Below are 56,616 nucleotides of genomic sequence, written 5' to 3'. Positions count from 1 at the left end.
CGAAATCGCCTGGGATGCTTTCAGTACCGCTGCCAAGTCGAAAGCGCTGTCTAAGCGAGTAGAGATGATTTCAGAAGCTGTGTGGATTGGCGTGTAAGCGACGCCTGACGATTGAGGAAAGAACTGCGGGTAGCGAGTTTCTAAATCTTTGACTTTTGCAGTTGCTCCCCATCGTTCATAGCAGTAGTGGGCTTCTTTCATATAAGTTTGGGCAAATTTCTCCATACCCCTTGCCAGATAGAATTTAGCGGCTAATTCATATCCCAATGCTTCTTCTTGGATGTATTCATTATCCTTAGCCCCTTTAATTGCAAGCTCATAAAAATCCATTGCTTCAACGACTTGACCCAAAACTCGCGCTTTCTCTGCCTCGACTAGATGATACTTATGCAAATAATTCATGGGTGCATGATGTGCCCAGTGCTTCATTTTCTCCTGATTAATGGCAACTTTATCCAAGATTTGTTTTTGTATTTGAGCACTGCTTCTAGAGCAGGTTGCCAATCTTGCTAAAGAGTCATAGAGATAGTAAAAAGGCTCAGAAGAACCCCCTATTGCTTGAATCAGATGACTTTCCGCTACAATTAAATTTTCAACTGCTTGAGCATACTCAGAAAATAGGTAGCATAGAAAAAGTTTGTTCAAATGTATGAGGAAGATTACTACTTCATCTATTTCGCAGAGTGGCGGTCTATTCTCTTCAGTGTAGGATTTGCCAGTTAGACAGGTTGGATTGATAGAATATCCCATCAAATTTAAAACACTCTGGTGATATATTTGAGTCCAAATGAGTGATGTTTTCTGTTTGATTTGACGAACTGCTTCATTATACGAGGCCATCTCACGTTCAATCTCCACAAGTGTTTTTCCAATGAAAAAGGAGTGGCAGCAGTAAGCATGAGTACACATGGCAGCAAATTCTAGATCCCCAGTTTCTAGTCCACTTTGGTAGCCTTCTCGTAGTGGCTCCAGTGATTCTCTGATATGTTCTTTCCAATGGGTGCAGCCAAAATTCACTATTACTAAAGTCCGAGCTTTGAGTGAATGGATACTCGCTTGTGACAATAACCTTAAAGCAAGCTGTCCAAACTGATAACCAGACTCTATATTTCCGCCCATTCCGCAAAGAATTAACCCAAAGCTGGCGTAGGCAAAGGAAGATACAGATGCATTGCCATACTCAATTGAGAAGTCGATCTGCTTGGACACAAGTAGAGGCATCAAATTGGGAGCAGCAACACGGGCAGCGACCGTGATACTAGCTAGGATTCGCATCGCTGCTAACTTCTCCGGTTCGGTCATTTCTGGCAAATGGATCAACTCTGAAATTGGCTTCTTACGAAGGCGGGCTGCGATCGTGTTTAGTTCAAGATAGATATCTGACTGACTTGGCTGTTCGGGAAAACTGATACCAAACTGCTGTAAAACTTGCAATCCAGTTTTGATTGCTTTCAAGAATTGGTTCTGTGCAATAATAGTTTGAATTTCGACCTCGTGGACTTTGATGCTGTCGAGAAACGTCCTGGCTTCTTGTAGAACAATTGCAACCCAGTATTCTACCTGCTCAAACTCACCGCACAAATACGTAACTTCTGTAGTTTCTATATATAATTCTAGAGTCAGCTCATAGTTGGTTTGCCAGCTAGAAGCCGCTAGCCATGCTCTGGCTGTAGCTAGATATTTATTAGCTACACTATAAGCGATTGCCCTTTTTGCTTTCTGACCTGCCAATAAATTCAATCGGGCAATTTCATCTCGTTGTGGTAAAGCAGTGACAATCTCAATCCCCTGATTGAGATGATCCACGATTTCAAACAGTCGAGCTGATAGTTGCTCTGGTGAAGTTTTTTCGAGTAAATTGCGACCGATCTCCAAATGAACCACCTGTTTCTGCGACCGATCGATTAAGGCATTGAGCCGAGATACAGCCATGCAGATAGCCACGGAACGACAAGAGCAACGCCTGCTTCTTCTCTCCGCTGTAGGAACGCTGTTCCTATCGATCGTCGGCGTGCTCATCGGGCTTTGGACTGGCGCAAAGTCGATCGTGTTCGACGGCATGTACGACGTCGTAGACGCCAGCATGACGCTCAACGCCTGGCTCGTAGCTCGCCTTATCGCACGGGGTGACGACCGCCGCTTCCAGTACGGCTACTGGCACATCGAGCCCATGCTCGCCTTCCTGAACGGGACGGTGCTGCTGTTCGCCTGCGTCTATGCCTTCGTGGACGGTGTCGGCGCTACGCTGGCGGGCGTCCGGTCAGCTTCGACATTGGCGTGGTATACGCTGCCGTGGGCACAGTCTTGAGCTTTGCTATCTACCCCTATGTCCGGCGCAAGGGTCGCGGGCTCAAGTCCACGCTCCTCGACCTCGATGGCCGCTCTTGGCTGCTGGGCGGGCTGCTAAGCGCTAGCCTGTGCCTCTCCTTCGGTGTGGCCGGCCTGCTCGAAGGCGTGGGTGCCGGTCAGTTCGCCGCCTATGTCGATCCCGCGATCCCGATCGTCCTGTCGGTGTGCATGGCGCCGTTCCCCGCTGCTACGATCGCGCATGCCGGACGTGAGATCCTCCAGATCGCGCCACCGGATCTTGACGCGCGCGTTGACGGTATCGCACGCGACGTGGCGGCGCGGCACGGCTTTGTCAACCACCGATCCTACGTCACGAAGGTCGGTCGCGCGCAGTTCATCGAGATCTGCTTCGTCGCGCCGTCTGCGGCGACCGTGAAGACCTTGGGCGAGTTCGACGCTATCCGACAGGAGATCGCGGACGCAATGGGGGGTCGCAGGCCGGGCTACTGGCTGACGGTCGAATTCACCGCAGACCCGCGATGGATCTAGCAGTCCTCCAGTCTGGATTAAAGTGTCAGCTCTCAGATCTCTGTATATGGCTCAAAGAAATAATCTGCTATCTTGGGTTATTGTCCAGATTTCTCACACCCTATTAGGTTGCTGACTCCACCTTAATCTCATGGATTGTCCTGAACTGCTCACCGTGCGTGGCCCTCTTCCCAATAGTCGTTCGATCGTGACTGTCCGGCGCGACATCCTTGGCGGCATACATGAGGATATTGACATTAGGAACCATTTCTTTGAACGGGTTGAGTTTCAGTTAATGCTCGCTACCCGCTCGGACTTTGCGGACATCTTTAAACCCTTGCTCTACGAGTTTCTTAGCGGTGAGATGAACACCAATCAGGTCTGGTCGCGATACAAGGAACTCCTAGACTGCAGCGGTATCACCTTTGGACATGAACCACTAAGTTTCATGCCATACCGTCGAGGGGCAACTCTCGAATGTGCTAAATAACCTAACGATCGTCCTAGATGCAGCTTTTGATGGGGTTTTTGATACTATGCATCGTTTGAACAAGTTCAATATCGTTCTGGAACTTAATAATATCAGGCATCTCTTTACTGCTCCAGAAATGAATCCCTTTTCTAATCAGGAGTGGTCACCCAACTGACTGGCAACCTCCTCAACCGAAGGACGTGTACGAGTTAGTAGTGATTGGGGCTGGTCCCGCTGGTCTGACGGCTGCGGTAACGGCTGCTGAATCGGGTCACACGGTCGCAGTGATTGAGCGGAACTTGACGGGTGGCACCTGCGTCAACTTTGGCTGCACTCCTAGTAAGTCTCTTTTGCGTGCTGCCCGGGCGGTATATCAGGCTCGTGACGGAGAGAAGTTTGGCTACTCACTTGGTGCCTCACCTCAAGTTAACTTCGCCGCCGTCATGACGCGAGTGCGGGAAATGCGAGCTTTCAGCAGCAGCTTTGATGCGGTGTCAGTTGTGGCTGAAGCCGGGATTGATATGTTCTTCGGTGATGCCCGCTTCGTTAGTTCTAACGCGATCGAGGTTGAGGGTCAGCAGCTACAGTTCAAGAAGGCGCTGATTGCTTCGGGTAGCCGATCGGCAGTTCCCAATATACCGGGGCTGAACGATGCACACTACCTGACGAATGAAACGGTCTTCGAGTTAATAGAGCTTCCCCGACGGTTGGTTTGTATCGGTGGTGGCACCGTGAACTGCGAACTAGCACAGGCATTCCGACGGTTGGGGAGCGAGGTCGATTTGGTGGGGAGTGCGGAGCGCTTGCTAACAGCCGATGCATCGACTGCATCCAGGGTAGTGGCTCAGCGATTGGCGGCTGAGGGGGTACGGTTGCACCTGGGGATGAGGGCGACGAAGGTAGACGGTCAGCAGAAGCGATTGATTCTGAGCGATGGGTCTGAGTTAGCCTACGATGCACTCCCGATCGCCACTGGTAGAAAAGTCAACGTGAATGGAATGGGGCTGGAGGCAGTTGGGGTGAAGTTCAGTGCCTCTAGGATTGAAATCGATGATTATCTGCGGACAACGAATCCTACCGTGTATGCCGCTGGGGATGTAGCTCTACCGGAGAAATACACCCATGCAGCGATCGCAACGGCTAAACTAGCGGTCGCTAACGCGCTTGACGGAGGTGGGAAGCGGGTGTCGGATTTAGTCATCCCTCACTGCACTTACACTGACCCAGAAGTTGCTCAGGTTGGAATTACTCCTCAGGAAGCAGCAGAGCGTGGTATCACTATCAACACTCATTGATTGCAGTTAGAGAAGGTCGAGCGGGCTGCGATCGACGGGGAGGCAGACGGGTTTGTTGCCTTGTATACCCACCAGGGAGTTATCGTTGGAGCGACATTCGTAGCGGCTCATGCAGGGGAGTCCCTTCCTCTGCTCACTCTAGCAGTGATGCAAAAGATGACACCTGCGAACTTAGCAGAGGTAATTCATTGTTATCCAACTCAGGTTGAAGCGATCCAGCGAGTTGCGACTCAAGCTAGCTAGGAGATACGGCTTCTACTGATGAAGAACAGTAACAAGGACTGCCATTATCCTCCCCCTTTTCGCTCATCGAACTCCATAACTTTCATGGAGCCGCGAGTCGTGTGGGTGTGTCTGAGACCGCTTTTGCGCTGCGTCAGGATCATCTGACGGTTCAGGCGAATGACCTGAGAGGTAGGAGCGCAAGGCATTGCGCCCCTACATCTTTTACAGAGATGTCTATTTGTAAGTAATTGGACATAATTAATTTCAATCATGTTTTTGCTGAATCCGATGCCCTATGACCCATGCCCAACCTGAATGAGTGTATTTATTTTAGTCCAGTTACTTAAGATTCTGATAAATCATCATAAGAATTTGAAAGCAGTTAAGTGTTAGAACTTATTAAACTTTGAGTTAGATATTCGAGTATGAAATTTAAATTCACAGAGATCGAATCCTCGATCTCTAAGACGGTATTAATAGCGATTGATAATTCATTTGTTCATTCACCGTAACTTGACTCGATCTGTTCAGATTGAGACTTTTTGAAAGCGTAAATAGTTATTTAAGTAAATAGGATCGTATTGAGATGGAAGCATTAGAAGTAACTTCACATGAAAAGATGCTAAATCCGATCGCTGGATTTTGGATTGCCCGATCGATCTATCTTGCTGCAATGTTAGGGGTTACCGATTGGTTTGACGATCGACCCAAAACGATCGCTCAACTTGCAGCCGCAACGAATACTGAACCGCGATCGCTGTATCGACTTCTGCGTGCTTTAGCCAGTGTGGGCATTTTTACCGAAGTCTCGGAGCGATGTTTTGCGCTGACTCCTTTAGCTGTAACACTCAAGAGCGATTGTCCCGGTTCAATGCGGTATGTTGCGATGGCACAGATGGGAGAAGACCATTCTTTAGGGTGGAGCAATGGATTACATAGCTTAAGAACAGGTGAAACTGCGTTTGATGCTGTAGCCGGAATGTCGGCTTGGGATTATTATGCTCAACATCCTGAAGCGGGGCAAATCTTCTCCGAGTCAATGACTGGTATGTTAGCTCCGGTTTCGCAAGCCGTTGCAGAGATCTATGACTTTTCTGAATTCAAGACAATCGTTGATGTCGGTGGAGCGCAAGGCAGCTTAGTTACTGCAATTGTGCGATCGCATCCTCATCTCAAAGGGATTCTGTTCGATCTGCCCGAAGTTATTGCCAATGTCAGTGTGGACGACAATATCCAGCCCATTGCTGGAAATTTCTTTGAGTCTGTGCCATCAGGTGGTGACGTTTATCTAATGCGTGCCATCATTCATGATTGGGATGATGAAAAGTCCTCAATCATTCTGAAAAACTGTCATCAAGCCATGCCGGCTCGCGGTAAATTACTTCTGGTCGAAAGCATCATTCCAACAGGTAATGAACCCTCTCTCACAAAGTTGATTGACGTGCTCATGTTGATGATGACAGGTGGACGAGAACGAACTGAAGAAGAATATCGATTGTTGTTGCGATCGAGTGGGTTTGAACTGACGCGAGTGATTCCGACTTCCTCAATGCTCAGCATCATTGAAGCAGTGAAAGCTTAGTAGGTGACGCGAAAGCATCAAGCTACTCTTCTCAACAGGTTGAAGCGTAAACAGTCATTAAAGTAAACAGGATCTGGTTCAGATGGAAAAATTAAATGATACAGGCAAAACACTATATCATTAATTTGTATCTACAAAATTCGCCACTTAATAATGGTCACGATCGTCTCATCTACAATTCATTGCCACTAGCCTACTGACACTTATGATTCCAAACCTTCCTGCTGGTTCGCAAGCTCCTCTCTGGCTGCAAAAAATCCAGTACACGCGGGACGCGATCGCCTACATGGAGGCTGCTGCCCAACGTTGTGGAGAAATTTTTAATGCTCCTGTCATTGGCAATCACCCGGTTGTGTTGTTCGTTAGCAATCCCCAAGCACTCCAGTTCATTTTCTCGAATGACACAAAGCAATTTATGACTCCGCCTAATCAACTGCTACAACCACTGACTGGGGATTGCTCCATTTTTGCCCTAGAAGGTTCTCGCCATCGTCGAGAACGTCGATTGTTAATGCCTCCATTTCATGGAGAACAGATGCGAACATCTGGAGAATTGATTTGTGAATTGGTTGACAAAGCAGCGAGTTCGCTGTCAATCGATACTCAGTTTTCTGCTCGTCAGTTGGCGCAGGAAATTTCTCTAGCAGTGATTCTTAAGGTCGTTTTTGGAATTTATCAAGAGGAGCGGTTCCATCGCCTCAAGTCGCTAATTATTCAGTTCGCAGATTCACTGCAATCTCCTTTTATTGGCGGTTTGCTTTTCTTTCCATCCTTACAAAAGGATTGGGGAACCCAAAGCCCTTGGGGATATTTCCGGCATCTGCAACGACAGATTAAAGAACTCATCTATGCTGAAATTTCCGTGAAGCGGAGCGATGCAGCAGGAAATCGTCGCAGCCAGCATCATATGAGTTCCGACATTCTGAGTTTACTGATGTCAGCCCGTGATGAGACGGGTCAACCGATGAGTGATGCTGAATTGCATGATGAGTTATTTACACTTCTGTTAGCAGGTTATGAAACAACTGCAAGTGCGATCGCTTGGGCACTGTATTGGATTCATCGCCATCCCCAAGTTGGCGAAAAGCTACTTGTAGAACTGAATCAGCAAGGATTGGCTCCAGATCCAACTACCCTTGTACAGTTACCTTATCTCACTGCGGTTTGTAATGAGTCTCTGCGCCTTTTCCCCGTTGCGACTCTTACCTTTCCCAGAGAGGTCAAAGAACCTGTAGAACTGATGGGTTATCAACTAGAACCTGGAACGAGAGTGTATGGTTGTATTTATCTGACTCATCAGCGCCCAGATCTTTATCCAAACCCTAAATTGTTTAAACCAGAGCGCTTTTTAGAACGGCAGTTCTCTCCCTACGAATTCTTGCCCTTTGGCGGTGGTGCACGCCGTTGCATTGGGGAAGCATTAGCCCAATTTGAGATGAAATTAGTCATCGCAACTTTGGTTTCTCATTATCGACTAGCACTGGTAGATCGATCTCCTGAATATCCTCAGCGTCGAGGGGTGACATTTACTCCTGGTAAGGGGGTACAGATGGTTCTGAAGGAGAAAATTTGAACATCCCTCGTCAAGTAGGTTTGATATCGCGAACGAAGCAGCAGATTTCATAACGATCGAAGATAGTTGTCTGGTGGTAATATCGGACAGCATGAAGATTGTAATTGCTGCTGCTTCCGGCAATAGTGGACGACATATCGCAGAGCAAGATGCGATCGCTCAATTAGCTCCGCTCCACCAAGCACTTTATCTGTCGATCCGCATGGTGCTTTCTGAACTTCCTGACAATGCACGGATTCTCTGCGTTGGCGTGGGAACTGGCTCGGAATTGATTGACCTCGCTCAAGCATTTGCAAACTTAAGATCCTCACTCCCCGCCATTGGACACATCCAAGCAAGAATTTTCTGAGGCAGTGGTACTCTAGGATTGGGTATGCATCGCAAACTACCGAACCGTTTGAATTAATGTATCCGGAGTTAGTGCCCGAACTGGCAACGGAGTGCGACTTCACCGTGTGGCACAAGTTTTTAAAACTATTGTGAAGAGGTAACTATCATGATGCTTGAAAATAAGGTGGCTTTAGTAACAGGAGGAGCATCGGGCATTGGTCGAGCCACGGCAATCGCCTTCGGTGCTGCTGGAGCAAAAGTGGTCTTCTCCGATATACGCGATGTAGAAGCTGAAGAGACTGCGGCTTTGATTCGCGATACTGGAGCGGAGTACTTGTTTGTGAAATCAGATGTCTCTAGTGAAGCGGACGTGCAAGCCTTCTTTAATATCGCTAAAAGAAGCACCATAAAAATCTGATAAAGCGTTGTAAGAATTTGAAAGAAGTTAGGCAATGGAACTCATTACAATTCAGATAGAAAGAACCAAGAGAATCTTACTCAGACAGCATCGCATATAGAGCAGTATACAACTGTGAAAGGCTTGTAGCACACAGATTAGATCTGCGACAAGACCAATTGCGATCGCGACAGTCACATTAATATTAGAGGTTAAATCATGAACCAATCAGCAGATTTCTTTGTTCGCAGTGCGGTCACAGAAACGACCCGATCTTATATGGGCGGTCTGTTGTCTTTTCTCGTCACGTCCGCCGAGACCGAAAACCGCCTCATGCTTCTGGAAGTTCGGACGGTACCAGGTGCTGAACCACTACCCCATCTTCACTATGACCAGGATGAAGTGTTTTACATTCTAGAAGGCGAGCTAGAGGTGTACTGCATGGGTCAGGTGAGAATTGCGCGGGCAGGCGAAACAGTCTTCCTCCCTCGGAAGCACGCGCACGCATTCTACTTCCTATCGCCCCTCCGTTTCCTCGCCCTGGTGCAACCAGGAGGTTTGGACAGGTACTTTGAAACCATGTCGAGTCCTGCGAATAGCATGGAAATACCCGCGACCGCAACCACTTACGCGGAATCCGCTCCAGCTAGCGCGATCGCGCTGGGTGCCAAGTACGGAGTCAAGATACTGACACCGGAAGAAACGGCGGAACTGTTGCCTCAATACCCCGGCTTCGGCGTACCGCGACGAGGATAGTTTTATGTCAGTGACAATGCCTTTACTGGCAATCGGGGGAGGTGCAATTGTAAATAATTCATCATTAAGTGGTTTAATTGACTTTCCAGGAAATGCTCCCTACATAGCCAGCAAATATGCAGTGATGGGATTAACGAAATCGGCAGCGCTCGACTATGCCAAACTAGGGATTCGGATTAATGTCATCAATCCTGGATCGATTGCCACTAAAATGATCGATCGCGCATTCAATCGGATGGGTATCACGGCTGATGATTATGTGTCTACAGTTCCAATGGGGCGCATCGGTCAGGTAGAAGAAGTTGCTCAAGCGGTCGTTTTTCTCTGCTCTGATGCTGCCAGCTACATCATTGGACAACCTTTGGTTATTGATGGTGGATACACAGCAAGCTAATCCGCGATCTGCTGTGGCAGATATTGCTTTGCGATCGCCTTCGTGCAAGAGTGTTTTATATTCTCAAGAGCGTTTGCTTTTAAGGACGTTAAGATGATTTTGGTTACTGGTGCAACTGGAAACAACGGTGTAGAGATTGTTAAGCGCCTCGCTGCACGGAACATTCCAGTTCGTGCAATGGTTCGCAATCGGGATTATCCCAAAGATACCGCAATTCCTCATGTTGAAGTTGTGGAAGGAGACTTCGATCGCCCTGAGACATTGCTGGGTGTACTGGCAGGTATAGAACAGGCGTTCCTTCTGACAAATTCATCCGAACGTGCGGAAGCACAACAAATTGCTTTCATTGATGTAGCGAAACAAAGCGGGGTTAAGCAGATTGTGAAACTGTCGCAGTTTGCAGCCGATGCCAATTCGCCTGTGCGTTTTTTGCGTTATCATGCAGCAGTTGAAGCAGCGCTGCGATCGTCAGGCATTACCTATACAATTCTCCGCCCCAACCTCTTCATGCAGGGCTTGTTAAATTTTCGCTCGACCATTGCGACCCAAAATGCTTTCTATGCTGCTGCTGGTGAGGCAAAAGTGAGTGTCGTTGACGTGCGTGACATTGCAGATGTTGCTGTTGCTGCTTTGACTGAATCTGGGCACGAGGGGAAGATCTACGATCTCACAGGTCCGCAGGCACTTACTCATGCTGAAATGGCAGAATCCCTCTCGGTAGCAATTGGTCGCCGAATTACCTTCGTCAATATCCCGCCTGAAACCATGCGTGAAACGTTATTAGGTATTGGGTTTCCAGTCTGGCAGACAGAAGGACTCCTTGAGGACTACGCGCATTATCGACGCGGTGAAGCGATGACGATCGCATCTGGTGTGCAGGATGCGATCGGTAAAAAATCGCGCAGTTTTGAGGACTTTTCACGCGATTATGCAACGATGTTTCAATAACGAGTGTTGCTGATATCTGATGAGAGAGAACGTAGAAAGTAGTGAAACGATCCCATTACAAGTGGGTTTCTCCAGTAACAACCATTCAGCATAACAGTTCAAGCATTTCACCGAAATGACACCAAAATAGGTTCACAACATCTGACAAATCATCGTAAGAATCACCAAAGAAGTTGAGCATTGGAACCTACTACACTTCAAAACGTAGTTGTTACTCTTCTTTCTCGGTGATAGCTATTAGGCTGGGGATGCCTATTGCTCCGGTCTCAATCATTCTCGATTTCTTGATTGAGTTTTTCAATCTCATCAAGGATGTTCGTAAATTTCTGACCAAATGCGGTCAGTTCGTACTCAACATGCGGTGGAATCTCTGGATACGCATGTCGCTGCAAAATGCCGTATCTTACTAACTTTTTCAGGCGCTCATTCAATACCTTTGTCGTTAAACCGTTAACATTTCGCTCCATTGCACCAGGACGATTCACTCCTTGACGCACGAGTTGCAGAACGCTTAACGACCACTTGCAGCCCACAATATCTTCCACCATTCTGGCAACCGGCGGACGCTTCACAAAACTTTGCATTTTTTTTAGCTCCTCTGTTTCCATAATTCACACCAAAAAGTAAGCATCTGACCGAATTGTACCTACTTATGTAATCTGCAAGGCTTTCGCTATCTTCAGTTTAGTGACATTGACTTAGAAGTTGTTAGTCAGATTGAATCCTTGCGGAAACTGCAAATCGACTACGACTCATTCATTTTACAAGAAAAGGAGATCGGACATGAATACTGTTGCTGCTGGTTACACCTACGGCACTGCTGCCGTTGCCTACTCACCGCTTTCAATGGAAGACCTTGAACTGCTCAAGCAGACTGTTCTTTTTACAGAGGAAGATGAAAAATATCTGCGCTTAGCTGGAGAAGTTCTGCAAGACCAAATTGAGGCAGTTTTGGATTTGTGGTACTCCTTTGTGGGTTCCCATTCATATCTAGCTTACTATTTCAGCAGCACCGACCATCAACTGAACTCAGAGTACCTTAGTGCGGTTCGCAGACGCTTTCATCAATGGATTCTCGACACCTGTAACCGTCCTTACGATCGAGACTGGTTGAACTATCAGCAGGAAATTGGGCTACGGCATACACGAGCGAAAAAAAACCAGATTGATTGCATTCAGTCCGCTTCTTCCCACATCGGGCTACGGTACTTGATTACCTTCATCTATCCCATCACTGCAACTATCAAGCCCTTCCTGGCTAACAAAGGACATAGTGCTGAGGACGTTGAGAAGATGTATCAGGCTTGGTTCAAGTCGATCGTCGTTCAAGTCACACTCTGGAGCTATCCTTACGCCAAAGAGGGAGATTTTTAAGCATTTCAAGAAGGTAATGGCGATCGCACTCAAATTAGAAACCCCTGGGGCAATCGGCTCATTTGAGCTAGAAGCGTGACGATCGCCTGCACCATAAGAATTTGACAAACTACCATAAGAATCTGAAAGAAGTTGAGCATTGAAACCTATTACACTTTAGAACGTAGTTGTTACTTTTTTCTACAAGGACTTAGACACAATGCGAAAACAACTTATTAATCTGCCACAACGCTATGATGGAAAACCGCACGGACTGTCCCATGCTGTTGTCGATACCGCATCGGGTGTTGTTTACATTTCTGGTCAAGTTGACTGGGACGCAAACCATCAAGTCTCATCCCATACCGTTGAGGGGCAACTCAAGAATGTGCTGACTAACCTAACCGTCGTCCTGGATGCAGCAGGAAGCTCAGTAGAGAATTTGCTCAACCTTCGCATCTATGTTCGGGGTGAACTTGGAGAATTTATGGGAACTATCGCACCAATTCTCGGGCAATTTCTAGCAGAATCGCGCCCCGCTCTTACTGGCATCGGTGTTGCCTCACTTGCTTCTCCAGAAATATTGGTTGAGATTGAGGCAACAGCAGCACTTAAGTGACTTACCGCTCGCTATCCATGTTAGAGCAATAGCATTCTTAACAAAAGAGAAATTATGAAATCTAGACAAAGCATTGTGATAGAGCGACTGCAAAAAGCACAGAACACCCATGACCTGGAAGCATTTTTAGCCTGCGCGTGCACCTAACTTTCAGGGCAATCATCCAGTTCATCCTGAATGGGGTATCCAGGGGGTTGAAGATGTCCGTAAGAATTGGTCTACCCGGTTCCACGACATCCCAGACTTTCACTCAAAGTTGCTCCATTCGGCAGTTGAAGGGGACACAGCTTGGGGTTCTTTCGCGAATACTTTTTAGTGACAGTGGTAGTTGATTAGAATTAGAACAAGCGTCGCTGGAGTTTATGCGGTGGGTGATACGTCCAGTCCCTATTCACAGATAACTTGGGCGGCTGCGAGTGGAGCGTCTTAAGCGATGGACGGTAAAAGCACAACCGCACGAATCTCTAGGATCGTCCCTTCAATACCCAACTCGGTTATACCGATGGCTGTCCAAGCAGGATTCCAATCGCCGAAAAACTTCTTTTTCTCTGTACTCACTAGCGACAAATATTCCCGCAAGCCGACATGATAGGTTGTGATATCGACAACATCTCGCGGGCTTGCGGGAATCGCCTTAACTATCTCTCCCAGATTAGCAAAGGCACGTGCGATCTGCGTTGCCACATCGTCACTCACGCTACCATCTTCTTCCACCCCAAGCTGACCGGAGATAAAGGCAAATCTACCAGATGCTGTTACGCCGGGAACGTAATCAAAAGCTTCATAAGTCGCTTTGTAATGAGCGGTTTTGATCCATTGCGGTTGCATGATTTCATATCCTTTTTTCATTAAACAATTTAAAGTGTATTGAGTTCCAATGCTTAACTGCTTTCAAATTCTTACGATAATTTGTCAGATTCTTATGGTATCTGCGAACTTGTTTCGGTGTTATTCCAGTGAGCGCTTAAACTGTTGTGTCAAATGACTTTGACTGGAGAAACCCACTTGTAAGGCAATGTCCGCGATTGTCAAATCTGTTTTCGACAGCAGCGTTTTTGGATTTATCACTCGTTCAAATTGCCGGAGTCATTCATATCAGCCCTACTTATTTTGCTAATTTGTTCAAACGTGCTACGGGTATTTCCCCTCATCAGTATGTGATTCGACAACGGGTAGAGCGGGCAAAATTGCTGCTCTTAAAGATAGATTTAATGATTGCAGACATTGCCTTATAAGTAGGGATCTCCAGCCAAAGCCATTTAAATCAGCACTTTAAACGCCTAACTAGTATGACACCAAAACAGGTTCGCCAAAACTACAAGAATCTGACAAATCCTTGTAAGAATCTGACAGAAGTCAAGCAATGGAACTCAATACACTTAAAATACACAGGAGCAATAGAGAAAGAAATGAGTGTTAACCCACAAGAAGAACAAAACAAAGCCATTATTCTCCAATTCTACAAAGTTTATAACCAAGGAAATTTGGAGCAAGCCAGGGAGATGATGTCTCCAAACATTGTTATTCATACAATGATGGGAACTGTTATTCTTGGTAGTGATGACTCTCTTGAGCAGATACAGGCAAGGTGCTCTATCTTCCCGGATATGGCTTGTTGGGTGGCATGCTAGTTCGATGTAGCTTTGGGAGGAAACTCCAAGAACTGAGGGGCGTGTCCGCCAATACGATCCCAAGTTGCCTTGGAGCCAACGAAAATGTGCATCTCGATCTGAACACCTGGATCTCCATCGACGCTTCCGAGGGTCACTCCGTGCATCTTGCCGTCGGCTGTACCACACAGCGTGGTTCCACAGGTTCGACAGAAGCACAAACCCCATCCCGGCATCGTCTCGTAGAAGGTGAGATTCTCATCACCGCTCTCGCCAGGAGAATGAACCGGGCGCAACTTCAGCGTAAGCAGAACTCGCCCCGCTAAATGCCTTTCTACAGCGAGAGCAGTGGCAGCTGCGCCCTGGCCTAAGGGGTGAATCAATCTGGTATCGAACTCGTCCACAGAAGCAACCGCCAGTCAAAGCCACGATCTCTCCCATTGCTGTTTTATACCGCCCAACTATCTATTATACGGAAAGTCTCCATATCATCTTTTTCTAAATCCTAGTATATCAAGTATTGTCGAGGGGTTACGTTTACTCCGGCTAGAGGGGTACAGATGGTTCTGAAGGAAAGGTAATGACGGGCGTTCAACTTAATCGTCATAGTTTAGTATTAAAGTGAAATTTATTAGGAGATCTAAATGCCTTACATCACTGTCGGTCAAGAAAACTCCGCAAACATTGATATCTATTACGAAGATCTTGGGGCGGGTCAACCTGTCGTACTCATTCACGGGTTTCCTCTGAATGGTCATTCTTGGGAAAAGCAGGTATTAGCTCTGCTGAACGAGGGATATCGAGTCATTACTTACGACCGCCGAGGATTTGGTGCTTCCAGCCAACCATCGTTTGGCTATGACTACGACACTTTTGCGGCAGATCTAAACGCGCTCATGACCAAACTCGATCTGCGGGATGCGGTGCTAGTCGGCTTCTCGATGGGAACGGGTGAGGTAACGCGCTACCTTGGCAAATACGGCTCAGAGCGTGTGAGTAAAGCAGTGCTGATGGCTCCAGTACCTCCTTTCCTACTGAAGACAGATGACAATCCCGAAGGCGTTGACCAAAGTGTCTTCGATGGCATTATGAAAGCAATCGTTGAAGACCGCCCAGCTTATTTTTCTGCATTTTTTAGAGACTTCTTTAACGTCGATGTGCTGCTTGGCGATCGTATCAGTAATGATGCTATCCAGATGAGTTGGAATGTTGCAGCAGGAGCTTCTGCGAAGGGGACTCTTGACTGCGTACCATCGTGGCTTACTGACTTCCGTAATGATTTGCCACATATTGACGTGCCAACCCTAATCATTCATGGCGATGCCGATCGCATTTTACCATTACAATCAACTGCAGCAAGACTACCAAAGCTCATTAAAAACAGCCAGCTTGCGATAATCCCTGGTGGACCGCACGCCATTAACTGGACTCACGCCGATCTGGTCAATCCAGTGCTGCTGGACTTCCTTCAACAGAAAAATTAATCGGTATAAGGAAACTTCGATAAAAATATAGTCTAATATAATCAGATAACGTCATTTATTTGAGGCTGATAAATTATCTGATTATACAAAATATCTAGGGGTATCGTACCAAACGGCATGGAGACAATTTAAAAAAGGTGCATTACCTCACAAAGCTTACCAACTTAAATCAGGAACGGTAATTGTAGACTTCGATCCAACTCAAGGAAATTCAGTACTGAGAATGACAAAAAGAGCAGTAATTTATGCGCGTGTTTCCAGTGCTGAAAATAAAACTAACCTAGATTCACAAGCAGAGAGATTGACTCAATACGCATTTATTAGTAGCTCACCAGATTACTAAACTGGTAATAGGTCACAATCGAGATTGGAAGCGTAATTGCAATATTGGTAGAGCCAACAACCAGCAATTTATTCAAATCCCTCACGGTCAATTAATTGATCTGCTCACCTACAAGCTAGCAAGAGTCGGGATAGAAGTAATTGTTCGAGAGGAGAGCTACACTAGCCGCGCCAGCTTCTTAGATGGTGATTTTATTCCCACTTATGGGAGCAAACCAGTAGATTGGCAACCATCGGGTAAGCGCATCCATCGTGGCTTATATAGATCCAAATCTGGTAGATTAATCAATGCCGATGTTCAGGCTAGTTTAAATATCCTAATTAAAGAATTCCCCAATGCCTTCGGGACAGGGGATAGGGAGGTCTTAGTTGACCCAATTCGGGTAAATTTAGGTGGTTTTAAAGCCCCAAGCTTGACCCCATTCTAAATGCCTTAAAGGTTCCGCGAACGCAGTAGCAGTTATCTGTTATAGAAAGCAACGTCTGCCTATATTTGACTATACGGAACTGAACTATTCCAATTAAACGAGAAGGAGAAACATGATACTTCAGGGTAAAGTGGCTTTAGTCACAGGAGGCACAGTGGGAATTGGTAGAGCAACTGCCATCGCCTTTGGGGCAGCCGGAGCAAAAGTGGTGTTCTCAGGCAGGCGCGATGCAGAAGGAGAAGTAACCGCCAAATTGATTCGCGAAACTGGTGCTGAATGCTTATATGTCCATTCAGATGTAAGCAGTGAAGCAGAGGTCAAAGCGCTCGTTCACAAGACGATCGAGACCTTTGGACGACTCGACTGTGCCTTCAATAATGCAGGTATCGATTCACCTGAAAAACCCCTGCACTCTCAATCGATAGAGGACTTTGATAAACTCATGGCGATTAACGTGCGGGGACTGTTTTTGTGCATGAAATATGAAATTGAGCAAATGCTGTCTCAAGGATCTGGAGCGATCGTCAATAACTCCTCAATAGCAGGTTTAGTTGCGTTTCCAGGAAACTCTCCTTACAACGCGAGTAAATATGCCGTCATGGGGCTAACGCGATCGGCAGCGCTGGACTATGCGAAGCAGGGCATTCGGATTAATGCGGTGAATCCTGGATTTACTAGGACTGAGATGATCGATCGCACTCTTAACAAACTGGGTAGCACGGTCGATGATTTAGCATCTATGGTACCAATGGGGCGCATCGGTCAGGCAGAAGAAATCGCTCAAGCGGTTGTTTTTCTCTGCTCTGATGCTGCTAGCTACATCACTGGACAACCCTTAGTTATAGATGGCGGATATACAGTGAGTTGATTGGGCAATCATCAGCAACGCCTGCACATCTGCTGCAACAGGCTGGTTATGCCGCTTGCGCCAAAAACTCAATGAGCAATTGATTGACCTCTGTGGGGCGTTCCTGCTGAATCCAATGTCCGGTATTTGGCAGCAATACCTTTTTTCTCAAGTTCGGCACTGTTTTTTCTAGCTGGTCAATGAGATCTCGATTTAACATCACGGCTGTATCGAACTCTCCCCCAATAAATAAAGCAGGTTGTTGGAGCTTCGCACCACTCAAAAAGTACGTGAGTTCCCAATCCCTGTCAAAGTTTCGATATCGAGCCAACCCGCCTCTAAATCCGGTGCGCTCAAACTCCTGGGTAAGAAAATCAAGGTCTTGCTCGCTCAACCAACTTGGAAGTTGCTCCGGTTCGGTTACACTATCTAGAAGTTTTTCTGATTTGTCAAATAGAAACCGCCACCTTTTTTCGGGAGGTGCGTCCCCAGATGCGGAATAGAGTATCATCCGAAGAGATTTACGAACGTTGGCTTCTAGTTCTGCCTCTGCTAAACCTTGTTCCTGAAAATACAACATATACAACTGTTTCTCGCCCGCCATCCGTTTTAATATTTCCGTTGGAGGTTCACTGTCCCAAGTTCTAGCGCGATAAGGGACACTCAGCAAGCCGATCGCTTTAAACAAATCTGGACGTAACAACGCACAATGCCAAGCCAAAGGTGCGCCTTGGTCGTGTCCAATGATGACAGCTTGTTCTCGACCGAGAACATGAACCAGCCCAACGATATCGCTAGTTAGCTGAAGAATGTTGTATGCTTCAACTGACTTTGGCTGGTCGGTTTGTCCGTAACCCCGTAGATCTGGCGCAACAACGTGAAATCCAGCTTCCGCGATCGCTACAATCTGATGTCGCCAAGAGTACCAGCATTCTGGAAACCCATGACACAGAATTACAAGATTTCCTCCACCTTGCTCAGCAATATGCATTTTGATGCCATTCGTCTCAATCCAGCGATGATTTATTGCTTCCATCATTCCTCCTGTTCGATTACGAGTCTATTGGCTGGAGGTTCGGTACAACCAGTCGAACGAATGTTGCGATCGCTTCGGCGCAAGCTGTACCCAGCTTATCGCTCCACCTTATCTCACAGACAATGTTAACGATTTTTTGAGGATTATTAAACTTGAATGAATATTGAATGTCCTTTTCTTACTTGGGGAGCATTTTAGCTCATAATTGTAAAAGTAAATATTCACACAAATTTTATGATAAAGGCAGAAGTTCTTGAAGCACTTAAACAGATGACAACCGAAGAGGTCTAGAAATTATCGATGGGGTATCACAATTGATTCGAGCAGAATTAGCAGCCAAGTTTACACCTCCAGCCGAGCGGCATTTGAGCCTAGCGGTAGCATCTGAAGTTATGCGTTCGTATTATGAGCAAGGAAGCGAACTAACAGTGTTTACAGACTCCAATACTGAAGACTTCTATGAGTACGAAGATTATGCATAGAGGTCAAATTTGGCTTTATAACTCCGACCCAACTATTGGAGATGAAATTGGTAAAACTCGCCCAGCAATCATTGTAAATAATGATGAAATTGGTACTCTACGACTCAAGATTGTTGTGCCAATTACTAGTTGGAATGATGCTTTTTCAGGAGTTGTGTGGATGGTGAAAATAGAACTTAGTGCTGAGAATAGTTTAGATATTGAATAATTTACTTCTTACTCTTGTGGGATGGGCGTCCTCGCCTGTCCTCTATCTAGTGCAGGCTAGAAGCCCGCATTACAACAGATATTGAATAATTTATTAGTGCAGGCTAGAAGCCCGCACCACAAGAGATATTGATACCTTTAATTTATGTGAAGAGAATCCTCCTACTCCCACAAGCGCCGACCAGAAGACCCATTTAATTTACTATGAGTATCTTTTAACAAAGCAGGAATATCTAAATTTTCCGGACACCTGGGTAAACAATCACCACATTCCGTACAGCGATTAGCTTTCATTCCAGGAAACCAATGACCTGCATTTTCAAACATTCGATAGCGGTATTGTCCGAAATCCGTCATATTATACGCTGTGGCGAGATTGCGTAACCGAAGCACTTCTGGTATATTGATTTTCTCAGGGCAAGGCAAGCATTCATAACATTGGCTGCATCTATCTGTTCCCAAAGCAGATTTTTGGTACTCTTCTAAGCGTTGAAAAGTATCTATTTCTTCTTGTGTTAGCAGTCCATCGCGATCGCTAAAGAGCAATGGTTCCTCTAATTCTTTAGAGTTTGCGGGACCGACGCTGAGGGTGGTAATTCGGGTGTCGCTTAGCAAAAATCTGTAGTTCAACTCCAACGGCGAAAAGGGATAACACAAATCTTTTAAGGTTTGGGATGGCGTATACAAGCGCCCGCCCTTATCAGCAGGAGAGATAATAAATATCCCCATGTCCTTTTCATATGCTTTCTCAATAGCTAGAGCATTGCGTTGGAAAAAGTAGTAATAATGCAGATTGACAAAATCAAAAAATTCTGTCGCTATCGCATCTAAAATAATCTCCAAGGGTGCGTGAGTGGAAAAACCAACGTGTCGCACTCTACCGTCTGCCTTAGCTTCCTCCACTGCCTTCATGCATCCACCTTTGGTTTTTACCCAATCGAGATGTTCCCTGGCGTTCAAGCCATGAATCCCCAGGCAATCGAGATAGTCAATATTTAATTTGTCTAAAGATTCATCGATACACCGACGCATTGTATCGGCATCTTTCGTAGGTGGGATTTTTGTAGTGATGTAAACCTGAGAACGAGGAACTGGCAAACCAAGAGCGATTGCACTCCCAAGGTAGTCTTCACTCTTACCATAACCTCTAGCAGTCTCTAAATGATTTATCCCCAAGGCTATAGCTTTTTGGATAGTTTGCCATGCGTTTTCAGCCGTAGATAAGTAGCGCATTGTCCCTAGAGAAAAGACAGACAAGCACAGATTGGTTTTGCCAAAGCGTCGGTATTTCATTGTCATAATTTTAGATTTTAGATTTCAGACAGGATACTGAGGACTAGCAAGTAATTGTGCTCAATAGACAACCCAATCCAAAATCCAAAATCAAGAATTTAAAATCGTTAGCTACCGCCATCACCAAACCGTTTAATCAGATCCTCCGGTCGAAGATTGGAGACGAATTCTCGAAACGCTTGTTGTTCGGCTTCATCAGCATCTCTATCTACAGGAATGGAAGCATCAGCGATGACTTCTTCCATAACCCAAATCGGAGTATTTGTACGTAAAGCGATCGCGATCGCATCACTTGGTCGTGCGTCAATTTCCTTTTTCACCTCACCTTGTTTGAGAATGAGTGCTGCATAGAATGTATCTTTTTGCAACGAATGGATAATAACGCGCTCCAAAGTCATGTTCCATGTCTCTAAAATATTCACAATTAGGTCATGGGTTAAGGGTCTTGGAGGCTTTTGATTCTCCAGTGCGCCCATAATTGCTCTTGCTTGCTCCTGACCGATATAAATTGGTAGAGCGCGGCGATCTGAAGAATCCTTCAGAAGTACAATTGGGCTACGAGTTATGGCATCTAATGCTATGCCAGCGACTTTCATTTCAATCATTGGCTAAGCCTCTAAAATCCTTGCGTGTGAGAGAGCTATGTAACAAATCGTACTTTTGTTTGGACAATAATGGGACAAATTTAAACATAACAGTTTATTCTCTATAATTGCTTCTATTAAACTCCTTTTAGGAGTGCGATCGACAGCGTAAGACGATTAGGTCTAGATCGACTATAATCTACTTTCCCAAGTATGCCTTGTGATGAATATTAATGTCTTGATAACCTGACACCATTTTTTGTTTGAAATGATACACATGAGTTCTCAATTTTTGTGAGAATTACCAGATGATTTCAGCCAAAAACTTACCTTAAATAGAATTAATTTAGCAAAACAGCCGTGTTTACAGGATTAATCCAGTCGTTAGGAACAATAAAACCCCTAGGGGAGCATTTTTGGCAGATTACTTGTGCCACACACTCATCTAATGCCATTATGCAAGATTTAGAGCTTGGTGACAGTATTGCAGTAGACGGCATCTGTCTAACAGTAGAAAAAATTCTCAAAGATGGATTTATTGTCACTGCTTCACCAGAAACTCTACGCCGCACCACTTTAGGACAAGAGGAAACACAACAGAGGTACGTCAACTTAGAAGCCTCATTACGAGTGGGAAGCAAGGTAGGCGGTCATTTTGTGATGGGACACGTAGACGGAATGGGTCAACTGTTATCCGTCGAACAAACAGCAACTTCTTGGGAAATGACATTAACTGCACCAAAAGCGATCGCTCGATATATCGTTCCTAAAGGCAGCATAGCAGTAAATGGCATTAGCCTCACCGTTGCCGATTATCAACCAGAAACAATGCGATTCACAGTCGCCGTCATTCCCGTAACTTATGCCGAAACCAATCTCCAATACTTAAACCCAGGCAGTTGGGTCAATTTAGAAGGGGATATCTTGGGCAAATACGTCGAAAAATTCATTTCCGTAGGCGATCGAGACGCAAAACCAACCACATCTCTTGAATTTGACGGCATTACGCCCTCATTTCTAGCAGAACATGGGTATTTGTAATTATGAATTATGAATGCTGAATTATGAATGTTAAAATTTCCAATTCATAATTCATAATTCATAATTCATAATTTTTAGCTCCCAGGTTGTCCAGTAACTTGAGCAGTCTGTAAAGATTGAACTAACAGACCCAGGGCGTACTCTAATTGAGTACCTGGGTCAGTTGCAACCCATCCTTGGGGTGTCAGTTGACGCACCTCAAAATGTAAGTGAGGACCTGTAGAGTTACCAGTACTGCCAACTCGTCCGATTACAGTTCCCTGTTCCACTTGTTGACCGGGTTGAACGAGAATTTGTGACATATGACCGTATAAAGTTTGTTGGGCGTTGTTGTGGTTGAGTACAACTGTTAAACCATAACCACCCATGTAGTCAGCAATCTCTACCAAACCCGATTGTGCTGCTATTACAGGCGTTCCCATCGCCGCACCTAGGTCTGTCCCAGCATGAAAACGACGATCGCCTGTAATGGGGTGAGTTCGCCAACCAAACAAAGAAGTAATTGGGGCGGGGATAGAAAGAGGGAACATCAATCCCGAACCGTTATAGGGAACTCGACCAGCATACATACCACCGTAAGCAATTTGTGGCAATGTTGTTGCTAGTGGAATGTCATAAGCTACCGTGCTTTCGCGAGGAGCAACATTTTCTGCAGTTACGGGTGGCAGCAAAGTACCACCGTTTGGAGCAATAGGGGTAGAACTGACCGTCGTGCTAGGAGTGAAATCGTTAGGGATAAAACGATTGCGTCGAATAGTGCTTTGCGGCACGCTCTCCGAAGCCATTCTAGAAGAATTACGTAAAAAATTGTTGGTTACTACACCAGAAGTCACTCTGGGTAGGTTGCGTACAAAAGAGCGGTTTGCCCTAGTTGTACTGCGCTGAAGGGGAGGGACTGTGGCTAAAGTTGCTCTTTGACTTCTTCTCAGCCAACTTGGTGTCGAGGTACGCTTTTGTAAAGCGTTGGCAACAGAGTCTCGACTTGTAGAACGTTCCGTTATCACCACAGAATTTGGTGCTTCATATTTTTCTGTAGCTTCAGCGCTGTAATTAGTGGGGTCAATATAAGTATTGTTGTAATCCTTACTAGTAGATTGAACTTCAGGCGCAGAGGAATAACTTTGCCGTGAAACCTCTTGTTGGGTTTTTTCGTCTCCTGCAACAGATACCCTCGACCGAGAAGTTTCTACTTGAGGTTTTTCTTCTCTGGTAATAGCAGGAGCAATCCGTGGAGTCCTTAACCTTGTCCTGAGTCTTCTAGCAGTTGCTGTAGGTACAGAAATCTCTACCTCAGGTCTTGACCTTCTCACAGAGACTACAGGTTCGGAAACTTTTTCACGTCTGGATTGTCTGATAACAACTACAGGGTTAGAAGATTTGGATCGAGATAATCTTTGTCTTAATCTAGCTCTACGTCGAGAAAATTCCGGTTGGTCTCTAGATGTTTCTGGTGCAGGCGCACTTGAATTTTGTCCGGATGTACTTCTTTGAACTGGATTTGGTGCTGTTTGTGGTGTTTCAATAGTGGGAACAAGATTATCCACGGTGGAATCAGTTTGGGCAAAAACCAAACCGCCACTGCTCAGCAATCCAAGGCTACCCAGTAAGCTAAGGCTTTGTGCGGGAAGTGTGGACGCAAAACGTTTTTTCGATAAGCGTCGTTGTTCCGGTTTATTCCGAGGATCTAGGGCAGATTTATTGCGCTGCGTCATTGTGTTCTTTGGAATTGTGTGGTTGAGGTTAAGGGGTAGGGAGTAGGGGATAGGGAGTAGGGGGTAGGGGGTAGAACAACTAACCACTAACCACTAACTACTAACTACTAACCATTAGCGGTGTAACCCAAACTGATTGTACCGGGCTGGAAGTAAATTTCTCGTGGTTGTACTGTTACAAATTCACATGTTTCCATGCATACCCGAAGAGCACCCTCATGTGTTACGCCTACTATAGTGCCTGCAATATCATTATGGTGTATGCGATCGCCCACATTGATCAGTAACTCTAGATAGCGCGATATTAATATATTGGCTCCTTCTGCCAACAAACACTGTATCCCAGATTCTATTCCAAAAAGAACAGTAGCAGCGAGAATTTCTAGAGAAGGAATTGATTTAGAATCATTCAACGCCTGCCAAGTTTTTAAATTGATGCCAGTTTCGGGGACTGGGTTTGCCCAATTTATGCCAACTCCAATGATGGCTTGCTCGATTTGTCCTTGTTTTACTTTCGTTTCCGTTAAAATACCACCTAGCTTGCGACGGTTTAAAACTAAATCGTTAGGCCATTTGATACTCGTTGGAATACCACTTTCTTGCAATTGTTTAGCAATTCCCCAAGCCGTTGCCAAAGTCAGTTGGTAACCATTTGTTACATCTAGCTTGGGTGCAATCGCAACTGAAAGATACAATCCTCCATCATTAGAGATCCACTGGCGACCCCATTGACCCTTACCTGCTGTTTGCTGAGTAGCAATAACCGTGCATCCCGGTTCAGCCCCTTGATTGAGCAAATTCCACAAGATTTGATTAGTAGAAGATACTTTATCAAAAAGATGTATTGAAAACGGTAAGTTTGCGCCTTCGCGCCCTACTTGAAGAGCAATTTCTAATTTTTGTTTATCCATATGGTCAGGTGGTCACTGGTCAGGTGGTCACTGGTCACTGGTCACTGTTACCATAGACTGAGTGATTTCTTTCTAGGTATAGTTAACAATGCACGCTTGGCACTGGCACACATGGGAAGATCTACCATACCTGACTTGTAGTTTATTAGAACCTTGGTATCACGGCTTTTTTACCAAGCAGTTTTCACCTAGTTCCCCTTTTGAAATCACAAAGGCATTGCACCCAGAAGCATCGGTTTACCGCTTAAAACAGGTACACGGTAACGCGGTTTTCTCACCAGCAGAAATCGAAGATTGGTTGACAAAGTTCGTCAATGAAGGTGAGGACGATTCTGCTTTTGCATCAGGAGACGGTTTAATTAGTACTGAGCCTTTACAAGCTGTATGGGTAGCTACGGCGGACTGTACGCCTGTACTAATTGCTGATGAGAAGACACGACAGGTTGCAGCAGTTCACGCGGGTTGGCGCGGGACTGCGCTCAAGATAGTACCGCAAGCCATTAGTCGATTACAAGCACAAGGTAGTAAATTAGAAAATTTACGAATTGCCATGGGACCTGCAATCTCAGGAGAAGTATACCAAGTTTCCCAACAAGTGGCAGCAGAAGTAGGAGCTAGTATTGTACCATATAATGACGAAAAAGCAATTTTAGATGCACTGGAAAATATACCGCTATCTCCCTTACTTCCCGATCCCGAACCAGCGCGAGTGCGATTGGATGTACGGCGAGTTAATACTTTACAGATGGAAGCATTAGGCATTAGTTTGGAACAGATTGCGATCGCACCTTATTGCACTTACCAAACTCCAGAGTATTTCTTTTCTTACCGCCGAGAACACCAGAAAAAAGTTCAGTGGTCGGGAATAGTCAGTAAGTAATTGGACTAAAATCAATATACGATCTTGATAGACCGTAACTTATCTTGAATGGTGGGCAATGCCCACCCTACTAACAACTAACAACTAACAACTAACAACTAACAAATCCTACTGTTTCTGATAATCTTTAGGTGTCATCCCTGTTATTTTACGAAAATGCTTAGTCAAATGACTTTGATTAGCAAAACCGCACGTTAGAGCGATATCACAAATTGCCATTTTCCCGCTTCGTAACAAATGCTTTGCTTGTTCCACTCTTTGCTGAAGTACATATTGATAAGGAGTGATACCTAAAGAATTTTTGAAGAGTTGACAAAAGTAGTACTGACTAATACCGGCTAATCCTGCTAACTCAGCTAATTTGATGTCTGAATTTAGATGGCTGTGGATGTGCTCGATAACTTGACGTAACTTATACTTTGGCAATCCATCCGAATATTTGACTATTTGAGTTTTTTTGACACAATATTTTTTGAGAAGATGAACCACTAACATTGTTCTTAGTTGTTCGACATACAAACTATCTCCACTCGTTTTTAACTCTAGTTCATCTTTAAGAGATAAAAGTATACCGAGAATAAGTGGATCTTGCTGTGTGGCAAAGTGAGGAATCAATTCAATATCATCTGATGCAGAGACTTCCAAACCCAATCTTTTTAGAAGTAGGGGGTCAACTGACACAAACATAAATTGAATTTCTTCTTCCCAGGAACAACGGTGAAGTATATCAACTGGAATAATAGCGATGGTTCCTGTTGTTTGTTTCTCACTTTGTCTCTTTCCATCAAACCATCTTTCTGATGAGATGTTATCTAAGGCAACACTAATAGTATGCATTGTCAGACAATGCTCAAATGTATCGTTACTAGGTTGATGATGGTGCTCAAAATATATCCCATCCCATCCTGAATAATAACTGGCGATTGAAGGCGGGTTAGAAAAGATTTTCTCTGTGGCTCTTTCCTGATTAAAGTCAACAAGCAAAGGCTTTTCCTGTTTTAATTGCTGGCTGTTGCTCATGGTTAAGCTAGTTAAAACTATCGTTGGAGGGTAGGAGAAGTGGAGGACAACTATGTGGTAGAAGAAGCCAACTAAACTATAAAGTCTGGAGTATGAAGTATGTAGTCAGCTCCATAACCCAATTGAACGTCCGGAAACTAAGGATGCTTCCGTTTGATTCATTTGTACAAACAAATTTTGTTATAAATTTCGGATGAGAAGCTAGAAATGCTTCCGTTTGATTTATTTGTACAAATAAATCTTGTTGCATTGGGCATAATAAAGGGTTTTGTACAAAAATTGCAATGATTTAAATCAAGCTGCTGACGATCGCTGTAGTGTAATTTGCAGGCGGGTACGTGCGATTTTACCTTCCCGTTCCAAGCGAGCTAATGCTCGTGATAGAGTTTCGGGTGTCAGCCCTAAATCGGCTGCAATTTCTTTAAGAGGGCGGTCAACATTGACAACGCTTTCGGAGTTGGACTGTGCTAGATAACGTAGATATCGTAACAATCGTTCGTGAGCAGCTCGAATATCTCGCAGTTCGATGCGTAATTTCAAATCTTGGATCTTCTGTACGAGCATTGCCATGAAATCTTCTGCTAACTCAGGATTGGCACGTATTGCTGATAGTAACGGCTCTTTAGGATATCTGATAACTCGCGAAGGCACTTCAGCGACTGCGCTACAGGGGTAAGTTTCAGAAAATAGCGCAATTTCACCCAAACTATTGCCTTGTTCCGCAACTTGGAAAGTTACGACTTTATCGTCGTTTGTATAGCGAACGAGTTTGATACGTCCCGTTTCTACAATAAAAAAAGACGATGCTGGGTCTCCTTGTTGAAATAGAGTTTCCCCTGTTGATAAGTCATGATGCACTACAGCATTACGTAATTCTTCTGGCAAACTATTTAATGTCAATAGATCCATACAAGCTCCTCAAGAATTTGCTGTTTGGGATTTTTCAAGTCGAAGGACGATTTACAGAATACTTAGCCAACTAAATAAAATCTCAAAAAATAATACTAAGTTGAAAAAAGAATGTGACCGCTTGTAGTCTGAATTATGGCTAAAACAGAGCTTTCTCAATCCAAAATCTAAAATCCAAAATTGTATAACTTTTAACTCAAGTTGTTGCGAACCTGCAAAAGCAAACGTCGTAACAACAATTGCTCTTCTAGGGTTAAATTAGCCAAAATGCGCTTTTCTAGAAGATTCCAAGCATGAGAAATTGGTTTTTGGAGCGCTCGCCCCGCATCAGTTAGGTAAATTCGGCAAATTCGTGCATCTTCTTCATCCTTGCGTCGTTGCAATAAACCAACCTTTTCCATACGGTTCAGCATTTTTGTGAGCGTTGGGGCTTCCACCTGCATCTTAAAAGCCAAGTCAGATTGAATTAACCCATCGTTCTCCCACAAATGCATTAGTAAAATTTCTTGCCCTGCATGCAACCCCATGTCACCCAAAACTTTACAAGCTTCATTGCGGTGAGCTTTAAAAACTTGTACCATTAAGTAGCCAATAGTGTCCTGCATTGGTTTTTCAGCCATAGCAAAGAGGATATTTAGCCAGCTAAGTAAACTTTAAATTTTTTGCCTCTCAATTGCAAGTTACGGTTAGTGTTGAAAACCGTACAAAAATGTTTTCGATACATTGCGAACGGTATTTTTATTATAAGAAAACAGTCATAAAAAGACCGAAAAAGTCGTAAAAAGTCTGTTTATTTAAGCATTTGTCAAAAAAAAGCTTTACATGGCATAACCTTAAGCGGTAATTTTTCTTGTAATTGTTTTCTTTGGTAAGTTTTGAGATCCCCAACTTTTTCAAGGATACAACTGGTCAATCGAGGGTGACACCCCTGACTCGATCGTCTCTCGTTCCCAGGCTGAGCCTGGGAACGAGGTGGGACGAGGTGGGCGGTCTGACCTATCATTCGCCAACAGTATCCGCAGAAGTTGTCGGGGATCTAGCAGCTCCTCACAATTAATGACACAGACTGCTAATGACTATCAAACCGTTCATAATATGAAAAATATTTGTAAAACTTTGACAGGCGCGATCGCTTGCTCGTACTTAGTACTTTCCCACAATGCCGGACTAGCCCAGACAACTCAAACCCAAAATATTTCTGAATCCGAACCAGTTCGCAACACTTCTGAACCGATAGCAAAACCTATCGCTCAGATAGAGCCAGTTCTCAGCCAACTACCCCAACAGGGAGAACCCCGACCATCTGGTGCTCCCAATCTGGGCGATCGCGTGAACTCTGTAAGCCAACTAAGAGACGTACAACCAACCGATTGGGCTTTTCAAGCGCTCCAATCTTTAGTTGAACGTTATGGAGTCATTGCAGGCTACCCTGATGGAACATTCCGGGGAAACCGTGCTATAACACGTTATGAATTTGCTGCTGGTTTGAATGCTGCTTTAACAAGGATTGACGAGTTGCTTGCAGCAAGTACAGCAGATTTAGTTTCTCGCGAAGACTTAGCAACTTTGCAAAGACTACAACAAGAGTTTGCCTCAGAATTAGCAACATTGCGAGGACGAGTCGATGCTTTGGAAGCAAAGACGGCGGAACTAGAAGCAAATCAATTCTCCACAACTACAAAACTACTCGGTCAAATCATCATAGGAGCGAACGCGGGTGGATTTAATGGAGAACGAATAATCGATCCTACAGGTCAAGTCTTGGCTACTGACAATCCAAATCCCACAATATTATATCGAGCCAGTATAGATCTCAATACAAGTTTCTTTGGTAATGACTCGTTACTCATTCGTATGGACGCAGGTAGCGGTACAACTATCAACACGGGTAGCGGTCTAGTTAGAGGCATTGATGATGCTGCAGGATTTTTAGAGCCAACTTTTGGTAGCGTTTTAGACTATTCTGTTGAACCACCTACTAACGCTGACATTGAGATTTCACGGGTAGTTTACACTTTTCAAGCATTCAAAGACTTGAGAGTTTCTATTGGACCTGATATTCGCACAACTGACTATGTTGACCGCAACAGCTATGCTTACCTGAGTTTCCGCGACTTTAGCACTCAAGCATTCACAAACAATTATCTTCTTTTCCCTGTTAGCGGTCCATCATCAGGTGCAGCAATTGATTGGAAACCCGGTGGAGGAGCATTCTCAGTAAGGGCTTTGTATGCAGCAGCAGGAGCAACCCAACCAGGTGATTTGAGTATACAAAATGCTGGTGATGTTCTCAGAGGAACTGCAACATTTATTCCCCTACTGTATCCCGTAAATCCCAATCGGAACTTTGGTGAAGCAGGCATATTTGGTGACACATATCAAGGTACAGTTGAACTAGAATACGCTCCTTCAAGACAATTTGCTTTACGCCTTCAGTATAGTGGTGGTAAAGTCTTGGATAACCGCTACGACGTATTTGGAGCTAATTTCGAGTTAACACTTTCATCAAAATTCGCTATATTCGGTCGTTATGGCTATGGAAACTACGACAACACCGCCGTTGGCGACATCAAACCCAACTATTGGATGGCAGGAGTTGCTTTTCCAGACTTGTTTACTAGAGGTGCTTTAGCTGGTATCGCTGCAGGACAACCCTTCATTGCTAATGAGATTGGTGATTCCACTCAAACCAACTTTGAAGCATTTTATAACTTTCCTATAAGTTACAACATCCAAGTTACACCTTTGATTCAAGTGATTACCAATCCCTCTAACCAAGAGTCCAACGGTACGATCGTCACGGGAACATTGCGAACAGTTCTTTCTTTTTGAAGATACGATTTGGCTTGCAAGTGCATAAACACAACCAACTTGCTCCTATGTATAGTCAGACCTTCTGGTCATAACCACAATTTGGTAGCCCCCCTATGCAAAATGAGGGGGTTTTTTATTTTGTCCTATGCACTTGCTTATTCATACTCGTTATGAGTACAATATATTTAAACGAACTCATTATGAGTACGAGTTATCTAAATTGCTCTGACATAGGCAATTTGTAAGTTAACGATAAGAGGAGAAATGCAATGGACTTATCCAACTCTAACACCGCAAAGAATTTAGCCGACGCTTTTGCTGGAGAATCAATGGCGAATCGCAAGTATCTGTTCTTTGCAGAAGTTACCCGTCACTTAGGAATGACGGAATTGTCAAAACTGTTTAGAGAAACTGCCAATCAAGAGACAGAACACGCTTTTGCTCACTTCAGGCTAATGCATCCAGAGTTGGTAGTGAACGATATTGCTTCCTTAAGCCAAGAGGAAAAGAAAGCGATCGCCACCCGTTGTTTGGAACTAGCAATTGAAGGTGAAACTTACGAATACACAATTATGTATCCCGGCTTTACCGAAGTAGCACGTGCAGATCGGGATGAGAAAGCTGTAGTAGAATTTGAAGCGCAGCAAGTGGAGTCTCGCGAACACGCTCAAATATTCCGTAAAGCAGCACACAACTTTGGATTACTGACACCCATCGAACACCATCATGCTCGTCAATATGCAGAAGCATTACAATCTTTAGATGGAGTTGCACCCGTACAGAAAGCAAAGAGTGGCGATCCGGCTACCCAGAAATGGATTTGTCGTCAATGTTCAATGATTTATGACCCTGTAGTTGGCGATCCTGATTCCGGAATTGCACCTGGGACACCCTTTGAGGCGATCGCTGATGATTGGTACTGTCCAATTTGTGGCGCTACAAAGAAAACTTTTGTTCCTTATGAAGAAGCTGTTGCAGCTTAAGCTTTAGGGAGCAGCGATACATCAATTATCCCCAATTGTAGTGCGGGCATCTTGCCCGCCATTAATTATGAAGACAAACTGTGGTGCGGGCATCTTGCCCGCCATTAATTATGAGGACAAACTGTGGTGCGGGCATCTTGCCCGCCATTAATTATGAAGACAAACTGTGGTGCGGGCATCTTGCCCGCTACTAAATTATGAGGACAGGCGAGGACGCCCATGCCACAGCCCATGCCACAGCTCATCCCACAGCCCATGCCACAGCTCATCCCACAGCTCATCCCACAGTTCATCCCAGAAGATGGATGATTTGTTTCTCGGAAATCCTCTATACCATGAAGAAGTACGAACTTCTAAATTTCTACTGCCGAGCTTCAGTACATGGACTGGAAAGAAATATCTGGTAACTGGGTTCTCATTCCACGAAATCCCATTGGTATCGTTCATTTTCTCGGAGGTGCATTTGTCGCGACAGCACCTCAAATTACCTATCGCTGGTTACTAGAACAACTGGCAACTAAAGGCTATGCTGTTATTGCTACGCCGTTCGTTAATACTTTAGATCATTATGCGATCGCAAAGTCCGTACTGCTAAATTTTGAACGCGCCTTAGAACGCTTACAAGATTCGTCAGCGATTCGCAAGCGCTACCTTCCCATTTATGGGATCGGACATAGCATGGGGTGTAAGCTCCACTTGCTAATTGGCAGCCTCTTTCCTGTAGAACGTGCTGGTAATATCTTGATATCCTATAACAACTATGCCGCAAGAGATGCCATTCCCCTAGTCGAACAGTTTAACCTAGCTGCTGCTGTTGAGTTTACTCCTTCGCCTCTAGAAACGAACCAACTCGTACAAGAGCGATATGTAATCCGTCGAAACCTGCTAATAAAATTTAGCAACGACACCCTCGACCAATCAGCTGCTTTAACCGAACTCTTAAAACAGCGCTTTTCCGATATGGTGACAGTACAAACACTCTTAGGAACTCATACAACCCCTTTGGGGCAAGATATTAAATGGCAAACCGGAGAATCGTTTTCGCCTTTTGATGCCTTGGGACAGTGGTTCCGGCAAGAAGTATACCGTGACCTTCAGGAGTTGCAACGTACTGTCCTATTGTGGCTAAATCCCCTATCACCTCCATAAACAGTAACCAGTGACCAGTGACTAATGACCGATGACTAATGACTAATGTATTTGAAATTTTAGTAGTTGATGATGACCCTGCCGTACAAATACTTCTGAAAAGAATGCTAGAAAGACAGGGTTACAGGGTGATGGTAGCCAACGATGGAGAGGAAGGAATTGCCAAGGCAGTTTCTTGCTGTCCTGCACTTATTATTTGTGATTGGATAATGCCCGGTTTAAACGGAATCGAGGTTTGTAAACAAGTTAAGGCAAATCCCAAATTATCCACCACCTTTTTTATCCTACTAACATCTTTAGATTCAGTGGCTGACCGCGTTAAGGGCTTAGATGCAGGGGCTGACGACTTTATCACAAAACCTATCGAACAAAATGAATTACAAGCGCGAGTTAGAGCAGGATTGCGCTTGCATCAAGCTAGCCGGGATTTACAAATTCAAAAGCAAATTCTGGAGTCAGAGTTATCAGAAGCGGCAGAATATGTTAAATCTCTTCTGCCGCTACCAATGACGCACCCCTTAAAAATTAATTTCCGATTCATTCCCTCGCGACAACTCGGAGGTGATTGTCTCGATTATTATTGGTTAGACCCTGATTATCTGGCGATTTATTTATTAGATACTGCCGGACATGGATTAAGAGCAGCTCTTCCCTCAATTTCCGTACTCAACTTACTGAGATCCCATGCTTTAAAAGGACTCAATTATTATCAGCCTAGCGATGTATTGAGGGCATTAAATGACACATTTCAAATGAATTATCAAAATGACAAGTATTTTACTATTTGGTATGGAGTTTACAACCGAGTTAAACGACAGTTAACTTATGCTAGTGCTGGTCATCCACCGGCTGTTCTGATATCCAAACCATCTTCAAAAACCAACACAGTAAAAAGATTGAGAACACCCGGTATGCCAGTCGGAATGTTTCCTCAAGTAAAGTATGTTGATGGTATTTGTCATATAGAAGAATCCAGTTGCCTTTACATCTTTAGTGATGGGGCTTATGAGCTCGCTCAATCAGATGGCACTGTTTGGACTTTAGATGCTTTTATTCAAGTTCTTATCAACTCAGAGCACCGCTTTGACAATAATCTTGATTCTATACTCAATTACATCAATAATTTAAACTCCAAAGATGCTATCGATGACGATTTATCTATAATTCAAATTCAGTTTGATTAATGTCTTGACATAACAGTCTTATTAAATTCCTCTTCATTGGGGAAGATTTCAAATACTTTATCCATACCGGTCAATTCAAACAATATTCTAACTTGCTCGTTTATGGCACAGATAATTAACTTTTTATCTGCCGCACGTAGTGCTTTAAAGGCTAACACCAAAGCGCCCAAACCCGAACTATCCATAAATGTTACATTTTTGAAATTGAACAATACGATTCTCGTGCCATTATCTTGTTCTAAAACCTCGCTAATCATTTGTCTAAACTCTTGCCCCTGAGTGGAGTCTAAAATTCCATTGGGTTGAATAACTTTTACAACTGGATTTGCCATAATGCCTTGGATTTCGTGATTATACTAATGATATTTTGAGTCAAGCAGTACATCTCAATAGTAATTCATTTGAAAAACGACTGCCATAGAAAAAATATAAGATATAACAAATGAATGTAAATCAATCGTGAACTGTACGCTTCAATTTCTTATTCATATCCGAATAAAGTCTTGTTTCACCATACTAATGATTTTTTTTTGACGACAGGGAACCAAAAGAGCAAAATAAACATCGCCCTTTGGTATGGAAAAACATTCTAAAAAACCATCTTGTTTTTGCCTAACCATTTGGTAGCTGATAGAAAGACATTGTATTCAATACTATAAATTTTTACATATTTTTTTCAAAAAACTTCAGTAGAAATACTAATTTTGGTCAATGGTCACTGCTCACTGGTGACTGTTACGGGGCTAACCTTGGCTCTGTACAACAGCTTATCACCTTGACGGTAACCTGTGTATCGAACTTTGACGATTTCACCTGGTTGTACGCTGCCCTCCATTAACTGATGCAATTGCGGATCGTAAGGTAATTCTACTCCCACAGGTGCGATCGCTTCCACATCCCATTGCTGTAACAGCTTATCCAAAGGCTTTTCTATCAGTGGCAAAATCTTCACGGCTGTTAACTGAGTATTTTCTTTAGCTTTGTATGCAGCCGTAGGAAACTGCACTAATAAAGATTCCAGCTGTTGCAAACTTGACTGCTGGAACTCTTGGAGCGTAACTTGCCGTTGCTGTTGAAATTGGTCTTGTAAGCGATCGTACTCTTTTCTTATATGCGCGAGCTGTTGTAATAATTCTTGACTTTGTAGCTCTGCTTCTTTCACCAACTCCACTTGAGAAAAATTTTTAATAAGTTCATTTAAAGAGACTTTTAGCGCTTGCGATAACTTGAGCAACACATCCAGCCGCATCTGCTCCACTCCCAACTGTCGCAAGCGCAAAATTTGATGCTCTGAGACACCAGCAGCGCGACTCAGAGCTTTAAAACTAGAGATTTCTACCCGTTGCATTAAGTCTTGCAACTTTTGGGTAAAATCACTAGGATTTTGGATTTTGGATTTTGGATTTTGAATTGAACTCACCCTGAGTATTTATACATTTACTCAATGACTCAATCTTAAACCAAAATTGGTCACTGGTCACTGGTCACTGGTCATTGGTTATTATTCTTTTACAAATGACGAATGACGAATGACAAATGACTTTCCTAAGCCAAATGCATCTTGAGAACGCTTTTTGGGGCTTTGCGGACTCTGGCGATAATAGTTTCTTTACCCAAACGCTGACACGCTTCGTAACGATGACATCCAGAAAAGCCGTAGTATTTTCCCTCAACTTCTAAAACGTCTATCGGTTCTTGCTGTCCAATCTCTGCGATTGATTCCATTAAAGCTAGGACTTTCTCCGGATCGTTCTTTCTAGGTAAAGGTCGCTGTATTTGATTTAAAGGAATTTCTTGAACTTTGACCATAGTAAGTTTTGCTAGTAAATTTTCTTCTCTTTAATTAAATCATAGTCGTTATGAGTTTACTTTGCAATAAATTCTGCGAGAGAGATTGGTAGTAGTATCATCAAAAAATTTATGGTACAAACACGACATTGTTCAAGAAAACTTATGGTGGGGCTGAGAAGATATATGAGGAACACTGGTGGTGAAATAGCAGTCTCCATGTAGAAACTGCTGAGCTATCGATCTTTACTCTACGAAATGTGTGGCGATCGAATTAAGTATTTATTCTTATAATAATTGCAGTAAATAAGCCAATCGTTTGGGTAACAATATCAATGATACCGCCATTATTTTGTACTAATGAAGTGTATTCTTTGTTTATCCGGAATAATCTTGCACCTTGTTGTAAGATCTGCAAAGGAGGTGATAAATATGGCAACCGCAATACCGAGGTGGTAATAACCTTTTTTTAGCTAAATAGTTGCCGTGCGATACGGCAGTATAGCCGTTAAGTGTCGCTTATCGCCCTTATGTGTTGTCGAACTTTATAGCAAGTTCTTTAACAAACCTCTACCTAAAAAATCGGGCAATAACTGAAAAAATAAAACTTCCCAAATTTCAACGACATAAGCTGTCCAGCAACAAATTATTGTTCGTACTTAAAAAACAACTACCTTTAGACAGATCTGGCGGCCATACTAAAATTCATGAAAATTATCTGGCGTATTTCTTATACCGTACTCCCTTTATTTTGTTTGCTAGGTCTTACAGGTGCATCCGGACCTGGGGGCAAAACAAAGGATGTAGAACTCAGGATTGGCATAGTGCAGCGATTTGGAGATGAACTTACAGAAAAGCTGCTACTCGAACCTACCAAAGGCGATAGTCTGAAGCTAAAATTTCAGGATGGTAACAGACAGCAAATCTTTGTAACCAACAAACCGATAAAGCTAGAGGTCAAAATGCAACCTTTAGCGCAAGCAGCAGTACAGGAAAGAGCAGTATTAGGAGTTTACCGTACTTATGAGACGGCTGAAGATAGTGCTAAAAAATGGCGAGAACGGGGCATAGAAGTAGAGATTGCTCAACCGGATCGCTGGCAAGTTTGGGCAAAACGTTCTGTATACAACACGCCTTTACTCAGACGCTTGCTCGTACAAAGTATACTAGCTGACGGTCATAAGACGGCATTTGTCGATACCCAAATTTTGCGACAAGAGCCGCTTTTAAGCTGGCAAGCAAACGGCAAAAGCTACACTCAGAAGAATATACAGATTAGTAGCGACCAGAATTTAATTCGAGTTAATGAAAGTCAAAAACCGGAGAATGCAAGACTGTACGCTGGGAGGATGGAAGTTCAGTCTAATGCATACGGAAGTTATACTCTGGTTAACGAAGTGCCTTTAGAAACTTATTTGCGTGGAGTTGTCCCCTACGAAATAGGTGCTTCTTCACCAACAGCAGCGTTAGAAGCGCAAGCAACGATCGCACGGACTTATGCTTTGAGAAATGTACATAGATTTGCTATAGATAACTACCAATTGTGCGCGGATACTCACTGTCAAGTTTATTATGGCTTGAATGGAGTCACAGCAAATACAGATCGAGCGATCGCAGCAACAAGAGGTATGGTACTTACCTATAACAACCAGCTAGTCGATGCTCTCTATTCTTCCACAACTGGTGGCGTAACAGCATCTTTTAGTGATGTTTGGAATGGTGATGACCGTCCTTACTTACAACCCGTGGTAGATGCGCCTAAAGACAATCTATGGAATTTATCTGGAAAAAGTTTAGCTGATGAAAAGAATTTTCAACAATTTATCAATCTCAAGCAAGGATTTAACGAGAGTCAGAGAGATTTATTCAGATGGCAAAAGGAAACTAAACTAGAAGATATTGCTAAAGACTTGCAAAAGTTTTTGAAAGTTAAGAAAAGCCCCTATGCAAAATTTAAAACTATAAAAGAGATGCAAGTTGTAGAAAGAAGCAAGAGTGGACGCATTCTCAAATTAGAAGTCGATACAAATATAGGTGCTTTCACACTCCATAAAGACGAAGTACGAAGTGCTTTTGCAGCGCCTGTCAGTACATTTTTCTATCTAAAACCTCTCAATAAAGGACAACCCGATGTATGGGGATACGCTTTTATTGGTGGTGGCTTAGGACACGGAGTAGGCTTAAGCCAAACAGGTGCTCAAAATTTAGCCCGCCTCGGTTGGTCAAGCCCAAAAATCCTCCAATTCTATTACCCAGGAACCAAAATGGAAGTTTTTAGCAATGCGATGGAGCAAAGGGGGTAATGAGACAGTGACCAGTGACCCTTCGGGTTCGCCAGTCCCCTACGAAAGGAGACCTTTCTACAGGGCTGGACTCACCAGTGACCAGTGACCAGTGACCGGGGAGACAAGAAGGAAGTAACCTAATCCAAAATCTAAAATACCCAATCGCCAATCCCCATTGCCCCTTATCCCCAGAGGGGGCCCCGAGTTCCCCAATCCCCAATCCCAATGTGTCACACTAAATATATAAATGAAAGAAGCAGGAATACAGTTAGCGCTGCGTTCCTGCTACGTGATGTAAATTTAGACCGATTGCTAAAGTAGGTGTATAGAACAGACACAGCATAGACAAAAGATTTTTGTCTGTGCTGCTTTTTTCTTATGCTGTCTTTACGACACTCATCTAAAATCCACTCATCCAAAGTGGTATGAAGAGGAGCGACCTCTAGTAAAGTTCTTCTTCTTTATGAGTTTCGATGGTGACATCAGAAGTTGGGTAAGCAACGCAGGTCAGTACATATCCTGCTTCAATCTGGTCATCATCTAAGAATGATTGGTCAGACTGGTCAACAGTACCAGAAACTAGTTTACCTGCACAAGTGGAGCAAGCACCAGCACGACAGGAGTAAGGTAGTTCAAGACCTTGCTCTTCAGCAGCGTCGAGAATGTACTCATCATCTGCTACATCAATAGTCTTGTTTACACCTTCACCTTCATTGACAAGTGTAACTTTGTAGGTAGGCATTTGGTAATCCTCTCTTTTGTCAAAGGCAGTATAAGTTATCCTAAAGCAAATAGAACGGCTTACCTTTACAGATCTGCCGCCGTTTCAAATTTACTTCACTTTTGATACTACGAGAAAACCAAGAGGATGCAACTGGAATTTAAGCCCGATTAGTAATGAAATTTAGTTACTCAATCAAGATTAGTTTTACTTATATGAAAGAGCAGCAACTTGCTAGATAATTAGAAAATTTTATAACAGCTAAAAAAAATTCAAATACAAGTAAATTTCAGATTAGCGATCGCATTCCATTATACAATTGCTTTATCGGGAAAAAATTTACGACTACGAGTCACTTATTTCCTTCATTATACTGAGAGGATGTCTGGAAAGTTTGCAATATATAGGTAGAGCTAAAAGTTATAATTTTTAGAAGAAACTAGGAGTGAAAAAACGTACTTTGGTAAAGAATGTAGAAATAAGTACGATAGGTAGACAAATTGGTGAATCCAATGTATAGTAACTCAGTATTTTTACAGGAACGTCCTGTGCGCGTGGGTTTAGTTGGTACAGGAGCGGCGGCGAAGCTTAGAGCCGAGGCATTTTTACAAGATGAGCGTTCTCATTTAGTTGCCGTAGCTGGCAACACACTAGAAAAGACAGAAGACTTTGCCAGAAACTATCAAGTAGAAACAGTCGATTCTTGGCAGCATCTCGTGCAACGAGAAGATGTAGACTTGGTTGTCGTTTGTAGTATTAACCGAGACCATAGTGCAGTTGCACGAGAAGCGTTAAAGAATGGCAAACATGTGGTAGTAGAATATCCACTATCTTTTGATGTGGCAGAAGCTGAAGAATTAATCGCGCTCTCAAAAATCCAAAACAGACTTTTACACGTAGAACATATTGAGATGTTGGGAGGGGTACATCGAGCTGTAAAGCAACACTTACCAAAAATTGGGCAGGCATTTTTTGTCCGTTACAACACCATCAAACCCGAACATCCCGCCCCTCGGAAATGGACGTACAATCACGAGCTTTTTGGTTTTCCATTGATCGGTGCTTTGTCCCGATTGCACCGTCTTATAGATTTATTTGGTGAAGTCTTATCAGTGAATTGCCACAACCGCTTTTGGACAGTAGAAACAGATTATTATCAAAGTTGTTTTTGTGAAGCTCAGCTTTGCTTTACTAATGGATTGTTAGGTCACGTTATTTATGGTAAGGGTGAAACTCTATGGCAACCGGAACGCAAGTTTGAAGTTCATGGCGAAAATGGAGGGCTTTTGTTTGATGATGATACGGGCATTCTAGTACAAGCAGGGGAAAGAAAACCTATAGAGGTTGGAACTCGACGGGGTTTGTTTGCTAAAGATACAACAATGGTTTTAGATCGTTTATTTAATGGCACTCCCTTGTATCTCACGTCAGAAGAAAGTTTATACACTCTCAAAATTGCAGATGCAGCAAGGCGTTCCACTGAAGAGGGGGTAACAGTTCTTGTTAACAGTGACCAGTGACCAGTGACCAGTGACCAGTGACCAGTGACCAATCAAGTAGTAAAGTAGGGTGGGCAATGCCCACCATTGGATATTGGCGAGCATTTCTAGTCCCCAATCACCAATCGCCAAGCGCCAATCCCTAAGATTTGCGATCCAAAACCATAGCTTGTTTGAGAGCAGCTTTTTCTCTAGCTCGACGCGCATAAGGTTGTAGTTTCGTCAAGTTCCAACCTGTAATTAAACTCATATCTTCCAAATTCATTCCCTTCATCAACATATCCACACACCATGTTTGTTGAGCTTGCTCAATAACTGGTTGTTGTCCTTCGGGCGTCAATAATCCTGCGGTTAAAATTTCCCAACGCTGATATATTTCGGTTTCTGAGATTGGTAAACTCCAATCGCTAAGAAACAATGCTAATTCATCATCTTTACGACTCTTTAGCCATAAAGTTAACGGATTGCGCCTGTAAGAACCATATCGCTTACCTAATATCCATTGATTAATTGGTACTTGTCGAATAGAGCCTTGAGTTATTTGTAAACAGTGTTGCTTGACATCTACTATTTGGTGCGATCGCTCTAAGTTGGCAATTTCTAGTGGAGATAAACCAGCCCCAAATAAAACGTACATAAGAGCATAATCTCGAAGCCCGGATTTTTTGGCTTTTTGCAAAATAGTATGAACTAAATGAGTCGGTAAATCTATAATTTTCTCTGTTGATGCAGAGCCATAATTGATTAAACTAGTAGAATTTGTAATTTGGTTTAAAAACAGCGTTACTAAAGTTTCTAAAAATTCATCTCTATTATGCCACAGTTGGTGAGATTCACTTGTAAATTCAACTACGGCATACCCCAATAACATACTATTAAGTAAGCTGGCTAGTTTGTTAGGGGGTAAATGAGTGTGTAACTTTTCTCGTTCCATCACTGTGGCTAAGTATTCAGCAACATAGTGATTGGCTTGGGTTAAACCTTTTCCAATCGCCTGACGGTTTTCAACTGAATAATGCCCTGCCTCACCAACTACAGAACGCACTAATTGTGGCACTTTGTCCAGAGTTTGTAACCTATCTTCACAATAATCTCTTAAAGCTTGATAAACACTGGTTGTTTGGCTGACTTGTATTTTTAACGATTCACCTAGCTGTTGAAACACCGGGGATTCAGAAATAACTGCTAAAAGCAACCCGTATTTGTTACCAAAATGCCGAAATAGTGTGACTTCGTTGACTTCAGCTAATTCTGCAACTGCTTTTGTTGTCGTTTCTGTGATTCCTTGAGTTGCAAACAAGAATCTCGCGGCGTCAATGAGTCGCTGTCGGGTTGAAATGATTTGACCACTCATAAATGAAATATGCAAGTAACACTTGCATTTAAATTTTTCCTTTGCTAAGCTAAGAGATGTAAGTGGCACTTGCATCCTCTCTTCCTACTTTAGCTCTCTCCCCTAGTTTTTACAGTACCCATATCATAAGGAATAATTCATGACTATAAACTCAGATGTGGCTGCTCTGAAACAGTCACCTGCTCTGAGCTGGACTAACGTGGCATTTTTCGGTTCGATTCATGCCTTAGCAATGCTGGCTCCCTGGTATTTTTCTTGGTCTGCTTTAGCAATAATGATATTTTTGCACTGGTTGTTTGGCAGTATTGGAATTTGCCTGGGCTATCACCGACTTTTGAGCCACCGCAGTTTTTCTGTACCAAAATGGTTGGAATATGCGATCGCCACATTAGGAGCTCTTGCCATGCAAGGAGGACCGACCTTTTGGATTGCTGGACATCGATTACACCACGCCCATACAGAGAACAACGACAAAGATCCTTACTCTTCTCGACGTGGCTTTTGGTGGAGCCATATGCTATGGATACTCTATCCGCGAGCAGAGTTTTTTGACCCCGAACATTACAAAAGATTTGCCCCAGAAATACAGCGCGATCCATATTACCGTTGGTTAGATCGTTACTTCTTACTGCTTCAAATTCCTCTTGGTATCTTATTGTATGCTTTGGGAGGTTGGAGTTTTATTATCTACGGCGTTTTTTTCAGAGCCGTTTTGCTTTGGCACACCACATGGCTCATTAATTCTGCAACCCACATCAGAGGTTACCGCAATTTCCAATTAGATGACAATTCTCGAAATCTTTGGTGGGCAGCAATACTAACCTACGGAGAAGGTTGGCACAACAATCATCACGCTCACCCAAATGTAGCAAAAGCTGGATTGCATTGGTGGGAAATAGATATGACTTGGTGGTCAATAAAAATTCTGCAAAATTTGGGATTAGCTACGAAAGTCAACCTATTTCCAAAACCAAAAGCAGGAATTTAGCACTTGACGTAGGGTTAGCTCTGTCAAGGTGGATAAAAACTTTAGCAGATCAATAGTCTCACTTCTTACCTCTGCGTACTCTGCGGACTCTGCGGTTCAATAAATTACTTTTAAACCGCAGAGGGCGCACCAGAGCGCAGAGAAAAGGTTAAAAACGACGATAAGGCGATCGCCATCTGTAATAGGGTGAATACGATGGGCGATCGTTAACAATCACCGGATTAATCACCGTTGAGTTTCTGATTTGAGGATTGACTAAAACGGGGTTAACAATAGTAGAATCAATAATTTTGTATCCTCCGTATGAGTGTGGGTAATAACCCTGTGGGTACAAGTTATTGTTGTGTTTCGGTGGTAACCCTGTCGCGGGATTTACAGGTATAGGAGTAGAAATAGGACTACCGTAAATATAATTACCAACCGCAGGGGTTTGAGGAACTACGTAAGTGTTGCCACCATTAATGTCTACCCAGTTTGCTGAAACAGGAGCAGTGGTGGCTGCTACTACGGCTGCGATCGATCCCAACCCAAGTAAACTTCGTTGCCAGTACATAATTTTCAGTACTTCTTAAATAAGCATATTTAGTTAAATATATCATTTTTGGACAATACCAATAATAATATGTAATTTTTTAGTCTTAAATATTACATATGTTTTGTGTAAAAATCCGAAGGTACGTAGGTTGGGTTGAGGAACGAAACCCAACATTTACAGGCATTTGTTGAGTTTCTCCACAGCGATCCCAAACCACAAAAATTCCTATCCGAGTAATATTGAGTCAGAATTGGAGGAAAAATGAAAACAGTTGAAGATTTAACAACTCGCGCTAAAGAACTCAGTAAACAAGCCGTTGAACTCAGACGTAAAGGTACCGAAGTATACGAAAGTGACCCACAACAAGCTAAACAGTACCGACAACAGGCTAGAGTTGCTATGAAGCGCTGCCAAGTATTGATACAAGAGTTGAAACGTCAACAAGCAAGCTAATGCTACTCAGAAAATATCTGAGTGGGACACCATCTGCAAAAACAGTTCAACAATTTGAGAAATACCTCCTAGTAATGTTATAATTCGCACTGTGTCTAAAACGCTTAAATCTATACAGGATAAAGGTTTTGGTAATAGCGCTAATATTGAAAGTATAAACAACTTACGACATCCACCAACCAATGGCAACGCAAAAAGTCACGGTTGAACTTCCACAAGCCATTTTTCAACAATTGGCTCGTATTGCCTCGGCAACCCGTCTTTGGAAGTCCTGGCTGCTCAAAGCATTGCCAGTAACTTACCCCCAACGCCTGACAATGCTCCAGTAGAAATTCAGGCAGAACTTTTGCAAATGCAAACGTGGGATAGTCAAGAATTGATAGCGATCGCTCAAAGTCAAACGATTCCAGAACGGCAACAACGTCATGTAGAATTATTAGAGAAAAATCAGAATGGCGAACTTACCTATAGCGAACGTCAAGAACTTAGCGAGTTAAGGATAGCAGCTGACCGCTTGATGTTAAAAAAAGCTTATGCTTGGTCAGTTCTTCGTTGGCGAGGACACAGAATTCCTGCTTTAAATCAATTACCCGAATAATCATGGCTATTCCTGACAAAGTTCGTAATGATGTTTTAGCAAGAGCAGGCTTTCGGTGTGAGTATTGCAAAACTTATTCCCGCTTGATTGGTATGCCTTTGGTAATGGAGCATATCCTTCCTAAAGCTGCTGGAGGTAAAGATGACTCTGAAAATTTAGCAGCTTCCTGTTATCGCTGTAACGAATTTAAAGGTGCAAAAACCCATGCAATCGATCCACAAACAAGTCAATTAGTGCCGTTATTTAATCCAAGGCAACAATCTTGGCAAGAGCATTTTAATTGGGTAAATGGTGGAACTCATGTTGCTGGTCTAACACCTATAGGTCGAGCAACTGTAATTGCTTTACGATTAAATAATGAATACATAACCGAGGCGAGAGTATTGTGGATTGAGAGTAATTAGCATCCTCCTTCGACATAGTTAAGGTTAAAGTACCACCACTTTACTCTTCAAAAATGGCAAAAGTATTGCTCTGGAATCCTGTTCAGAAATTAGATAAGATTGTAGTTGAGCACCATCTCGCAGTATTAGTGTTGTAGCATTGATATCTATATTGCCACTTTTACGTAAAAAGTAGGAGCAAACAGACAGTTCATAATGGAATTCCCGTTTAATTTTTGAAAATGTTATGCTTGTTCAAAAAGGGTTTGAGCAGGCATCATGAAAACTCGTAGCTTTACAGTTGTCGTGTATAAAGAAGAAGATATTTACATTGCTGAGTGTCTAGAAGTTGGCACAGTCGATCAAGGAGAAAGCATTGAGCAGGCTGTTGCTAATTTGAAGGAAGCAACTCGGCTCTACTTAGAAGAATTTCCTTTACCTGAAACATTCCCTAGGTTTATAACTAACATTGAGGTTAGTTATGCCTAAATTGCCACGCATCTCAAGTAGGGAAGCAATTCGGGTATTAGAGCGTTTAGGGTTTGAGAAAGTTCGACAAACTGGTAGCCATGTTGTGATGAAGAAGGAAACATCAGATGGTAAGATTGGCTGTGTTGTTCCTATACATCAAGAACTCAAGGTAGGGACACTAAAGGGTATTCTCAAGCAAGCACAAGTCACTCCTGAAGAGTTCATAGAGAATCTGTAAAGTTACGTGTAGGCTGTAACATTACTTAACGGAATCAACTTTAAGTGAGAGTATCTGCCAAAAAAATAGGTAAAGTTCCATCAGCGTTCATCTGCTATGGGTTGCGGTTCCTTAACTCGAAGATGACTTAATTAAATGAACCGCACAAGGGCGCAAAGAGCAAGGGAGTAAGAGAAGAAGCTCGGCGAGCTTATGGCGGAAAGGGAGTATTTAGCTTGGTAGATAAGAGAGATTCTTCATAATGATTTACCAAAATATCGGTAAGCAGTTGTAGCTTACGATAAAGCACTTACACTCAAACCCGACTCACGGAAGCACAAGAAGCAAGGCAAAGAATTGTAGCAAAACTCTAGTCAAAAGCATGAATCCATAGAACAGTAATAATGTTGGAATATTGGAGTGTATATGTTAGGACTAGTTTTACGTAGGGCTTCTTTCCAGCGCAGTTGGTATTGGCAGTTCCTAACAAGTTCGGTCTTTTTTACTGGAACAGTTGCTGTTTGGGATTGTGCTCATGCTCAGCTCGTAACCGATACCACTTTAGGAAATGAAAGTTCTATCGTGACTCCTAACGTCGTTATCAATGGGATAGTAAGCGATCGCATTGATGGTGGTGCAATTCGAGGTATCAACCTGTTTCATAGCTTTAGTGAATTTAATGTTGGTGAGGGACGGGGTATTTATTTTAGCAATCCATCTGGAACAGAAAACATTTTGAGTCGGGTAACAGGAAATAACCCATCAAACATTCTAGGAACGCTAGGTGTGACAGGAGGCAATGCTAACCTGTTTTTGATAAATCCGAATGGAATTATTTTTGGAACTAATGGTAGTTTGGATGTCAAAGGTTCGTTTGTGGCGACAACAGCCAACGGGGTTCAGTTTGACAATCTGGGTTTTTTTAGTGCGACGAATCCAGAAGCACCTTCATCGTTGCTAACTATTAATCCAAGGGCGTTGTTTTTTAATCAGATTAATCAAAATGCAGCGATTCAAAACAGTTCTATTGCACCAGCAGGTATAGATCCAGCAGGTTTCAATGCTCTGGGTTTAAGAGTACCAGATGGCAAGAGTTTGCTGTTGGTAGGTGGTAATGTCCGCATGGATGGCGGGAAATTAAATGCTTATGGTGGGAGAGTGGAGTTAGGAGGGTTAGCAACACCTGGAAATGTAAATCTTCTCTTGGAAAGAGATAATTTGAGGTTGGGATTTCCTGATAATGTAGCTCGTACAAATGTATTGCTAACCAATCAAGCCGCAGTATATGTAGAAGGGGCTGGTGGCGGTAATATTGCAATTAATGCCCGAAATATAGAGATATTGAAAGAAAGTGTCCTTTCTGCTGGTATTGGGCGAGGTTTGGGGACACCTGAAACTGTCGCTGGAGACATTACCCTCAATGCTACAGGAGAAATCAAAGTTGCTGGTTCTAAGAGCGGAATTGGCAATTTAGTGCGCTTGGGTGCAAAAGGTAACGGAGGTAATATTATCATTGATTCTGGTTCCTTCTCATTACGAGATGGCGCTCAACTTGTAGCCTCAACTTTTGGACAAGGAAATGCGGGAAATGTGACAGTGCAGGCGAAAGATGCTGTTTCCCTTGAAGATGGTAGCATTTTGAGCACGGTGGAAGCAGGAGGTGTGGGTAAGGGTGGCAATATCGATATCAGTGCTGCAACACTATCACTAATTGATAGCGCTCAACTGCTAACTTTTACTCGTGAAGCTTCTGATACTCAAAGAGCAGGACAAGGGGATGCGGGTAATGTCAATGTGAAAGTGACAGGCATTGTTGATATTGCTGGAGAGAAAGACAATTTACCCAGTGGGATTCTCAGTTCGGTAGCAACAGGGACAGTTGGCAATGGAGGTAACATTACCATCGATTCTGGTTCCTTCTCTTTACGAGATGGCGCTCGACTTGCAACTTCAACTTCTGGACAAGGGAATGCGGGGAATGTGACAGTGAGTGCAAAAGGTACTGTTTCCCTTGTAGATGGTGGCATTTTGAGCACAGTGGAAGCAGGGGGTGTGGGTAAGGGTGGCAATATCGACATCAATGCTACTTCACTCTCACTAACTGATGCTTCTCAACTGCTAACGATTACTCGTGGTGCATCTGCAACCCAACTAGCAGGAAGGGGGGATGCTGGCAATGTCAATGTGAAAGTCACTGGTGTTGTTGAAATTGCTGGGAAGAAAAACGGTTTTCTGAGTGAAATTTTCAGTGGTGTGGGAACAGGAGCAAAAGGAAATGGAGGGGACATTACTATTAATTCCAATTCCTTGTTATTAAGAGATAGTGCTCGACTGGAAGCCAGCACTTATGGTCAGGGAAATGCAGGGAATGTAACAGTGCAGGCAAAAGATGCTGTTTCTCTTGTAGATGGTAACATTTTCAGCACAGTGGAAACATCTGATGTTGGTAAAGGTGGCAATATCGACATCAATGCTGCTTCCCTAACACTACGAGATGGCACTCGAGTTTTTAGTTCAACCTACGGACAAGGAAATGCGGGAAATATCAATGTAAAAGTCACTGGTATTGTTGATATTGCTGGGGAGAAAAACGGTTTTCTGAGTGAAATTTTCAGTGGTGTGGGAACAGGAGTAAAAGGAAATGGAGGGGACATTACTATTAATTCCAATTCCTTGTTATTAAGAGATAGTGCTCAACTGAGAACTAGCACTTACGGTCAAGGAAATGCAGGGAATGTAACAGTGCAGGCAAAAGATGCTATTTCTCTTGTAGATGGTAATATTTTCAGCACAGTGGAAGCATCTGGTGTGGGTAAAGGTGGCAATATCGACATCAATGCTGCTTCCCTAACACTACGAGATGGCGCTCGAGTTTTTAGTTCAACCTACGGACAAGGAAATGCGGGAAATGTCAAAGTAAAAGTCACTGGTATTGTTGATATTGCTGGGGAGAAAAACGGTTTTTTGAGTGAGATTTTCAGTGGTGTGGGAATAGGAGCAAGAGGAAATGGCGGAGACATTGCTATTAATTCCAATTCCTTGTTATTAAGAGATAGCGCTCAACTGGGAGTTAGCACTTACGGTCAGGGGAATGCGGGGAATGTAACAGTGCAGGCAAAAGATGCTGTTTTTCTTGCAGGTAACGCTTACATCCTCAACGCAGTGGAAGCAGGAGGTGTAGGTAAGGGTGGCAATATCGATATCAATGCTGCAATGCTTACACTTACTGATGGCGCTCAACTGATAACTATTACTCGTGGCGCATCTGATATCCAACCAGCAGGAAGGGGGGATGCGGGGAACGTTAATATTGATGTTATGGGAGCAGTAACAATTACTGGTAGGAACGGCACTTTCTCTAGTGGTATTCAAACTGGTGTAGAAACGGGAACAACAGGAAATGCAGGCAACGTAACCATTAACTCCAGTTCTTTTTTCTTAACTGGTGGTGCGGCTATTTTCACTGGCACAGATGGTAAAGGCAACGCAGGTGATGTAACAGTAAACGCCAGAGAATCAGTTCTTCTTAGAGATCCTGACAATGCAATTTTTAGTACAGTTTTAGAAAACGGGGAGGGTACAGGTGGAAATATTGAAATTAACACAGCATCTTTCTCCATACTAAATGCCGCAGGAGTAACAGCTGAGACAAGAGGACAAGGGAATGCAGGCAATGTAAAAATCAACGCTACTGACTCCGTTACCATCTCCGGAAAAGTTTCCGAATTTACCTCTGGCTTATACGCATCTTCGTTCGCAGGAGCAAGTGGAAGAATTCTTGGAGATGCAGGTAATATTGAAGTCAACTCTCCCAAAGTCACCCTAGATAACAGCGGAACAATCAACGCTGAATCTACATCTGGGAACGGTGGAAACATCAATATCAACAGTAATTTACTTTTACTTCGCCGTGGCGCTCAAATCTCAGCTACTGCAGGAACAGCCGAAAAAGGTGGCGATGGCGGTAATATCAATATCAACTCCAAATTTATCGTCGCTGTCCCTAACGAAAACAGTGACCTCACAGCTAATGCCTTCACAGGTAGAGGTGGTAACATCAACATTCGCTCTCAAGGAATATTTGGGATCGAAGCACGTCCCAAAGCATCAGACATCACAAACGATATCACTGCTAGTTCCAATTTTGGCTCATCGGGTATTGTCGATGTCTTTTCCCCAGACAACAGTTCCATTCAAAACAACCTCGCTGAGTTGTCTCAAACTCCAATTGATACTAACGCTCTGATTGCCAATAGTTGCATTGTCCGCAGTAATTCTCAAAAAGGTACATTCATCATTACTGGTTCTGATGGTTTGCCTTATCGTCCTGGGGATATTTCAGTTTCAACCTATCCCACGGGTGATGTACGTAATGTACAAGCTGAGAATGTATCGCGTCCCTGGCAAAAAGGCGATCCAATTGTAGAACCATCTGGTGTTTTTCAACTTACTTCAGGACAACTTGTCTTAAGTCGCAAGTGTTCTCAATAAATTGACGATCTGATACGACTAGAGGCAATTTCCATAGATGACAAACGCTTGACAAAACATTTAGAAGATTTACAACTCACCAAACCAGCAATGAAATCTTACCAAGAAAAAAGAAAGCAGTGACAATAGCAATTTGCTCATTTCTAAATAAATCTCCCTTCAGGTCTGAGGAAGTTCTCAATTATGATTACTTTGCCTAGTTAGGAGTTTCTCAACTTTCACGAAATAATTTTCTTCAACGCATAATTATGATTGAGCGTACAACAGCGATGCAGCTTCCTGTAACAAGTTGTACGCTTGCATAAAAGTCATTATTTAATTGCTGGTATTTTGGTCAAGCCAAGCAATTAGATTGGATAGATTAGAAAAATCTAGCAATTCTTCTCCCAAAGTTTCTATTTCTTCCTTGGATAAGACTCGAATTCGCTCAATTATTAATGAATCTATCTCCCCAAAACGACGATTTAACAAACGACTAAGAAACAGGAAAGCTTCCTTGTGTTCTCCTCTTTGCTCTCCCTTCTGCAAAATATCTTGATAAATGACTGATTCTTGCATAATCTCCTCGCTTAAGAATTGACGAATTAAATCTTTGTTAAACTTTAAACCAGCTAAAATCTCAGTTTAAGAAGGCAGCTATTTCGAGGGCAGAGGGCATTCGGGAATCCCCATAAATAAATTTAGGGGATTTAATAAAGTTACTATGTTTTTATTGTTATCCATAAATAAATAATGGTGCCTTTAAACCATATGGCAGAGCACAGATGACTTACCTTTGTTTAAAAGATAACAATCTTTCCTTCTACCATCTGCCATCTGCCCTCTGCCTTTCTTCTGGTAAGCATACGATATCAAGCAACCAATGGCAACGCAAAAAGTCACGGTAGAACTTCCACAAGCCATTTTTCAACAATTGGCTCGTATTGCCTCGGCAACCCAACAGCCTTTGGAAATCCTGGCTGCTCAAAGCATTGCCAGTAACTTACCCCCAACGCCCGACAATGCCCCATTAGAAATTCAGGCAGAACTTTTGCAAATGCAAACGTGGGATAGTCAAGAATTGATAGCGATCGCTCAAAGTCAAATAATTCTAGAACAGCAACAACGTCATATAGAATTATTAGAGAAAAATCAAAATAGCCAACTTACCCATAGTGAACGTCAAGAACTTAGTGAGTTAAGGATCGCAGCCGAGCGCTTGATGTTACAAAAAGCTTATGCTTGGTCAGTTCTCCGTTGGCGAGGACACAGAGTCCCTGCTTTAAATGAATTACCCGAATAATCATGGCTATTCCTGATAAAATTCGTAATCATGTTTCACAAGGAACGGATGGCACAAACATACAAGCACGATCGCATTCTTAAGATTATTTGTTAGCTTATAAAATGGAGCATAAAAGCGTAATAACTTAAATGAGGAGAGCACACCTATGTCCTATCCAACTTTCAGTGACGAAGAAATTGTTCGACGTGGCAAAGAGATTTACGAGAAGCAAATCCGCGCCCACGTAGAAACAACAGAAAACATTGGCAAAATTATTTCAATCGATATTGAATCGGGTGATTATGAAATAGACGATGATTTGTTGAGAACGTGTCGTCGCTTGCAGGCTCGACATACCAACGCAGTCCTCTGGACAGAGAGAATCGGGTTTAACGCAGTTTATGCAATCGGTGGCACGCTGACAAGGACTGCATCGTGATACATGGAACTGTTGTTGGACTTCAAGCAAGAATTAATATTATTCTTCGTCCTTCGGGGCGATCGGATGTAGAAATAGAGTGCGTTGTCGATACAGGTTTTGAAGGAGCCTTAACCTTACCACCTGATATCGTTGCTGCTCTTGATTTGCCGTATGTCACTCGCATCAGTGCCAATCTTGCTAATGATATGAATGTCATGACACGGGTTTACCTAGCAACCATTATTTGGCATGAAGTAGAGCGTGAAGTTGTGGTGCTGGCAATGGGTCGCCGTCTACTGATTGGGACTTTACTGCTCGAGGATTATCACCTCGGTGTAGATTTCTACGAAGGTGGTTCGGTCGTGATTGATGAAATTTTATAAGTTTGAGCGATTCGTGAAGAAGCAAATAACAGCATCACCACCGCGATCTTCTTGTTTTGGCAGCTACTGGCACAGTCCTAACTATCCCCTGACTTTTACCATATTTTCCTAAACTCTCTCCACAAATTTCTTCTGATTTGCCTTCATCAAGTACTGCTAAAGCACCTTTCCAAGAAGGAAAAAACCTAACTATGTAAAAGGCTGAAGCGTAGTTAGTAGTTAGTAGTTAGTAGGTTGGAGAGGACCCTTAAAATTTCTTTACGTAGTTATGTTTATTTGCGTTTACTTACTTAATCAGAAGCATAAATCCATAGAACAGTGATATTGGAATCTTGGAGTGTATATGTTAGGACGAGTTGTACATAGGGCTTCTTTCCAGCGCAGTTGGTATTGGCAGTTCCTAACAAGTTCGGTCTTTTTTACTGGAACAGTTGCTGTTTGGGATTGTGCTCATGCTCAGCTCGTAACCGATACCACTTTAGGAAATGAAAGTTCTATCGTGACTCCTAACGTCGTTATCAATGGGATAGTAAGCGATCGCATTGATGGCGGTACAATTCGAGGAATTAACCTGTTTCATAGCTTTAGTGAATTTAATGTTGGTGAAGGACGGGGTGTTTATTTTAGCAATCGAGCAGGAACGGAAAACATTTTGAGTCGGGTAACAGGAAATAATCCCTCCAACATTTTAGGAACCCTTGGTGTGACAGGAGGAAATGCTAACCTGTTTTTGATAAATCCGAATGGAATTATTTTTGGAAACAATGCTAGTTTGGATGTCAAAGGTTCGTTTTTAGCAACAACAGCCAACGGGATTCAGTTTGACAATCTGGGCATTTTTAGTGCAACAAATCCAGAAGCACCTTCATCGTTGCTAACGATTAATCCAAGGGCGTTGTTTTTTAATCAGATTAATCAAAATGCAGCGATTCAAAATAATTCAATTGCACCAGCAGGTATAGATCTAGCAGGTTTCAGAACGTTTGGTTTAAGAGTACCAGATGGGAAAAGTTTGCTGCTAGTGGGTGGTAATGTCAGCATGGATGGCGGGAAATTAAGTGCTTATGGTGGGAGAGTTGAGTTGGGAGGGTTAGCAGCACCTGGAAATATTACACTGAGCATAAATGGAGATAATCAGAGCTTGGGTTTTCCTGAGAATGTGACTCGTGCCGATGTATTGCTGATTAATCAAGCTGCAATCAATGTAGAAGGGGCTGGCAGAGGTAATATTGCAATCAATGCCCGAAATATAGAGATATTGAAAGAAAGCGCCCTTTTTGCTGGTATTGAGAAAGGTTTGGGGACACCTGAAACGGTCGGTGGGGATATTACCCTCAATGCTACAGGAGAAATCAAAGTTGCTGGTAGGAGCAGGATTGCAAATTCTGTATTCCCAGGGGCAAAAGGCAATGGGGGTAACATTACCATTGATGCTGGTTCCTTGTCATTACCAGATGACGCTCAACTTTCTACCTCAACTTTGGGACAGGGAAATGCGGGGAATGTGACGGTGCAGGCGAAAGGTGCTGTTTCCCTTGTAGATGGTAGCATTTTCAGCACGGTGGAAGCAGGCGGTGTAGGTAAGGGTGGCAATATCGATATCAATGCTGCAACACTATCACTAATTGATAGCGCTCAACTGCTAACTTTTACTCGTGAAGCTTCTGATACCCAACCAGCAGGACAGGGAGATGCTGGCAATGTCAATGTTAAAGTGACAGGTGTTGTTGATATTGCCGGAGAGAAAAACGATTTTTCCAGTGGGATTCGCAGCTTAGTAGCAACAGGGACAGTTGGCAATGGAGGTAATATTACCATTGATTCTGGTTCCTTCTCTTTACGAGATGGCGCTCGACTTAATGCCTCAACTTTTGGACAAGGGAATGCGGGGAATATTGATGTTAATGTAACTGGTGCGGGGACTATCTCTGGAAGACAAGACGGAAGTATGACTGCAATTTTCACCGATGTCGAAACAGGAGTAAAAGGTAATGGGGGTAATATTACCATCAATTCTGGTTCCTTCTCTTTACGAGATGCTCAACTTACTGCCTCAACTTCTGGACGAGGGAATGCGGGAAATGTGATAGTGAGTGCAAAAAATGCTGTTTCCCTTGTAAATGGGACTATCCTCAGCACGGTGCAAGCAGGAGGTATAGGTAAAGGCGGCAATATTGACATTAATGCCGCTTCCTTATCACTAACTGATGGCTCTCAACTCCAAACCATTACTTTTGGTGCATCTGATACTCAACCAGCAGGAATAGGGGATGCTGGCAATGTCAATCTTAAAGTCACTGGTAGTGTTGATATTGCTGGAGAAAAAAACGGTTTTCTCAGTGCGATTGGTAGCTTGGTGGATACGGGGGCAGTTGGCAATGGAGGTAATATTACCATTGATTCTGATTCCTTCTCTTTACGAGATGGCGCTCGACTTGTAGCTTCAACTTATGGACAAGGGAATGCGGGAAATGTCAATGTAAAAGTCACTGGCGTTGTTGATGTTGCTGGGAAGAAAAACGGTTTTCTGAGTGGGATTTTCAGTGCTGTGGAAACAGGAGCAAAAGGAAATGGAGGGGACATTACCATTGATACTGGTTCCTTCTCTTTACGAGATGGCAGTGGACTTAGTGCCTCAACTTTTGGACAAGGGAATGCGGGGAATGTGGTAGTACAGGCAAAAGATGTTGTTTCTCTTGTAGATGGTAACATTTTCAGCGCAGTGGAAGCATCTGGTGTGGGTAAAGGTGGCAATATCGACATCAATGCTACTTCACTCTCACTAATTAATGACGCTCAACTGATAACTATTACTCGTGGTGTATCTGCAACCCAACCAGCAGGAAGGGGGGATGCAGGAAATGTCAATCTTAAAGTGACTGGGAAAATTGATATTGCTGGAGAGAAAAACGGTTTTCCCAGTGGGATTCGCAGCTTGGTTGATACGGGAACAGTAGGCAATGGAGGCAATATTACCATTGATTCTAGTTCCTTCTCTTTACAAAATGGCGCTCAAGTTGTTAGTTCAACCTTCGGACAAGGAAATGGGGGAAATGTCACTATGAAAGTCACTGGGGAAGTTAATATTTCTATGGAAAAAAACGGTTTTCTGAGTGGGATTTTCAGTGTTGTAGGAACAGGAGCAAGAGGAAATGGAGGGGATATTACTGTGAACTCTGATTCCTTCTTATTAAGAGATAGCGCTCAACTGGAAGCTAGTACTTACGGTCAAGGAAATGCAGGGAATGTGACAGTGCAAGTAAAAGATGCTGTTTTTCTTACAGGTAATGCTTACATACTCAGCACGGTGGAAGCAGGTGGCGTGGGTAATGGTGGCAATATCGATATCAATGCTACTTCACTGACACTACGAGATGGTTCTCAACTGCTCACTTTTACTCGTGAAGCATTTGATACCCAACCAGCAGGAAGGGGAAATGCAGGTAATATCAATGTGAAAGTAACAGGTGTTGTTGATATTTCAGGGGAGAAAAACGGTTTTGCCAGTGCGATCGCTAGCGCTGTACTTACGGTGACAGTAGGCAATGGAGGTAATATTACTATTGATTCTGGTTCCTTTTCATTACGAGATGGAGCTTTCCTAGATGCACGCACTAGAAATGATAACAAGGGCGGTAATATTACGGTGAATACAGATATTTTTGAAGCATTTAACGGCGGACAACTCATCACTACTACATCAAGCAATGGACGTGCAGGTAAAATCACAGTCAACGCTACTGAAAAGGTGATGATTAATGGTAGTGACCCTAACTACAACAACCGACTGACTCAATTGAGCGATCGCGTTGTTAATATCAGCGCTAACAGTGGCTTTTTTGTCAGTTCTTCTAGTTCAGGTATCGCAGGCGATATCGAGATCAACTCACCCAAAATTACTTTAGACAACCAAAGCAAACTCAACGCCGAATCTGCATTCGGTGACGGTGGAAACATTAACCTTAACAGCAATTTACTTTTACTTCGCCGTGGCGCTCAAATCTCCACTACTGCAGGAACAGCTGAACAAGGTGGCGATGGTGGTAATATCAATATCAACTCAAAATTTATCGTTGCTGTCCCCAACGAAAATAGCGACATCATAGCTAACGCCTTCACAGGTCGAGGTGGTAACATCAATATTCGCTCTCAGGGAATATTTGGTATCGAACCACGTCCCAAAGCATCAGACATCACAAACGATATCACTGCTAGTTCCAATTTTGGCTCATCGGGTATTGTCGATGTCGTTTCCCCCGACAACAGTTCCATTCAAAATAACCTCGCCCAGTTGTCGCAAACTCCAATTGATACCAACGCTCTGATTGCCAATAGTTGTATTGTCCGCACTGACTCTCAAAAAGGTACATTCATCATCACTGGTTCTGATGGTTTGCCTTACCGTCCTGGGAATGTTTCTGTTTCAACCTATCCCACGGGTGATGTTCGTAACGTACAAGCTGAGAATGTATCGCGTCCCTGGCAAAAAGGCGATCCAATTGTAGAACCATCTGGTGTTTATCAACTGGCTTCAGGACAACTTGTCTTAAGTCGCAAGTGCTCTCAATAAATTGGCGATCTATACGACTGACAAACGCTTCAAACAATATTTAGAAGATTTACAACCCACATTCCGCACTTCAAGATCTAGCACAAAAGGATACATAATGATTTTCGAGTACAAGTAAATAATAAGACACACAAATATACAGTAAACCCACATTTAGAAATAAACCTGTGTGACAAAGTCGCTCTCGGCTAAAGTGCGAGCGAAAAAATTGATTTTCGGCTTTTTATAAAACTAAATATATATGAGTTCAGTCCAAGTGAGACAATCGAAAAAAACTCAAAAATCTTTAAGTGTGAAAAAGTTTACGTTATATAATGGTAGTGGCTACTTTTTACCCGTCCGGTTGCACATTCAATCACTATGTCTGTGAGAGATGCATTTCATGATGCGGTCAGGCGAGCGCTCGAAAAAGATGGTTGGACAATTACGGATGATCCGTTGCGCCTTCTTGTTGAGGAAGTTGAACTGCTAATTGATTTGGGAGCAGAGCAACTGCTGGCTGCAGAAAGGTCAGGAGA

63 protein-coding genes and 1 pseudogene (1 of these 64 only partly in view) are annotated in these 56,616 nt (G+C 43.3%); 44 read left to right on the top strand and 20 right to left on the bottom strand.

All coding sequences use genetic code 11. The features are described 5' to 3' along the window. Positions 1-1,932, bottom strand: the 5' portion of a protein-coding gene (locus ACKTT2_RS18495) for a PAS domain-containing protein (protein WP_407889533.1). 1,443 nt of this gene lie to the left of the window's left edge; only the first 1,932 of its 3,375 coding nucleotides appear in the window; its start codon is at positions 1,930-1,932; its stop codon lies off the left edge, out of view. Between ACKTT2_RS18495 and ACKTT2_RS18490 the strand changes: the two genes are divergently transcribed. The 13 genes from ACKTT2_RS18490 to ACKTT2_RS18430 all read left to right on the top strand — a co-directional run bounded on the left by ACKTT2_RS18490 (position 1,931) and on the right by ACKTT2_RS18430 (position 10,789). Then, entirely contained in the window at positions 1,931-2,308 is a 378-nt protein-coding gene (locus ACKTT2_RS18490) for a cation efflux transmembrane domain-containing protein (protein WP_407889531.1), read from the top strand. The two genes, ACKTT2_RS18495 and ACKTT2_RS18490, sit on opposite strands and share 2 nt — an antisense overlap. Further along, a complete protein-coding gene (locus ACKTT2_RS18485) occupies positions 2,305-2,838 on the top strand; it encodes a hypothetical protein (RefSeq protein WP_407889529.1) in 534 nt (177 codons plus the stop codon). Before ACKTT2_RS18490 ends, ACKTT2_RS18485 begins: the two co-directional genes overlap by 4 nt. Before the next feature lie 130 nt (positions 2,839-2,968). Then, a complete protein-coding gene (locus ACKTT2_RS18480) occupies positions 2,969-3,307 on the top strand; it encodes a glycogen debranching N-terminal domain-containing protein (protein ID WP_407889527.1) in 339 nt (112 codons plus the stop codon). After that, complete coding sequence (locus ACKTT2_RS18475) at positions 3,297-3,464, top strand: hypothetical protein (RefSeq protein WP_407889525.1); 168 nt, start codon at positions 3,297-3,299, stop codon at positions 3,462-3,464. The genes ACKTT2_RS18480 and ACKTT2_RS18475 overlap by 11 nt, the downstream gene beginning before the upstream one ends. Positions 3,465-3,489: 25 nt before the next feature. Next, positions 3,490-4,584: an FAD-dependent oxidoreductase gene (locus ACKTT2_RS18470; protein ID WP_407889523.1), complete on the top strand. Its 1,095-nt coding sequence runs from the start codon at positions 3,490-3,492 to the stop codon at positions 4,582-4,584. Further along, positions 4,585-4,827 (top strand): oxidoreductase dimerization domain-containing protein, encoded by a 243-nt coding sequence (locus ACKTT2_RS18465; RefSeq protein ID WP_407889521.1) that lies wholly within the window; start codon positions 4,585-4,587, stop codon positions 4,825-4,827. It abuts the gene before it with no gap. Positions 4,828-5,395: 568 nt separating this feature from the next. Then, a complete protein-coding gene (locus ACKTT2_RS18460; RefSeq protein WP_407889519.1) occupies positions 5,396-6,391 on the top strand; it encodes a methyltransferase in 996 nt (331 codons plus the stop codon). A gap of 205 nt (positions 6,392-6,596) precedes the next feature. Further along, positions 6,597-7,964 (top strand): cytochrome P450, encoded by a 1,368-nt coding sequence (locus ACKTT2_RS18455; RefSeq protein WP_407889517.1) that lies wholly within the window; start codon positions 6,597-6,599, stop codon positions 7,962-7,964. Between the two features lie 91 nt (positions 7,965-8,055). After that, the gene (locus ACKTT2_RS18450; RefSeq protein ID WP_407889515.1) at positions 8,056-8,313 is read left to right on the top strand and encodes a hypothetical protein; all 258 of its coding nucleotides are present in this window, start codon (positions 8,056-8,058) and stop codon (positions 8,311-8,313) included. Between the two features lie 147 nt (positions 8,314-8,460). Further along, positions 8,461-8,712, top strand: coding sequence for an SDR family NAD(P)-dependent oxidoreductase (locus ACKTT2_RS18445; RefSeq protein ID WP_407889513.1), 252 nt, complete (start codon positions 8,461-8,463; stop codon positions 8,710-8,712). 198 nt (positions 8,713-8,910) lie between these two features. Continuing rightward, positions 8,911-9,447, top strand: coding sequence for a cupin domain-containing protein (locus ACKTT2_RS18440; RefSeq protein ID WP_407889511.1), 537 nt, complete (start codon positions 8,911-8,913; stop codon positions 9,445-9,447). Between the two features lie 4 nt (positions 9,448-9,451). Next, a complete protein-coding gene (locus tag ACKTT2_RS18435; RefSeq protein ID WP_407889509.1) occupies positions 9,452-9,841 on the top strand; it encodes an SDR family oxidoreductase in 390 nt (129 codons plus the stop codon). A 93-nt stretch (positions 9,842-9,934) separates the two neighbouring features. Then, positions 9,935-10,789, top strand: a complete 855-nt coding sequence (locus tag ACKTT2_RS18430; protein ID WP_407889507.1) for an SDR family oxidoreductase — start codon at positions 9,935-9,937, stop codon at positions 10,787-10,789. Between the two features lie 266 nt (positions 10,790-11,055). Here the strand turns inward: ACKTT2_RS18430 and ACKTT2_RS18425 are convergent, their stop codons facing one another. Next, a complete protein-coding gene (locus ACKTT2_RS18425; protein WP_407889505.1) occupies positions 11,056-11,361 on the bottom strand; it encodes a winged helix-turn-helix transcriptional regulator in 306 nt (101 codons plus the stop codon). A gap of 211 nt (positions 11,362-11,572) precedes the next feature. Here ACKTT2_RS18425 and ACKTT2_RS18420 point away from each other — a divergent pair, with 211 nt between their 5' ends. Beyond that, positions 11,573-12,163, top strand: coding sequence for a protoglobin domain-containing protein (locus ACKTT2_RS18420; RefSeq protein ID WP_407889503.1), 591 nt, complete (start codon positions 11,573-11,575; stop codon positions 12,161-12,163). A gap of 199 nt (positions 12,164-12,362) precedes the next feature. Beyond that, positions 12,363-12,761, top strand: coding sequence for a RidA family protein (locus ACKTT2_RS18415; protein WP_407889501.1), 399 nt, complete (start codon positions 12,363-12,365; stop codon positions 12,759-12,761). 426 nt (positions 12,762-13,187) lie between these two features. On the opposite strand, the gene ACKTT2_RS18410 is transcribed toward ACKTT2_RS18415, so the two are convergent. Then, positions 13,188-13,589 (bottom strand): Rid family hydrolase, encoded by a 402-nt coding sequence (locus tag ACKTT2_RS18410; protein ID WP_407889499.1) that lies wholly within the window; start codon positions 13,587-13,589, stop codon positions 13,188-13,190. Positions 13,590-13,709: 120 nt separating this feature from the next. After that, on the bottom strand, positions 13,710-13,829 hold the full coding sequence (locus tag ACKTT2_RS18405; protein ID WP_407889497.1) for a helix-turn-helix domain-containing protein: 120 nt from the start codon (positions 13,827-13,829) through the stop codon (positions 13,710-13,712). Here ACKTT2_RS18405 and ACKTT2_RS18400 point away from each other — a divergent pair. Both ACKTT2_RS18400 and ACKTT2_RS18395 read left to right on the top strand, forming a co-directional pair. Continuing rightward, a complete protein-coding gene (locus ACKTT2_RS18400) occupies positions 13,787-13,996 on the top strand; it encodes a helix-turn-helix domain-containing protein (RefSeq protein ID WP_407889495.1) in 210 nt (69 codons plus the stop codon). The genes ACKTT2_RS18405 and ACKTT2_RS18400 overlap by 43 nt on opposite strands. Before the next feature lie 54 nt (positions 13,997-14,050). Continuing rightward, entirely contained in the window at positions 14,051-14,392 is a 342-nt protein-coding gene (locus tag ACKTT2_RS18395) for a hypothetical protein (protein ID WP_407889493.1), read from the top strand. Between the two features lie 240 nt (positions 14,393-14,632). Here ACKTT2_RS18395 and ACKTT2_RS52340 read toward each other — a convergent pair whose 3' ends face one another. Continuing rightward, positions 14,633-14,812, bottom strand: a complete 180-nt coding sequence (locus ACKTT2_RS52340) for a GFA family protein (RefSeq protein WP_500691387.1) — start codon at positions 14,810-14,812, stop codon at positions 14,633-14,635. 203 nt (positions 14,813-15,015) lie between these two features. On the opposite strand from ACKTT2_RS52340, the gene ACKTT2_RS18390 reads away from it, so the two are divergent. From ACKTT2_RS18390 to ACKTT2_RS18380, 3 genes are all read left to right on the top strand, one after another. Continuing rightward, entirely contained in the window at positions 15,016-15,855 is an 840-nt protein-coding gene (locus ACKTT2_RS18390; RefSeq protein WP_407889491.1) for an alpha/beta fold hydrolase, read from the top strand. 335 nt (positions 15,856-16,190) lie between these two features. Continuing rightward, the gene (locus ACKTT2_RS18385; RefSeq protein ID WP_407889537.1) at positions 16,191-16,625 is read left to right on the top strand and encodes a zinc ribbon domain-containing protein; all 435 of its coding nucleotides are present in this window, start codon (positions 16,191-16,193) and stop codon (positions 16,623-16,625) included. Between the two features lie 112 nt (positions 16,626-16,737). Further along, positions 16,738-17,493 carry an SDR family oxidoreductase gene (locus ACKTT2_RS18380; RefSeq protein WP_407889489.1) on the top strand — a complete coding sequence of 252 codons (756 nt, stop codon included), beginning with the start codon at positions 16,738-16,740 and terminating at the stop codon, positions 17,491-17,493. Positions 17,494-17,539: 46 nt separating this feature from the next. Here ACKTT2_RS18380 and ACKTT2_RS18375 read toward each other — a convergent pair whose 3' ends face one another. Continuing rightward, positions 17,540-18,511: an alpha/beta fold hydrolase gene (locus ACKTT2_RS18375; protein ID WP_407889487.1), complete on the bottom strand. Its 972-nt coding sequence runs from the start codon at positions 18,509-18,511 to the stop codon at positions 17,540-17,542. A gap of 311 nt (positions 18,512-18,822) precedes the next feature. Between ACKTT2_RS18375 and ACKTT2_RS18370 the strand changes: the two genes are divergently transcribed. Both ACKTT2_RS18370 and ACKTT2_RS18365 read left to right on the top strand, forming a co-directional pair. Further along, positions 18,823-18,990: a hypothetical protein gene (locus ACKTT2_RS18370; protein WP_407889485.1), complete on the top strand. Its 168-nt coding sequence runs from the start codon at positions 18,823-18,825 to the stop codon at positions 18,988-18,990. Next, positions 18,968-19,198 (top strand): type II toxin-antitoxin system PemK/MazF family toxin, encoded by a 231-nt coding sequence (locus tag ACKTT2_RS18365; RefSeq protein ID WP_407889482.1) that lies wholly within the window; start codon positions 18,968-18,970, stop codon positions 19,196-19,198. The genes ACKTT2_RS18370 and ACKTT2_RS18365 overlap by 23 nt, the downstream gene beginning before the upstream one ends. A 161-nt stretch (positions 19,199-19,359) precedes the next feature. Here ACKTT2_RS18365 and ACKTT2_RS18360 read toward each other — a convergent pair whose 3' ends face one another. Both ACKTT2_RS18360 and ACKTT2_RS18355 read right to left on the bottom strand, forming a co-directional pair. Further along, on the bottom strand, positions 19,360-20,490 hold the full coding sequence (locus ACKTT2_RS18360) for an aldo/keto reductase (RefSeq protein ID WP_407889535.1): 1,131 nt from the start codon (positions 20,488-20,490) through the stop codon (positions 19,360-19,362). 107 nt (positions 20,491-20,597) lie between these two features. Then, a complete protein-coding gene (locus ACKTT2_RS18355) occupies positions 20,598-21,095 on the bottom strand; it encodes a bifunctional nuclease family protein (protein WP_407889480.1) in 498 nt (165 codons plus the stop codon). A gap of 339 nt (positions 21,096-21,434) precedes the next feature. Between ACKTT2_RS18355 and ACKTT2_RS18350 the strand changes: the two genes are divergently transcribed. Further along, complete coding sequence (locus ACKTT2_RS18350) at positions 21,435-22,115, top strand: riboflavin synthase (RefSeq protein WP_407889478.1); 681 nt, start codon at positions 21,435-21,437, stop codon at positions 22,113-22,115. Between the two features lie 74 nt (positions 22,116-22,189). Here the strand turns inward: ACKTT2_RS18350 and ACKTT2_RS18345 are convergent, their stop codons facing one another. Both ACKTT2_RS18345 and ACKTT2_RS18340 read right to left on the bottom strand, forming a co-directional pair. Continuing rightward, entirely contained in the window at positions 22,190-23,827 is a 1,638-nt protein-coding gene (locus tag ACKTT2_RS18345) for a M23 family metallopeptidase (RefSeq protein ID WP_407889476.1), read from the bottom strand. Between the two features lie 107 nt (positions 23,828-23,934). Beyond that, positions 23,935-24,738 (bottom strand): biotin--[acetyl-CoA-carboxylase] ligase, encoded by an 804-nt coding sequence (locus tag ACKTT2_RS18340; protein WP_407889474.1) that lies wholly within the window; start codon positions 24,736-24,738, stop codon positions 23,935-23,937. 88 nt (positions 24,739-24,826) lie between these two features. Between ACKTT2_RS18340 and pgeF the strand changes: the two genes are divergently transcribed. Next, positions 24,827-25,618: a peptidoglycan editing factor PgeF gene (gene pgeF, locus ACKTT2_RS18335; protein ID WP_407889472.1), complete on the top strand. Its 792-nt coding sequence runs from the start codon at positions 24,827-24,829 to the stop codon at positions 25,616-25,618. A gap of 108 nt (positions 25,619-25,726) precedes the next feature. Here pgeF and ACKTT2_RS18330 read toward each other — a convergent pair whose 3' ends face one another. From ACKTT2_RS18330 to ACKTT2_RS18320, 3 genes are all read right to left on the bottom strand, one after another. Next, a complete protein-coding gene (locus ACKTT2_RS18330) occupies positions 25,727-26,638 on the bottom strand; it encodes an AraC family transcriptional regulator (protein ID WP_407889470.1) in 912 nt (303 codons plus the stop codon). Between the two features lie 294 nt (positions 26,639-26,932). Then, positions 26,933-27,547: a Crp/Fnr family transcriptional regulator gene (locus ACKTT2_RS18325; RefSeq protein WP_407889468.1), complete on the bottom strand. Its 615-nt coding sequence runs from the start codon at positions 27,545-27,547 to the stop codon at positions 26,933-26,935. Positions 27,548-27,738: 191 nt separating this feature from the next. After that, on the bottom strand, positions 27,739-28,167 hold the full coding sequence (locus ACKTT2_RS18320; protein ID WP_407889466.1) for a MarR family winged helix-turn-helix transcriptional regulator: 429 nt from the start codon (positions 28,165-28,167) through the stop codon (positions 27,739-27,741). Between the two features lie 436 nt (positions 28,168-28,603). Between ACKTT2_RS18320 and ACKTT2_RS18315 the strand changes: the two genes are divergently transcribed. From ACKTT2_RS18315 to ACKTT2_RS18295, 5 genes are all read left to right on the top strand, one after another. Next, complete coding sequence (locus ACKTT2_RS18315) at positions 28,604-30,379, top strand: iron uptake porin (protein ID WP_407889464.1); 1,776 nt, start codon at positions 28,604-28,606, stop codon at positions 30,377-30,379. 251 nt (positions 30,380-30,630) lie between these two features. After that, complete coding sequence (locus tag ACKTT2_RS18310; RefSeq protein ID WP_407889462.1) at positions 30,631-31,344, top strand: rubrerythrin family protein; 714 nt, start codon at positions 30,631-30,633, stop codon at positions 31,342-31,344. 197 nt (positions 31,345-31,541) lie between these two features. Continuing rightward, positions 31,542-31,751 carry a hypothetical protein gene (locus tag ACKTT2_RS18305; protein WP_407889460.1) on the top strand — a complete coding sequence of 70 codons (210 nt, stop codon included), beginning with the start codon at positions 31,542-31,544 and terminating at the stop codon, positions 31,749-31,751. Further along, a complete protein-coding gene (locus ACKTT2_RS18300; protein ID WP_407889458.1) occupies positions 31,726-32,493 on the top strand; it encodes a DUF1350 family protein in 768 nt (255 codons plus the stop codon). Before ACKTT2_RS18305 ends, ACKTT2_RS18300 begins: the two co-directional genes overlap by 26 nt. Before the next feature lie 38 nt (positions 32,494-32,531). Further along, positions 32,532-33,677: a SpoIIE family protein phosphatase gene (locus ACKTT2_RS18295; RefSeq protein ID WP_407889456.1), complete on the top strand. Its 1,146-nt coding sequence runs from the start codon at positions 32,532-32,534 to the stop codon at positions 33,675-33,677. Here the strand turns inward: ACKTT2_RS18295 and ACKTT2_RS18290 are convergent. From ACKTT2_RS18290 to ACKTT2_RS18280, 3 genes are all read right to left on the bottom strand, one after another. After that, positions 33,674-34,009 carry an STAS domain-containing protein gene (locus ACKTT2_RS18290; protein WP_407889454.1) on the bottom strand — a complete coding sequence of 112 codons (336 nt, stop codon included), beginning with the start codon at positions 34,007-34,009 and terminating at the stop codon, positions 33,674-33,676. The two genes, ACKTT2_RS18295 and ACKTT2_RS18290, sit on opposite strands and share 4 nt — an antisense overlap. Positions 34,010-34,392: 383 nt before the next feature. Next, entirely contained in the window at positions 34,393-35,097 is a 705-nt protein-coding gene (gene grpE, locus ACKTT2_RS18285) for a nucleotide exchange factor GrpE (RefSeq protein WP_407889452.1), read from the bottom strand. A gap of 125 nt (positions 35,098-35,222) precedes the next feature. Then, the gene (locus ACKTT2_RS18280; protein WP_407889450.1) at positions 35,223-35,486 is read right to left on the bottom strand and encodes a ParB N-terminal domain-containing protein; all 264 of its coding nucleotides are present in this window, start codon (positions 35,484-35,486) and stop codon (positions 35,223-35,225) included. A 686-nt stretch (positions 35,487-36,172) separates the two neighbouring features. Between ACKTT2_RS18280 and ACKTT2_RS18275 the strand changes: the two genes are divergently transcribed. Then, positions 36,173-37,768: a SpoIID/LytB domain-containing protein gene (locus tag ACKTT2_RS18275; protein WP_407889446.1), complete on the top strand. Its 1,596-nt coding sequence runs from the start codon at positions 36,173-36,175 to the stop codon at positions 37,766-37,768. 424 nt (positions 37,769-38,192) lie between these two features. On the opposite strand, the gene ACKTT2_RS18270 is transcribed toward ACKTT2_RS18275, so the two are convergent. Further along, complete coding sequence (locus ACKTT2_RS18270; protein WP_407889444.1) at positions 38,193-38,492, bottom strand: ferredoxin; 300 nt, start codon at positions 38,490-38,492, stop codon at positions 38,193-38,195. A gap of 491 nt (positions 38,493-38,983) precedes the next feature. Here ACKTT2_RS18270 and ACKTT2_RS18265 point away from each other — a divergent pair, with 491 nt between their 5' ends. Beyond that, a complete protein-coding gene (locus tag ACKTT2_RS18265; RefSeq protein WP_407889442.1) occupies positions 38,984-39,991 on the top strand; it encodes a Gfo/Idh/MocA family protein in 1,008 nt (335 codons plus the stop codon). 121 nt (positions 39,992-40,112) lie between these two features. Here ACKTT2_RS18265 and ACKTT2_RS18260 read toward each other — a convergent pair whose 3' ends face one another. Continuing rightward, a complete protein-coding gene (locus ACKTT2_RS18260; RefSeq protein WP_407889440.1) occupies positions 40,113-41,324 on the bottom strand; it encodes a TetR family transcriptional regulator in 1,212 nt (403 codons plus the stop codon). A gap of 139 nt (positions 41,325-41,463) precedes the next feature. Here ACKTT2_RS18260 and ACKTT2_RS18255 point away from each other — a divergent pair, with 139 nt between their 5' ends. Beyond that, positions 41,464-42,312, top strand: coding sequence for an acyl-CoA desaturase (locus ACKTT2_RS18255; RefSeq protein ID WP_407889438.1), 849 nt, complete (start codon positions 41,464-41,466; stop codon positions 42,310-42,312). 148 nt (positions 42,313-42,460) lie between these two features. On the opposite strand, the gene ACKTT2_RS18250 is transcribed toward ACKTT2_RS18255, so the two are convergent. Then, positions 42,461-42,865 (bottom strand): hypothetical protein, encoded by a 405-nt coding sequence (locus tag ACKTT2_RS18250; protein WP_407889436.1) that lies wholly within the window; start codon positions 42,863-42,865, stop codon positions 42,461-42,463. A 243-nt stretch (positions 42,866-43,108) separates the two neighbouring features. On the opposite strand from ACKTT2_RS18250, the gene ACKTT2_RS18245 reads away from it, so the two are divergent. From ACKTT2_RS18245 to ACKTT2_RS18215, 7 genes are all read left to right on the top strand, one after another. Next, positions 43,109-43,300 carry a hypothetical protein gene (locus ACKTT2_RS18245; RefSeq protein ID WP_407889434.1) on the top strand — a complete coding sequence of 64 codons (192 nt, stop codon included), beginning with the start codon at positions 43,109-43,111 and terminating at the stop codon, positions 43,298-43,300. 182 nt (positions 43,301-43,482) lie between these two features. Continuing rightward, positions 43,483-43,629: a hypothetical protein gene (locus tag ACKTT2_RS18240; RefSeq protein ID WP_407889432.1), complete on the top strand. Its 147-nt coding sequence runs from the start codon at positions 43,483-43,485 to the stop codon at positions 43,627-43,629. A 23-nt stretch (positions 43,630-43,652) separates the two neighbouring features. Further along, on the top strand, positions 43,653-43,898 hold the full coding sequence (locus ACKTT2_RS18235; RefSeq protein WP_407889430.1) for a hypothetical protein: 246 nt from the start codon (positions 43,653-43,655) through the stop codon (positions 43,896-43,898). A gap of 2 nt (positions 43,899-43,900) precedes the next feature. Beyond that, positions 43,901-44,302 carry an HNH endonuclease gene (locus ACKTT2_RS18230; RefSeq protein WP_407889428.1) on the top strand — a complete coding sequence of 134 codons (402 nt, stop codon included), beginning with the start codon at positions 43,901-43,903 and terminating at the stop codon, positions 44,300-44,302. 258 nt (positions 44,303-44,560) lie between these two features. Then, positions 44,561-44,770 (top strand): type II toxin-antitoxin system HicB family antitoxin, encoded by a 210-nt coding sequence (locus ACKTT2_RS18225; protein ID WP_407889426.1) that lies wholly within the window; start codon positions 44,561-44,563, stop codon positions 44,768-44,770. Next, positions 44,763-44,990: a type II toxin-antitoxin system HicA family toxin gene (locus ACKTT2_RS18220; protein ID WP_407889424.1), complete on the top strand. Its 228-nt coding sequence runs from the start codon at positions 44,763-44,765 to the stop codon at positions 44,988-44,990. Before ACKTT2_RS18225 ends, ACKTT2_RS18220 begins: the two co-directional genes overlap by 8 nt. A 405-nt stretch (positions 44,991-45,395) precedes the next feature. Further along, positions 45,396-49,460, top strand: coding sequence for a two-partner secretion domain-containing protein (locus ACKTT2_RS18215; protein ID WP_407889422.1), 4,065 nt, complete (start codon positions 45,396-45,398; stop codon positions 49,458-49,460). 315 nt (positions 49,461-49,775) lie between these two features. Here the strand turns inward: ACKTT2_RS18215 and ACKTT2_RS18210 are convergent. Next, positions 49,776-50,084: pseudogene (locus ACKTT2_RS18210) on the bottom strand (DUF4351 domain-containing protein); the annotation flags it as partial. Between the two features lie 238 nt (positions 50,085-50,322). On the opposite strand from ACKTT2_RS18210, the gene ACKTT2_RS18205 reads away from it, so the two are divergent. The 5 genes from ACKTT2_RS18205 to ACKTT2_RS18185 all read left to right on the top strand — a co-directional run. Further along, complete coding sequence (locus tag ACKTT2_RS18205) at positions 50,323-50,742, top strand: hypothetical protein (protein ID WP_407889420.1); 420 nt, start codon at positions 50,323-50,325, stop codon at positions 50,740-50,742. Between the two features lie 148 nt (positions 50,743-50,890). Next, positions 50,891-51,163: a hypothetical protein gene (locus ACKTT2_RS18200; RefSeq protein WP_407889418.1), complete on the top strand. Its 273-nt coding sequence runs from the start codon at positions 50,891-50,893 to the stop codon at positions 51,161-51,163. Next, on the top strand, positions 51,160-51,528 hold the full coding sequence (locus ACKTT2_RS18195) for a clan AA aspartic protease (RefSeq protein ID WP_407889416.1): 369 nt from the start codon (positions 51,160-51,162) through the stop codon (positions 51,526-51,528). The genes ACKTT2_RS18200 and ACKTT2_RS18195 overlap by 4 nt, the downstream gene beginning before the upstream one ends. A 343-nt stretch (positions 51,529-51,871) precedes the next feature. Next, positions 51,872-56,098 (top strand): two-partner secretion domain-containing protein, encoded by a 4,227-nt coding sequence (locus ACKTT2_RS18190; RefSeq protein WP_407889414.1) that lies wholly within the window; start codon positions 51,872-51,874, stop codon positions 56,096-56,098. 360 nt (positions 56,099-56,458) lie between these two features. After that, a partial coding sequence (locus ACKTT2_RS18185; protein WP_407886845.1) for an element excision factor XisH family protein occupies positions 56,459-56,616 on the top strand: 158 nt, incomplete at its 3' end.

This window comes from Scytonema hankhaensis NUACC26, assembly GCF_045865695.1.
Classification (GTDB): domain Bacteria; phylum Cyanobacteriota; class Cyanobacteriia; order Cyanobacteriales; family Nostocaceae; genus Scytonema.
This window is presented reverse-complemented; position numbering and strand designations above follow the sequence as displayed.

Excerpts from the sequence above, each read along its gene's own strand:
- ACKTT2_RS18230 (WP_407889428.1), top strand. The coding sequence starts at position 43,901 with ATGGCTATTCCTGACAAAGTTCGTAATGATGTTTTAGCAAGAGCAGGC.
- ACKTT2_RS18250 (WP_407889436.1), bottom strand. The coding sequence starts at position 42,865 with ATGTACTGGCAACGAAGTTTACTTGGGTTGGGATCGATCGCAGCCGTA.
- ACKTT2_RS18270 (WP_407889444.1), bottom strand. The coding sequence starts at position 38,492 with ATGCCTACCTACAAAGTTACACTTGTCAATGAAGGTGAAGGTGTAAAC.
- ACKTT2_RS18300 (WP_407889458.1), top strand. The coding sequence starts at position 31,726 with ATGGACTGGAAAGAAATATCTGGTAACTGGGTTCTCATTCCACGAAAT.
- ACKTT2_RS18325 (WP_407889468.1), bottom strand. The coding sequence starts at position 27,547 with ATGGATCTATTGACATTAAATAGTTTGCCAGAAGAATTACGTAATGCT.
- ACKTT2_RS18215 (WP_407889422.1), top strand. The coding sequence starts at position 45,396 with ATGTTAGGACTAGTTTTACGTAGGGCTTCTTTCCAGCGCAGTTGGTAT.
- ACKTT2_RS18455 (WP_407889517.1), top strand. The coding sequence starts at position 6,597 with ATGATTCCAAACCTTCCTGCTGGTTCGCAAGCTCCTCTCTGGCTGCAA.
- ACKTT2_RS18315 (WP_407889464.1), top strand. The coding sequence starts at position 28,604 with ATGACACAGACTGCTAATGACTATCAAACCGTTCATAATATGAAAAAT.
- ACKTT2_RS18450 (WP_407889515.1), top strand. The coding sequence starts at position 8,056 with ATGAAGATTGTAATTGCTGCTGCTTCCGGCAATAGTGGACGACATATC.
- ACKTT2_RS18280 (WP_407889450.1), bottom strand. The coding sequence starts at position 35,486 with ATGGTCAAAGTTCAAGAAATTCCTTTAAATCAAATACAGCGACCTTTA.
- ACKTT2_RS18255 (WP_407889438.1), top strand. The coding sequence starts at position 41,464 with ATGACTATAAACTCAGATGTGGCTGCTCTGAAACAGTCACCTGCTCTG.
- ACKTT2_RS18390 (WP_407889491.1), top strand. The coding sequence starts at position 15,016 with ATGCCTTACATCACTGTCGGTCAAGAAAACTCCGCAAACATTGATATC.
- ACKTT2_RS18435 (WP_407889509.1), top strand. The coding sequence starts at position 9,452 with ATGTCAGTGACAATGCCTTTACTGGCAATCGGGGGAGGTGCAATTGTA.
- ACKTT2_RS18375 (WP_407889487.1), bottom strand. The coding sequence starts at position 18,511 with ATGATGGAAGCAATAAATCATCGCTGGATTGAGACGAATGGCATCAAA.
- ACKTT2_RS18265 (WP_407889442.1), top strand. The coding sequence starts at position 38,984 with ATGTATAGTAACTCAGTATTTTTACAGGAACGTCCTGTGCGCGTGGGT.
- ACKTT2_RS18320 (WP_407889466.1), bottom strand. The coding sequence starts at position 28,167 with ATGGCTGAAAAACCAATGCAGGACACTATTGGCTACTTAATGGTACAA.
- ACKTT2_RS18395 (WP_407889493.1), top strand. The coding sequence starts at position 14,051 with ATGACACCAAAACAGGTTCGCCAAAACTACAAGAATCTGACAAATCCT.
- ACKTT2_RS18380 (WP_407889489.1), top strand. The coding sequence starts at position 16,738 with ATGATACTTCAGGGTAAAGTGGCTTTAGTCACAGGAGGCACAGTGGGA.
- ACKTT2_RS18235 (WP_407889430.1), top strand. The coding sequence starts at position 43,653 with ATGCAAACGTGGGATAGTCAAGAATTGATAGCGATCGCTCAAAGTCAA.
- ACKTT2_RS18460 (WP_407889519.1), top strand. The coding sequence starts at position 5,396 with ATGGAAGCATTAGAAGTAACTTCACATGAAAAGATGCTAAATCCGATC.
- ACKTT2_RS18445 (WP_407889513.1), top strand. The coding sequence starts at position 8,461 with ATGATGCTTGAAAATAAGGTGGCTTTAGTAACAGGAGGAGCATCGGGC.
- ACKTT2_RS18190 (WP_407889414.1), top strand. The coding sequence starts at position 51,872 with ATGTTAGGACGAGTTGTACATAGGGCTTCTTTCCAGCGCAGTTGGTAT.
- ACKTT2_RS18200 (WP_407889418.1), top strand. The coding sequence starts at position 50,891 with ATGTCCTATCCAACTTTCAGTGACGAAGAAATTGTTCGACGTGGCAAA.
- ACKTT2_RS18240 (WP_407889432.1), top strand. The coding sequence starts at position 43,483 with ATGGCAACGCAAAAAGTCACGGTTGAACTTCCACAAGCCATTTTTCAA.
- ACKTT2_RS18355 (WP_407889480.1), bottom strand. The coding sequence starts at position 21,095 with ATGATTGAAATGAAAGTCGCTGGCATAGCATTAGATGCCATAACTCGT.
- ACKTT2_RS18205 (WP_407889420.1), top strand. The coding sequence starts at position 50,323 with ATGGCAACGCAAAAAGTCACGGTAGAACTTCCACAAGCCATTTTTCAA.
- ACKTT2_RS18420 (WP_407889503.1), top strand. The coding sequence starts at position 11,573 with ATGAATACTGTTGCTGCTGGTTACACCTACGGCACTGCTGCCGTTGCC.
- ACKTT2_RS18225 (WP_407889426.1), top strand. The coding sequence starts at position 44,561 with ATGAAAACTCGTAGCTTTACAGTTGTCGTGTATAAAGAAGAAGATATT.
- ACKTT2_RS18440 (WP_407889511.1), top strand. The coding sequence starts at position 8,911 with ATGAACCAATCAGCAGATTTCTTTGTTCGCAGTGCGGTCACAGAAACG.
- ACKTT2_RS18415 (WP_407889501.1), top strand. The coding sequence starts at position 12,363 with ATGCGAAAACAACTTATTAATCTGCCACAACGCTATGATGGAAAACCG.
- ACKTT2_RS18310 (WP_407889462.1), top strand. The coding sequence starts at position 30,631 with ATGGACTTATCCAACTCTAACACCGCAAAGAATTTAGCCGACGCTTTT.
- ACKTT2_RS18480 (WP_407889527.1), top strand. The coding sequence starts at position 2,969 with ATGGATTGTCCTGAACTGCTCACCGTGCGTGGCCCTCTTCCCAATAGT.
- ACKTT2_RS18260 (WP_407889440.1), bottom strand. The coding sequence starts at position 41,324 with ATGAGTGGTCAAATCATTTCAACCCGACAGCGACTCATTGACGCCGCG.
- ACKTT2_RS18220 (WP_407889424.1), top strand. The coding sequence starts at position 44,763 with ATGCCTAAATTGCCACGCATCTCAAGTAGGGAAGCAATTCGGGTATTA.
- ACKTT2_RS18330 (WP_407889470.1), bottom strand. The coding sequence starts at position 26,638 with ATGAGCAACAGCCAGCAATTAAAACAGGAAAAGCCTTTGCTTGTTGAC.
- ACKTT2_RS18345 (WP_407889476.1), bottom strand. The coding sequence starts at position 23,827 with ATGACGCAGCGCAATAAATCTGCCCTAGATCCTCGGAATAAACCGGAA.
- ACKTT2_RS18360 (WP_407889535.1), bottom strand. The coding sequence starts at position 20,490 with ATGAAATACCGACGCTTTGGCAAAACCAATCTGTGCTTGTCTGTCTTT.
- ACKTT2_RS18275 (WP_407889446.1), top strand. The coding sequence starts at position 36,173 with ATGAAAATTATCTGGCGTATTTCTTATACCGTACTCCCTTTATTTTGT.
- ACKTT2_RS18340 (WP_407889474.1), bottom strand. The coding sequence starts at position 24,738 with ATGGATAAACAAAAATTAGAAATTGCTCTTCAAGTAGGGCGCGAAGGC.
- pgeF (WP_407889472.1), top strand. The coding sequence starts at position 24,827 with ATGCACGCTTGGCACTGGCACACATGGGAAGATCTACCATACCTGACT.
- ACKTT2_RS52340 (WP_500691387.1), bottom strand. The coding sequence starts at position 14,812 with ATGGGAGAGATCGTGGCTTTGACTGGCGGTTGCTTCTGTGGACGAGTT.
- ACKTT2_RS18245 (WP_407889434.1), top strand. The coding sequence starts at position 43,109 with ATGAAAACAGTTGAAGATTTAACAACTCGCGCTAAAGAACTCAGTAAA.
- ACKTT2_RS18295 (WP_407889456.1), top strand. The coding sequence starts at position 32,532 with ATGACTAATGTATTTGAAATTTTAGTAGTTGATGATGACCCTGCCGTA.
- ACKTT2_RS18490 (WP_407889531.1), top strand. The coding sequence starts at position 1,931 with ATGCAGATAGCCACGGAACGACAAGAGCAACGCCTGCTTCTTCTCTCC.
- ACKTT2_RS18410 (WP_407889499.1), bottom strand. The coding sequence starts at position 13,589 with ATGCAACCGCAATGGATCAAAACCGCTCATTACAAAGCGACTTATGAA.
- ACKTT2_RS18365 (WP_407889482.1), top strand. The coding sequence starts at position 18,968 with ATGAGTACGAAGATTATGCATAGAGGTCAAATTTGGCTTTATAACTCC.
- ACKTT2_RS18305 (WP_407889460.1), top strand. The coding sequence starts at position 31,542 with ATGAGGACAGGCGAGGACGCCCATGCCACAGCCCATGCCACAGCTCAT.
- ACKTT2_RS18430 (WP_407889507.1), top strand. The coding sequence starts at position 9,935 with ATGATTTTGGTTACTGGTGCAACTGGAAACAACGGTGTAGAGATTGTT.
- ACKTT2_RS18290 (WP_407889454.1), bottom strand. The coding sequence starts at position 34,009 with ATGGCAAATCCAGTTGTAAAAGTTATTCAACCCAATGGAATTTTAGAC.